This is a genomic window from Pseudomonas sp. AMR01 (genome assembly GCF_041946035.1).
Lineage (GTDB): Bacteria > Pseudomonadota > Gammaproteobacteria > Pseudomonadales > Pseudomonadaceae > Aquipseudomonas > Aquipseudomonas antarctica_B.
In genome coordinates, this window is sequence record NZ_JAUTYR010000027.1 from 1 (window position 1) to 57,494 (window position 57,494).

The following is a 57,494-nucleotide window of genomic DNA, read 5'->3' on the forward strand; positions in this document are numbered from 1 at the left end:
GTGGTGGGGCGAAGACCTTTTGGTTACTTTTGGGGCGTTTGCCAAAAGTGACCCGCTGTAAGAGCGGAACCATAAGCGGCCGTTACCACAACAACGGATATGCCCCCCCCCGCCAGAAACCAAAGCCCCCCCTAAACCGCAACAGCCCCCGCCCGCCCCGACTCCACCACAAACGACCTAAGCGTAGAAACCGTAGCCAACCGATCACGCGGATCCGTAATCACGCGAAAGCGCGTGAGCATCTTCCCCTCATCCACATCAACCGACACATACCCCCGCTGCCGGCTGTCAAAAAACTTCACATGGGGATTAACCGGCAACATCTGCGAAAAGGCGTCAAAGGGCGGCCCATCCGACGTCACCGACGACCCCACAAACTCAGTGGCCACCACCGGCGAGCCAGGATCATTCGCATCCGCATGCAAATCCGTGGTCCAGAACGAATGAATATCCCCGCCCCAGAACACCGGATTCTTCAACCGCCGACGCTGAATCGACGCCAGCATCCGCTCGCGATTTGCCATGTACCCGTCCCAACCATCCGTCCAACGCCCCGGCATCTGAGTGGTGAGGTCACGCTGGTTCAACGGCGCCACCAGCAAGTCCTGAGCGATCACATTCCATTGCGCCCGCGATTCGGCAAACCCGCGATCAAGCCAGGCCTCCTGCTTCCAACCCAGCATCGTGCGGCTCGGGTCGCGCAGGTCGGCACAGCTATTGGCGGCGATATGCCCCTGATGACTGCCATTGGCCAAAATACACGGCTGCTCGGAGCGGTATTGCCGCCCGTCCAGCACATGAAAACGCGCCAACCGCCCGTAATCCAGACGCCGATAAATGCGCATGTCCGGGCCCTTCGGCAGGCTGCTCGCGCGCAGCGGCATGTGCTCATAAAACGCCTGATACGCCGCTGCCCGCTGCCTGAGAAACTGCGCAACCGGAATTTTGGGGTCCTGGGACCACCGGTTGGCGTAGTCGTTTTGCACTTCGTGATCGTCCCAGGTCGCCACGCTGGGCGCGGCGGCGTGCAAGGCCTGCAAATCCGGATCGGTTTTGTACAGGGCATACCGGTTGCGGTAGTCACTCAAACTCTCCGCGTTGCCGCTGCCGTGAGGCCGGATGATCTTGCCCGAGTCCAGTGCGTAAGAGCTGTCGTAGATATAGTCGCCGAGGAAAAACACCAGGTCGGGCTGCTCTGCCGCAAGGTGGCGATACGCGCTGAAATAACCGCGCTCCCAATGCGAGCAGGACACAAACCCCAATCGCGCCGATGCCATGGCCTGCACCGGCGGCGTCGTGCGCGCCTGGCCCACCGGGCTCTGTGCGCCCAGGCCGTCAAACTGATACCAATACGGCCTGCCCGCCTCTAGCCCTGCGACCTCGACATGCACCGAATGGGCAAAACGCTCAGTCGCCGTGACCTCACCGTGGCGCACGATGCGCGTCATCGCCGCATCGCTGGCCACCCGCCAACGCACCGGCACCGCGCGGCTCAACCCGCCGCGCCCGTCTGCGGCATTGAACAAGGGCGCCAGGCGCGTCCAGATCACAAAGCCGTCAGGCAATGGATCGCCCGAGGCCACACCGAGGGTGAACGGATAATCAACCCCCGCACTGCGCGCAAACGGGCTGAGGATTGAAAACGCCGTGGCCACCGCCAGCCCTCTGAGGATGCGCCGCCGGCCAAGGTCCACTGCGTCGCTCACCGGCAACGCTCCCAGTCTTCACGCACAGTGGCAAAGCCGAGCAAATCTTCGTAAACACCCATCTTGAAGAACGCCTGACGCATGCAGCCTTCAAAGCGCAGGCCGATTTTCTCCATGACCCGCGCCGATTCCTTGTTGCGGCCAAAGCATTGGCTACCCACGCGCTGCAGCCCCAACTCGGTGAACCCGAAGTCCATCATCGCGCTCGCTGCTTCAGCGGCGAATCCCTGATTGCGACAGTGCGCCGCCACCCAACCGCCGAGGTGACCATAGTGATGACGGGCGTTAATCCGCAGGCTGACCATACCAATCAACTCACCGGTTTCACGCACATGCATTCCCAGGTTCAGCAGCTCACCTGTGCGGTATTTTTCCGCGATTGAAGCGATGAACGTCTGCGCCGTTTCCAGGGTATAGGGCGACGGAACATTCGCCGTGTTATCGGCAATGTTCGGCCCGTTGGCGAGGGTAGACAGCGTCTCGGCCTGGTCGCTCTCCAGTGCCCTCAACAGCAGTCGCGCGGTGGTCAATCGAGGCAATGCAGTCGGCATTCGAGGTGGCCCTGAAAATAAATTGCCAAGGATGTACGCACTTTGTGTCAATTTCACTACGTCACAAAACTGCACAATGAATCCACTGAAAGACACGCCCTAGAGCCTTCAAATCGTAAATTAAAGTTAACCAATCGGTCATTTTTGGTTGTTAGCGTGTCGCCCCTAATTCAATAACGGGGCAACGGAATGAGAACCTGGGATGAACCCAAGAAACGCAAGGCGCACATCGAACTGATCCCGATGATCGACGTGATGATGTTCCTCCTGGTGTTCTTCGTGCTGGTCAGCCTGAACGTGATTCCGGCACTCGGCATGAAGACTCAATTGCCCAGCGCCAGCAGTGCACAACAGCTCAAACCGCAGAATAAATTTATCCTGACCCTGGGCCTGGAAGGCCAGTTGCAACTGGATGGCAAAGACCTTTCGGTCGACGCCTTGGTACCCGCGCTGAAGGCGGCCGAGAAGCCGGATACCAAGTCGACGATCATCGTCAACAGTGACAAAGGCGTGGAGGTTTCGCGCCTGGTGGAAGTGATGGACACCCTGCGCCTGGGTGGCTTCACCTCCGTGTCCATCGCTACGCGTAAGTCCTGATCATGTACGCCTTGTTTCGTGCGCGGCAGCTGCTGGGGAGTGTCCCGGCCGTGATCGCCCTGGTGCTGATTGCGATGGGCATCCAGTCACAAACGCTGAAGGTCACACCGGTGTATGACGAGTCGGCGGTGGAGCTGGCGTTGGTCGAGCCGGAGCCGGAAGTGATCCCGGATCCGGTGGTGGAGCAAGAGCCGCCTCCGCCGGTGATCGAGGATGAAGAGGCCGAACCGGCCCCGCCGCCTCCGCCGCCCAAGCCCTTGCCAAAACCCGAGCCCAAGCCCAAACCGGTGCCCAAACCAAAACCCGTCGTGGCCGCCAAGCCGACGCCGACACCAACGCCAGCGCCCCCGGTCGCGGCCAAGCCGGTGCAAGCCGCCGTCGCCCCGACACCGGCGCCGCCCGCACCGCCAGCACCGCCGAAGGTCGATGGCCAAGCCCTCGAAGGCGGTTACCTCAAGGGGCTGCGCAACGAGTTGGACACCTACAAGCAATACCCCACCGGGCGCCAGGCCTCCCTCGAACGCCCCAGCGGCGAGGTGGTGGTGTGGTTGCTGGTAGACCGCCAGGGCCGCGTTCTGGATTCCGGCGTGCAAACCCAGGCCTCGAGCATGTTGCTCAACCGGGCCGCCACCACCAGCTTGCGTCGCATCAAGCAAGTCAAACCGTTCCCCGAGCAAGCCTTCGGGGGGCGCAATGAGCAGCGCTTCACCGCCACCTTCAATTACAGCGTGCAATAAGCACCCACACCAGGACGACAGTGATGAGGTTCACACGGATTCATCTGGCACTCGTTGCCGCAAGCGTGGGCCATGGGATGGCCATGGCAGATACCGGCGACAGTGACGTCGGCACGATTGGTGTGCAGGGCAAAGCCACTGCAGGTGGCGGCTACATGGTGCAGGAAGAAAGCATCAAGGGCCGCTCCACCGTGACCAAGGAAGCGCTGGATAAACAAACCGCCACCGGCAACGCGATCGACAAGCTCAAGTACACCCCGGGCCTGAACATCTCCAGCGAAGACAACACCGGGCTGTCGGGCTTTCGCTTCACAATGCGCGGGCTCAACTCCGACCAGGTGGGGATGTCGGTGGACGGCATGCCGATCAACGACTCCGGCAACTACGCGCTGTACTCCAACTTGCTGGGCGACCCGGAAAACATCGACCAGATCTTCGTGACCCAGGGCGCGTCCGAAGCCGACGGCCCGCACATCGGTTCCAGCGGCGGCAACATCGGCATCGTGACCATCCGCCCGACCAAGGAAACCGGGGCGTTCGTCAAACAGATCGTCGGCAGCAACGCCACCCGCAAGACCTTCGCACGGCTCAACACCGGCGAGGTCAATGGCCTGAGCAACTGGCTGTCGGCGTCCCACACCGAAGGTGAGATGTGGCGCGGCTCAGGCGCCGTGCGTGCGGACAAGGTCGAGTGGAACAGCTTCTTTGACGCCGGCAACGGCAACACCGCCAACCTGATCCTCAAGTACCACGAGCAGGAAAACAACAGTTACAGCCAGTTGACCAAGGGCCAGTTCCAGCAGTCGGGCCGCAAGTTCGACCCCTACCCTGCCAACCCGACCGTGGGCAGCAACGGCAAGCTCAACAGCTACTACGCGTTGGCGCAGAACCCGTTCCAGACCTTTACCGGCGTGCTCAACACCCAGTTCAAGCTGGCGGACAACCTGGCGCTGTCGGTCATCCCGTATTACTTCTGGGGCAACGGCAGCGGCGTCAATTCATCCAGCTACGCCTTGAACCGCGGCTCGAACGCCGGTGGCGTTTTTGACCTGGGCAACCTGCCCACCGCCGCGCAGTACAACGCTGACGGTTCCTCGACCACCGGCGTCTACTACCGCCCTTCCCGCACCCAGACCTGGCGCCCGGGCATCACCACCAAACTGAACTGGGACCTGGGCGATCACAGCCTGCAATTCGGCTACTGGTACGAGCGCGCGCGCCAAAGCCAGACCCAACCGTTCATAGCCCTGAAGAACAGCGGCAAGCCGACCGACACCTGGCCAGACGGCGATTCGGTGGTCGATGCCAACGGCAACACCGTGCAGGGCCGCGACCGTTTCACCATCACCCCGGCGCAAAAAGTCTGGGCTCAGGACACCTGGTACATCAATCCGGACTGGACCCTGGTGGCGGGCCTGGCCTACATGAACGTCAAGCGTGACGGCACCAACAACGGCAGCCTTACCGAACAACCGGAAAAGCGTAACCAGACCTATAACAAGCTGCTGCCCAACGTTGGCCTGAAATATCAGCTGGATGAGCGTGACCAGTTGTTCTACAGCCTGTCGCGCAACATGCGCATCCCGCAGAACTACGTGCTGTACGACAAGGGCGTGGACTCGATCAACTCCAAGCCGGAAACCAGCTGGAACCACGAGTTGGGCTGGCGCTTCACCGATGAAGACATGACCGTGGCGGCCACCTTGTTCTACATGCAGTTCAAGGATCGCCAGGTCTCGTCCAAGGACGTCAACGGTGACTTCGCCGACATCAACGCCGGCTCCGTCAACAACAGCGGCCTGGAACTGGAGTGGAGCGGCCTGCTGCCCAATCACTTCAACTACTACACCTCCTACACCTACACCAAGGCTGAGCAACAGGACGATTTGACCGTCTACAACGCCGGCAAAGCCATCGTGTTGCCCACCAGCGGCAAGCAATTTGCCAACGTGCCGAAGAACATGCTGGCGGCGAATATCGGCTACGACGACGGCCGCTTCTACGGCACCTTCGGCGGCAAATACACCAGCGAACTGTTTGGTGACCTGACCAATGACGAGGCCATTTCCGGCCGTACCATCTTCAACCTCGGCGCCGGTATTTACCTGCCGGTGGACAAGAAAGTGGTCAAGGACGCGACCCTGCGCCTGAACGTCGACAACCTGTTCGACAAGAAGTACCTGGACGGCGTGTACACCACCAAGACCAACGCGGCCACCTACAGCGGCTTCAAGGACGGCGACCCGGCCTACATCGTTGGCCTGGACCGCACCGTTACGGTTTCCCTGGAAGCGAATTTCTAACTACGAGGCTTGAGAATCATGGACATGAATCTGCTTCACGACATCACCTTCTATGTGATGTATGCCGCGATGGCCATCGCCATCTTTATCGCCATCGAGCGTGGCATCTACTTCGCCTACGTGCGCCGTCAGGCCCGCGCCTTGACCGGCGTGCTGGGCGCCAACGTACACAGCGAACGCGACTTGCCTGAAAGCCTGACCCGCCGCGACAGCCTGCCGCTGAACATGGTGTTGTCGGTACTGGCGCAGAAGGCGTCCCACGGTTCACGCAAGGACCTGGACGATGAAATCGAAACCCAGTACCTGAAGACCCGCGCACCGCTGTCGCGCAGCCTGTGGATTATCGAGACCATCACCACTGCCGCACCGCTGCTCGGGCTGTTGGGTACGATCCTCGGCATTATCGACACCTTCAAGGCGCTGGCGACCGCAGGCGTGTCCGACCCAGGGCAGATCTCCGGTGGTATCGGAACGGCCTTGTTCGCCACTGGCCTGGGTATCGCCATTGCGCTGTTTTGCGTGGTGTTCCACAACTTCTTCCAGGACAGCCTGGAGCGCATCAATGATCAGCTGAAGATCCTGCTGATCCGCGCCGCCACCGGTGCCCGCGTGCAAAGCGAAGTACCGCACCTGGTGCCAGCGCCGCTGCACAGCCGCACGGCATAACCTTCGAAGCGGGCGCGCCCCTGTGGCATGCGGACTTGTTGTGGCAAGCCCGCTTGTTGTGGCGAGCGGGCTTGCCCCGCGTTGGGCTGCGAAGCGGCCCTAAAACCTGACGACGCGGTTTATCAGTTACACCGCGTCGTTTGAATTGGGAGCGCTTCGCACTCCAACGCGGGGCAAGCCCGCTCGCCACAACAAGCCCGCTTGCCATAACAAGCCCGCTCGCCACAGGTACAGCGCCAGCCTTTCTCTTTGCGCCCGCCTTTTTTACCCGATGAGACGCCCATGCCCCTCTCGATGAAGTTGCGTATTGCAGGCCTCGCCGCCTCTCTCCTCAGTCCGCTGGCCCAGGCGGACTTTTCAATTCCAGGCTTTGAACTGGTGCACACCGTGCCGGTGGACACTGCGTTGAGCAGCGCCGATTTGCGCCAGCCCGGCCCGGTGTGGATTGAGCTGTTTGATGGCGCCAAAACCCGTATTGATATCGGCCAGTTCTATGCCGCCGACCATCCCGGCTCGGTGATGGACACGGTCATCGAACACCTGGAAGCCGCCGGCAAACGCGGTGTGAAGATTCGCTTTTTGCTGGAAGAAAAAGGCATCAAGTTGTCGGAAGCCTCCACGCTGGAACGCTTGCGCGCGATTCCCAACCTGACCTTTCGCGTACTGCCTTACGGGCAATTGAGCGGCGGGATCATTCACGCCAAATACATGGTAGTGGATGGCGAGCAGGCATTTATCGGCAGCCAGAATTTCGACTGGCGCTCGCTGGAGCACATTCACGAAACCGGGCTGCGCATCAGCGATGCAACCGTGGTCAGCCAGGTGCAAGCGATCTTCGATCAGGACTGGGGAGCCCAGGCCGCCTTGACCGAACACACACCGGTGCCGCTGCCGACCGCCGGCCAGGCGCCTGCGCGCACCGGCAATTACCTGGTCGCCAGCCCGCAACGCTACAACCCGCCGGGCGTGGGCGACTCGCAGCTGGAACTGCCGCGCCTGTTGGGCGAAGCAAAAAAAGAAGTGCGCGTGCAGTTGCTCGATTATGCGCCGCTGTCCTACGGACCGGACCGAACCCGGCCCTACTACGCGGTGATCGACAACGCCGTACGCGCCGCCGCTGCGCGCGGGGTATCGGTCAAGCTGATGGTGTCAAACTGGAACACCGACAAGCTGGAACTGCCCTACCTCAAAAGCCTGGCGGTATTGCCGAACGTGGAGGTCAAAATCGTCACCCTGCCCGAAGCCAGGCAAGGGTTTATCCCGTATGCGCGGGTGATCCACAGCAAGACCATGGAGATCGATGGCCAGGTGGCGTGGGTCGGCACCAGCAACTGGCTCGGCGGTTACCTGGACAACTCGCGCAACCTCGAGGTGGTGATGCGCAGCGAAGCGATGGCTAAGCGCGTAGGGCAATTGCATGAGCAGCTGTGGGATGGGCCGTATGCCAAGCCGCTGGATGTGGCGGCGGAGTATCCGGAGCCGCATCCCGGTAAGCCATAACCCCACAAATCCCCTGTGGGAGCCTTTGTGGCGAGGGAGCTTGCTCCCGCTGGGGTGCGCAGCGCCCCCAAAAACCTGCGACCGCTACGCAGTCGAGCGGGAGCAAGCTCCCTCGCCACAACAAGCCCACACACATTTTCAAATTCGGCATTCCTGGCATTTGAGTGCGACATTTCCCACGCCAACGTCTCCCAATCCAGAGCATGGTGATGGTAGTGTGTGGAAATGTTTCTGACCTATCGATCAGAAACCTCTTACTTACTCCCTGCAAAGGAATGCCTTCACCCATGCACTTTCCACTGAAAAAAATCGTGGCGGCCACCCTGTTCGCCGCCAGCTTGTCAGCCCTCGCAACACCCGCTTTTGCCAACCTCACAGAGCAACAAAACGCGACCATTCTGAAAAGTTTCAGCGAAACATCGGTCACTGATTTCCGTGGTTTCCTCGGCACGCTCGCCAAAGACGACCTGGCAAAAACCGCCGACGCAGGCCCGGCCATCAGCGCCTTTCTCGACAACAAACCCCTGAGCGCCGACCAGGATAACGAAATCAATCGCCTCCTCGGTCTCTACACCCGCATCAAATATGGCAAGGCCGCCCTCGAAACCCTGCGCGAGCTGGTAGAGATTCCGACGTTTAACGTCGACGGCCTGCCGCAGTACAAGAACCCGGAATTCCTCAAGATCGCCGGCAAGATCCAGGACCTGGCAAAGTCCTTTAACCTGAATTTCCGCAACGTCGACAACCGTGTCTACGAAATCAGCCTGGAAGGCCCCGGCGACGAAGTGGTGGGCATCCATGCCCACGCCGACGTGGTACCGGTGACGCCGGAGAATTGGGTGCTCAAGGACGGCACCCGGCTCGACCCGTTCAAGGTCACGCTGATCGGCGACCGCATGTACGGCCGTGGCACCGAGGATGACAAGAACGGCATCGTCGTGGCCCTGTACGCCATGAAGGTGATCAAGGAAGAAAAGCTGCCGCTGGCGCGCACGTTCAAACTGCTGGTGGACACCACCGAAGAAACTTCCGGTGACGCGATCCCCTATTACTTCGAACACAACCCGACGCCGCAATACAACCTGGCGCTCGACGGCGGCTACCCGGTGGTGATCGCCGAGAAAGGCTACGGCACCGTGATGGCTAGCTTTCCCGTGCGCAAGGGCGAGGGCAAAGGCGCGGAAATCATTTCGATGACCGGCGGCATGGCCACCAACCAGATCCCTTCGGTCTCTGTTGCGACCTTGATCAGCGACACACCCGTCGAGCTGGCCGCCAGCCTGCAAAAGGCCGGTGCAGACTATGCCAAGGCCAACGGTGGCGACTTTGAAGTGACTGCCACGGTGGTCGGCAAGGACGTCAAATTGACGGTGACCGGCGTGTCTGCGCATTCGTCCGAGCCGCAAGCGGGCGTCAACCCGGTGGCGCGCATGCTCGAGCTGATCCACAGCGTCGACGGCAAGATCGCCCTCAAGCACAACCACATCACCGACGCTGCGCGTTATGCGTCCGACAATTGGGGCCTGGATTATCTGGGCGGCAAATTGGGTGTGGGCTTCGCCGATGAGTTCATGGGGCCGCTGACCACCTCGCTGACCTTCGTTGGCCTGGATGACAAAGCCTTCAAATTGGCCGTGAACCTGCGCGTACCGAAAGGCAAATCGCCCGAGACACTCAACGCGCAAATCGCCGACAAGCTCAGCGCCTGGGACAAGACGTCCAAGATCAACGTGAGTTTCACCTACTCGGTGGCCGCGCCGATGTACCGCAACCCTGAAGGTGAATGGGTGAAAGCGCTGCTGGCCGTCGCCACTGAAAACCTCGGCATGGAGCACAGGTTCGGTACTTCCGCCGGCGCGACCTCTGTGCATGAACTGCCCAATGGCGTTCAATTCGGCCTGGCACGCCCGGAAGTGAAGTACACCGGGCATACCGACGGTGAGTTCAAGACCGTCGACCAGTTCCTGCTGGACTTGCAGATCGTCACTGAAATGATGGGCCGCGTCGGGCAGCTACCCAAGCTTTGACGCCACGTGAGCCCGCCGCAATGGCGGGCTCATCGCATCAGGGTATCGTCGAAAAATCCGCACAAACAAAAACGCCGATCATCTCTGATCGGCGTTTTCGTTGAATATGGAGCGGGAAACGAGACTCGAACTCGCGACCCCGACCTTGGCAAGGTCGTGCTCTACCAACTGAGCTATTCCCGCAAATGGCGTCCCCTAGGGGACTCGAACCCCTGTTACCGCCGTGAAAGGGCGGTGTCCTAGGCCACTAGACGAAGGGGACACGCTACTGAAACACATGGTGTGTATTTCAGTGCCCAGAGGTTAAATCCGAAGATTTTGCCCTGGTTTCACTCAGTGCCGCCCTAGAGCAACACTGCTTAAAAATTGGAGCGGGAAACGAGACTCGAACTCGCGACCCCGACCTTGGCAAGGTCGTGCTCTACCAACTGAGCTATTCCCGCTTATTGGCGTCCCCTAGGGGACTCGAACCCCTGTTACCGCCGTGAAAGGGCGGTGTCCTAGGCCACTAGACGAAGGGGACACACGTACAACATTCACTCCTTACCGCGTTTCGCTGTGTGCTTTACGCTGTAAGTGGCGCGCATTCTATGGATGGATTGAAAGGTCGTCAACCCCCATGGATAAATTTATTTAAATCAATGACTTCGACCCTCTTTCCAGGCCTTTGCCACGGGTTGGCCCGTGCGGGCAATGGCGCCTATATTCTGGCGCTCGACAAGGCGCTATAGTTCACCCAGGCAAATGATGGCAATGTGCATCCATGCACAGCGCCCTTACCGGCAAGATTACCTATATAGAAGAAACTACCTGGGCAACTGGTCGAACAATCCTATCCGCCGGATGGCCCAGTCACTACACTCCACAGCAAACCCTATAAAGAGGTCACACCGGTGACACCACTCATGATCACCCTGCTGGTAATAGCCGGGATCGTAATACTGATCGCCATTGGCTACATGAACCACATGGTGGAAAACAACAAGCTGGAAAAAAAGCGCACCGAGATCGAGCTCAATGATCGGCTGCGTCGTTGCGGTGAAATCACCGAAACCTTTCCCGGCCAGTTGATGACCCCGGCGCTCAAACTGTTACTGACCCGCCTTGAACTTAACGTTAACGAGCGCCTGTTGCACCTCAACAAATCCAGTGCGGCGCTCAAGGCGCGCATCGCCGAGCTCAATGCGCTGGTGGCCCAGGGTGAATCGATCCCGGTGACCAACCCGCCCGCCCCGATCCAGACCGAAGCCAAGGCCAAGGACGTGCGTTTCCTGCTCGAAGCCCTGCATGGCCAAGTGACCCGTGCTGCACAGGACGGCTTCCTGCCGACCAACGAAGCCAAGCACTGGATCAAGGAAATTCGTCACATTCTGGTACTGCTGCACATCGAGTTCTTCAACAACCTCGGCCAGCACGCCCTGCAACAAGGCCAGCCGGGCCAGGCGCGCCTGGCGTTCGAGCGTGGCGTGCAGTACCTGCGCAAACAGGCGGAGCCGGTGCTCTACAGTGCGCAACTGCAATTGCTGGAAAACCAATTGGCCCGCGCCAACTCGACCGTGCTGACCAACAGCAAACCCGCCGAAGACGAAGTCAACGAATTGACTGAAGGCCTCAAAGAGGTCGACGCCGACGCCGAGTGGAAAAAGAAAGCGATCTACGACTGATCACCCTTCCTTCCATGTGGCGAGTCCGTGATGAGCGGGCTCGCCCCGCTCGCTGCAATGCCATCAATTTGCACCTATCCACCCGCCGCAGAAAAGCGTAAAAACGTGCCCCTCACTCCGTGAAGTTAGAGGCCTGCTATGCCTGTTTCCGTGATTGATGGACAACCTTTGCATTACCTGGACCAGGGCACCGGCCCGGTCGTTGTTCTGGGTTCGAGTTACTTGTGGGACCGTGACATGTGGGCCCCGCAAATCGAGGCCCTGTCGAACCAGTATCGCGTGATCGTTCCTGAACTATGGGGTCATGGCGAATCGGGCGCGATGCCTGCGTCTACCCGCTCCCTGGATGACCTCGCGCGACAGGCCCTGGCCTTGCTCGACCAGCTCGACATTGCCAGCTGCAACCTCGTGGGCCTGTCGGTCGGCGGTATGTGGGGCGCTCGCCTGGCGTTGTTGGCCCCCGAGCGCGTCAACAGCCTCGTGCTGATGGACACCCACCTCGGCGCAGAGCCCGAAGCGACGCGTCAGTATTACTTCTCGCTGTTCAAGATGATCGAAGACGCCGGCGCCATCCCCGAGCCGTTGCTGGATGTGATTGCGCCGATCTTCTTCCGCGCCGGAATCGACCGCGAATCGGCGTTGTATCAGGATTACCGCAAGGCGTTGCAGGGTTATTCGCGGGACCGCCTGCTGGACAGCATCGTGCCCCTGGGCCGCATCATTTTCAGCCGCGCCGATATCCTCGACCAACTGCCACGCCTGGACGCCGACACCACACTGGTGATGTGCGGCGAGCAAGACAAGCCCCGCCCACCCGCCGAATCCCGGGAAATGGCCGAGCTGATTGGCTGCAGCCTGATCCTGATTCCAGACGCGGGGCATATCTCCAGCCGCGAGAATCCGGACTTCGTCAATGAAGCGCTGCTGACCTTCCTCGCCAACAACGCCTGACGCTCTGCCCTTTGATCGCCGCCCTCAGCGGCGATCAGAGGCGGAAGTGTCCCACCATGCCTTTGAGCTCTGCCCCCAACTGCGCCAGCTGAATGCTCGACGCCGCATTGCCCTGCATGCTCAACGCCGATTGGTCAGCGCTCGCCCGAATGCTGGTGACGCTACGGTTGATCTCTTCGGCCACCGAGCTTTGTTCTTCGGCGGCCGCAGCGATCTGCTGGTTCATTTGCTGGATCAACGACACGGCGGCGGCAATGCTGCCCAAGGCGCTTTCGGTTTCCAGCGCATCGCTGACGGCCAGTTTCACCAGTTCGCCGCTTTGCTGAATCTGCTCGACCGAGGATTGCGCAGCACTGCGCAAGGTGCTGACCAGCCGCTCGATTTCTTCCGTCGATTGCTGGGTCCGCTTGGCCAGCGCGCGCACTTCATCGGCCACCACCGCAAAGCCGCGGCCTTGCTCCCCCGCGCGGGCGGCTTCGATGGCGGCGTTGAGGGCCAGCAAGTTGGTTTGTTCGGCCACGCTTTTGATCACACTCAACACGGTGCCGATATTCTGGATTTCGGCACTCAGACTTTCGATGCTGGCGCTGGCACTGGTGCTCGAACTGGCGAGCAATTCGATGCGCTGCAGGCTTTGGCGCACCACCTGCTGGCCGCTGTCGACCTTGTCGTCCGCCGTCTGCGCGGCGTGCGCGGCCTCTTCTGCGTTGCGCGCTACGTCGTGCACGGTGGCGGTCATCTGGTTCATCGCCGTGGCGACTTGCTCGGTTTCTTCTTTCTGGCTGCTGACTTCGACGTTGGTCTGCTCCGTCACGCTGGACAGCGACTGCGCGGAGCTGGCCAATTGCTCAATACCCGCCTGTAGCCCGCTGACCATATGGCTCAGGCCACTGCTCATCTGCTGCATGGCGTGCATCAACTGGCCGATCTCATCACGACGCGTAACCTCCATGCGCCCGCTCAGGTCGCCGGAAGCAATCTGCTGCGCCACCGCAATGACGCTGCGCAGGGGCGTGACGATCAAGCGGGTGATGACCCACGCCGCGATCAGGCCCACCAGCAAGGCCAGGGCTGAAGAGCCCATGATAAACAGGGCACTTTTTTTCAGTTGCGCCTGCATCGATTCATCTTCGGCGGCATACGCCTGGTTGACTCGGCTGACCACCTCGTCGGCGCGGTCATGCAGTTGTTTGTAGACCACCTTTTCCTGGGCCAGCAGCCCGGTGTATTCGCCAAGCTTTTCGCTGAACGCGGCGATATGCCCGGACACTTCGTTAAGCACGGTCTGGTAACCCGGATCCTTGACCGATGTTTTCAGTTGTTCGACCTGCGCCAGGGCCTGGTCGGCCTGTTCAATCTTGCCCTGCTCGGCGTCGCCGGCATCCGCTTTGCGGCTTTGATCCAGGCGCACACGCGCTTCATTCATGGCCTGCAACATCAGGCGTGACACTTGGCTGACCTGACCTGCCTGTTCGATAAATTCAGCGCCGTCCTTGCCCTGGCTTTCCTTGAGGCCATAGGCGCCATCGTCGGCCAGGCCGGCCTGCAACACGTCGAGGTTATTGGCCACGCTGGACACCGACCAACTGGCCATTTCCAGGGCCAGGTCTTTGGTCTGGGTCAATTCGACAAACTCGTCGAACGCTTTGCGATACGCCGCCAGCGCCTGCTCCACGTCGGTCATCAGCGGCCCATTGGCGGCGGACTGCGCTTTGAGGCGCTGTGCCAGGGCCGCCAGGGCATCCACGCTTGCGTGCAGGGCATCGACGGCTTTGGGGTCGGCGTGCAGGGCATAGTCCTGCTCGATCAAGCGCACGTTGAGCAGGCCACTGTTGAGCGAGGACATCGTCTTGAGGCCTTCGAAACGCTGGCCAACGGTTTGCAGGGACCATACGCCAATGGCCGCCACCAACGCCGTCAGCAGCAGCACGAGAATGAAGCCAAAGCCCAGTTTTTTCGCCATACCAAGGTTGGCGAAACGTCGTTGCACGGCCGAAATCATTGCGCTTGAGTCCTCATGCAATGGCGAATGCCATCGAGCCCGGTTTCCATGAGGCGAGATTCGCAAGCACGGGCCACGGGCACAAGGGATTGGCGCCACGATAATGGCAAAAAGCTACATGCCCGTCGTTTTCAGAATGGTCTAGGTCGATCTGGCGGGCCCCATGGCGCGAAACAGCGCCAGCGCCCGTTGATCGTCCGCATACGCCACATTAATGCGCAACCAGTCACTGGGCTCGCCCTTCGGGCTGAACAGCGCACCCGGCGACACCAATACGCAAAGGCGGCGGGCGCACGCCTGCAAACGTGAACGGTCGCCCACGCCTGGCCGGGCCCACACAAACATGCCGCCTGCCGGCACGGCGAACACCTCCCACTCCTCATCCTCCAGCACTTGCAGGGTCGCGGCCATTTGCACGCTCAAGCGCTTGCGCAGGCGTTGCACCCACTTGCGGTAAGTGCCATTGGCCAGCAGCGTCGCCACCACGGCCTCGGCGAACCGCGACGTCCCGATGCCCGTCAGCGTCTTGAGGCTGGCCATTTGCGCGATGAGGGTGGCACTGGCGCTGAGATAGCCCACGCGCAAGGCGCTGCTGAGGGTCTTGGAGAAACTCGAAATATAGATAACCCGCCCCTCATGGGGCAGCGCCGACAGCCGCGTGCAACTGGCGTGTTGCAGGTCGCCGTAGACGTCTTCTTCAACGATCAGGAAGTCTTCGCTGCGCGCCAGTTGCACCAGCCGCTCGGCCACTGCGGGACACAGGCTGGTGCCAGTGGGGTTGTGGTACAGGCTGTTGATGAACAGGCACTTGGGACGGTGGTTTTTGAGCAGGGCTTCCAGCGCGGCCAGGTCGGGGCCGCCAGGGTTACGCGGGACTTCCAGCAGCATCACGCCATGGCGCTCCAACTGGCGATAAAGGTTGGCATACCCTGGAGTCTCGACCACTACCGTATCGCCGGGCTTGAGCAAGGTACGTATCAACAAGTCTTGTGCATGGCTGGCGCCGTGGGTGGTGAGGATGCGATCCAGGCTGGTCACGACCTTCATCTGGGTCAGGCGCTTGAGCAGTTGCTCGCGCAACGCCGGCAACCCCAACGGCGTGCTGTAGCTGAACAGGGCCGCGGTGTCGGTGCGGCTGATTTCGCGGATGGCGTAACAGATGTCATCGCTTTCACGCCAGGCATCCGGCAACCAGCCGCAGCCCAGTTTCAACTCGCCCAGCGGGCTGTCGAGGTAGGCGCCCCACCCCAGCTCTGCGCCTTCATACCAGTGGCTTTCCCGGCTAACCGGTGGCTGGGCCACCACGAACCCCGAGCCCTGTTTGGCCTCCAACACCCCCTGGGCCACCATGCGCTCGAACGCCTCAACCACGCTGGACTGGCTGAGCAGGTTGTCGAGGGCCAACTGCCGGATAGACGGCAAGCGCGTGCCGGGCCCTGCCCCGCTGTTGCGAATCCAGTGCGCCACCGCGCTGACGATTTGCTGCACCACCGGTACAAGGGCTTGTCGATCGATCCCTAAATCCATGAGCCACTCACTTCAACTGTCTGTTATTCAACCCCAAACAGTTAAGCACAGAAGCCGGGCACAGCCGCCCCTCAACATTTATTAAAGTATTGATTTTATTGACTTATTTACCTGCTGATACACATTCTGACGAGGCCTTGTGCCAGCCATGGAAACGCCCCACAGCCGCCCTATCCTTTTCGAATAGGGAGTGACGCAGAGTCCTAGATAGCGGTCGCGCCACCATCCACCGCCAGCGCCTGGCCGGTAGTAAAGGCGGCGCCGTCGCTGCACAGGTACAGCACGGCACTGGCGATTTCCTCAACTTTGCCGATGCGCCCGACCGGGTGCATCGCCGCGGCAAACTCTGCCTTGCGCGGGTCGGCTTCATAAGCACGGCGGAACATGTCGGTGTCGATCACGGCCGGGCAAACCGCGTTGACACGGATTTTCTTCTTCGCGTATTCAATGGCCGCCGATTTGGTCAGGCCGATAACGGCGTGCTTGGACGCCGCATAAATGCTCATCTTCGGCGCCGCGCCCAACCCCGCGACCGACGCAGTGTTGACGATCGCCCCGCCGCCCTGGGCCAGCAGCAGCGGCAACTGGTACTTCATGCACAGCCACACGCCTTTGACGTTAACGCCCATGATCGCGTCGAATTCGTCCAGGCTACCGTCGGCCAATTTGCCCTTCTCGATCTCGATCCCGGCATTGTTGAAGGCATAGTCCAGGCGACCATAGGCGGCGATGGTCTGTGCCATCAATTGCTGCACATCCGCTTCCAGCGTGACGTTGCAGCGCACGAACAGCGCCTCGCCACCGGCTTGCTGGATCAGCGCGACCGTGCCCTCACCGCCCGCCACGTCCAGGTCAGCGACCACTACTTTCAAGCCTTCGGCGGCAAACGCCAGCGCGGTGGCGCGGCCAATACCGGCGGCGGCACCGGTCACCAGGGCGACCTGGCCGGAAAATGTCATGCTCATGGGGGAAGTCCTTCGGAAGAAATGGCCGTGGGTCGAGTCTAGCCAACCCCGGGAGCGGCGCGTCAGCACTATCAAAAGGCCGGTTGGCATCTCATGATTTGCAGTGATAAAGCGCCCCACCTCATTATCAGCCATGGCTATCGGCAGGCATTCGCACTCTCTGCATACCTTGCTCCCGGTTCATTGTGGGTTTATCACTCTGGGTTCATTTCTAACGAGTCTCTGCCATGACCTCCCAGACCAACCGCCAATTCCTGCTCGCCAAACGTCCGGTCGGCGCGGCCACGCGGGAGACGTTCACCTATCAGGAAGTGCCGGTGGGCACGCCTGGCGAAGGGCAAGTGCTGGTGCGTAACGAATACCTGTCTCTCGACCCAGCCATGCGCGGCTGGATGAATGAGGGCAAGTCCTACATTCCTCCGGTCGGCATTGGCGAAGTGATGCGCGCTCTGGGTGTTGGCAAGGTGATCGCGTCGAACACGCCGAAATTTGCAGTGGGGGACTACGTCAACGGCGCCTTGGGCGTGCAGGACTATTTCCTCGGCGAGCCACGCGGCTTCTACAAGGTCGACCCGACACTGGCGCCACTGCCGCGTTACCTGTCAGCCCTCGGCATGACCGGCATGACTGCCTACTTCGCCCTGCTCGACACTGGCGCGCCCAAAGCCGGTGAAACCGTCGTGATCTCCGGCGCTGCCGGTGCGGTGGGCAGCATTGCCGGGCAAATTGCCAGGATCAAAGGCTGCCGCGTGGTGGGCATCGCCGGTGGCGCCGACAAATGCAAATTCCTGGTGGACGAGTTGGGTTTCGATGCGGCCATCGACTACAAAAATGAAGACGTGCCTGCCGCGCTCAAGCGCGAGTGCCCGAAAGGCGTGGACGTGTATTTCGATAACGTGGGCGGCGATATTCTCGACGCCGTGCTCAGCCGCCTGGCGCTGAAAGCGCGCGTGGTGATCTGCGGTGCGATCAGCCAGTACAACAACAAGGAAGCGGTGAAAGGCCCGGCCAACTATTTATCGTTGCTGGTCAATCGCGCGCGTATGGAAGGCTTTGTGGTGATGGACCATGCGGCAAACTTTGCGGCAGCCGGGCAGGAAATGGCTGGCTGGATGGCCCAGGGCACGCTCAAGAGCAAGGAAGATATTGTCGACGGGCTGGAGACATTCCCGGAGACGCTGATGAAGCTGTTCAACGGCGAGAACTTTGGGAAGTTGGTGCTGAAGGTCAGCTGATACCGCTGCACCTGCTATCAATAGGGGAGCTGGCAAGCCAGCTCCCCTATTTTTTCCCCTGCACACTCGGGGATCAGGCGATCTCGGCAACCACGGCTGCCAACGCCTGCGCCGGGTCTGCCGCTTGGCTGATCGGGCGACCGATCACCAAATAGTCGGAACCTGCGTCCAGCGCCTGGCGCGGGGTCAGGATACGGCGTTGATCATCCACCGCACTGCCCGCCGGGCGAATCCCCGGAGTGACCAACTGCAGCGACGGGTGCGCAGCCTTCAGGGCCTGAGCTTCCAGCGCCGAGCAAACCAACCCATCCAGGCCGGCCTTCTGCGCCAACGCAGCCAGGCGCAACACCTGCTCCTGAGGCTCGATATCCAGGCCAATGCCGGCCAGGTCTTCGCGTTCCATGCTGGTCAGCACGGTCACGCCGATCAGCAGCGGTTTCGGGCCGCTTCGCTGTTCCAGCACTTCGCGGCACGCGTTCATCATGCGCAGGCCGCCGGAGCAGTGCACATTGACCATCCACACGCCCATCTCGGCCGCTGCCTTGACCGCCATCGCGGTGGTGTTGGGGATGTCGTGGAATTTCAGGTCCAGGAACACTTCGAAACCCTTGTCACGCAGGGTGCCGACGATTTCCGCAGCGCAGCTGGTGAACAGCTCCTTGCCGACTTTGACTCGGCAAAGCTTCGGATCCAACCTGTCAGCCAGCTTCAGTGCGGCGTCACGGGTGGGGTAATCCAGGGCGACGATGATAGGCGTCTGGCAAACGGACATTGGAATGGGCTCTCAGGCAAGTCGAAATCGGCGCGGATTGTAGCGCAAGCGGCGCCGTTGCGGGATCCGATGATCGGTAAATACTCACAGGCCGCCCTGCGGCGGACATTTCAGGCAATTGTATCGGCGCCGATACATTCACGACATGCCAGCAACACGCCCCGCCGCTAGCCTCGCGCACATGACCGACCGTCCAGCACTTCCAGCCATGGGGCTGGGCGCCTATGCTGACAGCAACAATCAGGCAGATTATCGCACTATGCATACTTCTTCAGTCTCTGTGAACGACGAGCAAAAAGGCGCAGTGATCGCCGATGAGAAGCGCTGGAACACGCGCGCGCTGATCGTTGACGACGATGTGCCGATCCGCGAGCTGCTGATCGATTACCTGGCGCGCTTCAATATCCTCGCCGTTGGCGTGACCGACGGCGCTGCCATGCGCGTGGCCATGCAAGCGGAAACCTTCGATGTGGTGGTGCTCGACCTGATGCTGCCGGGCGAAGACGGCCTCACGCTGTGCCGCTGGCTGCGCGGCGAATCGGACATCCCGATCCTGATGCTCACTGCGCGTTGCGAACCGACCGACCGCATCATCGGCCTTGAGCTGGGCGCCGATGACTATATGTCCAAGCCGTTCGAGCCGCGCGAACTGGTGGCCCGCATCCAGACCATCCTGCGCCGGGTGCGAGATGACCGCACCGAGCAGCGCGCCAACATCCGTTTCGACAACTGGCGTCTCAACAGCGTGCTGCGCCAATTGGTCGCCGATGATGGCCTGGTCGTGCCGCTGTCCAACGCCGAATTTCGTCTGCTGTGGGTATTCATCGAACGCCCGCGCCGCGTGCTGAGCCGCGAACAACTGCTCGACGCTGCCCGTGGCCGCTCCATCGAGGCGTTTGATCGCAGTATCGACTTGCTGGTGTCGCGCCTGCGCCAGAAGTTGGGGGATGACCCCAAGGCACCGCAGTTGATCAAAACCGTACGTGGCGAAGGCTACCTGTTCGACGCGCGGGATATTGGCTGATGCGCAACGCCTTCAATACGCTGTTCGGAAGGCTGTTCGGCGTATTGCTGGTGGCCATTGTGCTGGCTCATGCGCTGGCTTTTTTCTGGTTCCACCATTACGGGCCCCCGCCCCCGCCGCCCCACGAAACCTTCATCGAGCAACCTGACGGCACACTGACGCCGATGCACAAGGAGCACCGGCGCCCCTGGTTCGGCGGCCCGGTGGTGCCCCTGACGTTTCAGTTTATTTCGCTGATCATTGCTGCCTGGTATGGCGCCAAGCTGCTGAGCCGTCCGATCCAGCGCCTCAGCGCAGCGGCTGAACGCTTGAGCCTCGACCTCGACAGCCCACCGCTCGACGAGTCCGGGCCTCGGGAAGCACGGCAAGCGGCGTCGACGTTCAACCTGATGCAAAAGCGTATCCGCGAACAGGTCAGCCAGCGTGCACGCATGCTGGGCGCGGTCTCCCATGACCTGCGCACCCCGCTGTCGCGCCTCAAACTGCGCCTGGAACAGATCGAAGACACCAAGCTGCAAGGCCAGATGCGTCAAGACCTGGACGACATGATCGGCATGCTCGACGCAACCCTGAGCTACCTGCACGAACAGCGCACCAGCGAGACCCGGCATTGGCTCGACGTGCAGGCGCTGGTCGAATCCCTCAGCGAAAACGCCCAGGACCAGGGCTCCGACGTGCAGTTTTCCGGCACGTGCGTGCCCTTGCAGGTGCAGCCGATGGCACTGCGTTCCTGCCTTAACAACCTGATCGACAATGCCCTGCGCTATGCCGGCACCGCGCGCATAGAGCTGGCAGACAGCCGTGGCGCGCTGGTCATTCGCGTGATCGACCATGGGCCGGGTATTGCGGCGGATAAACGCGAGGCGGTGTTTGAGCCGTTCTTTCGCCTCGAAGGCTCCCGCAACCGCAACTCCGGCGGCGTCGGCCTGGGCATGACAATCTCCAAGGAAGCCGTCGAGCGCCTCGGCGGCCACCTCAGCCTGGAAGAAACCCCAGGCGGCGGCTTGACCGCCGTGATGTGGCTGCCGAGGGCTTAAAGCGGTTTGTCTTCGCGGCGGACTTGCGCCTGGGTGGCGCTCCAGTCCGTCAGCAAGCTGTAGGCCACGGCCAGCAACGTCGGGCCGATAAACAGGCCGATAAAGCCGAACGCAATCAAGCCGCCGAACACACCCAACAACACGATCACCAGCGGCAGGTTGCCGCCTCGGCTGATCAGGTAGGGTTTGAGCACGTTGTCCACGCCGCTGATGATGAACGTGCCCCACACGCCGAGGAACACCGCGTAGGTGTAATCGCCCTTCCAGGCCAGCCAGGCCGTGGCCGGAATCCACACCAGCGGCGGGCCCATGGGGATCAGGCTGAGCAGGAAGGTAACGATGCCCAGCACCAGCGCGCCCGGCACACCAGCGATCAAAAAGCCGATCAGCGCCAGCACGGCCTGGGCGGCGGCGGTGCCGATCACGCCGTTGACCACACGCTGCACGGTACCGGCGACCAGTTCGATGTAGTAACCGGCGCGCTCGCCGATCAGGCGTTCCAGCAGGCGATGCACAAAAGTCGCCAGGCGTGGCCCGTCACGGTAGAAGAAAAACACAAAGACCAGGCTCAGGGTCAGTTCGAGGATACCGCCGCCGATTTGCGCACTGCGCGCCAGCAGCCAATTACCCACCTGCCCCAGATACGGCTTGATGCTGACCATCAGCGCTGCGCCCTGTTGGTCGATGCTGTCCCACGTCGCCACCAGCCGCTCGCCAACAAAGGGGATAGAGCCCAGCCAGGTCGGCGCGGCCGGCAAGCCGTCGACCTGAATATCCTTGATCAGGCCCACCGCATCGCGCACATGGTCCGCCAGGTTGAAGCCCAGCCACACCAGCGGCACTGCCACCAGCAACATCCAGCCCAAGGTCAGAATGCCAGCGGCCAGGGATTCGCGACCACCCAGCGCCCGGGTGAGCAAGCGCATCAGCGGCCAGCTGGCGAATGCCAGCACCGCGCCCCAGAACAGCGCCGACCAGAACGGCGCCATCACCCAGAAGCTCGCACCAAACAGCACCAGCAGCAGGATTTGCACCAGCAGGCGATCGTTATTGAGCATCGGGTATCTCGAGAAAAAGGCTGTAGGAAGAGATCTTAGGCGAACGGCACGGGTCCGTTCGCCTTGTGGTGCCTAGCGTATCAGATGCAAGTGCAGGCCTTTAGCTGCATCGGTGCCGGTTTCCAGGCGTGCGGCCCGTACGCCACTGTCGATCAGGCCCTGGCGCCAGGCTTCGGCAGTCGGCCCGGTCAGGCTGACGCGCAACGTGGTGTCGAGGTTCAGCCCACGGGAAATCAGGGTCAACCAGGTAGCGTCTGGTTCAGCACCGAGTGCCGGGAAGTCAAGCTCTCCAGTGCTTTTCAATTCACGCAGCAGGGTCGCCGAGGTCGGCAGCAGGTCGCCCAATGGTGAGCTGGCATCCAGTTGCTCTACGTGCAGATAGGCGCGGCGGTTGCCTCGGGTGATGCCGTACAGCGCCACCAGGGAATTGTCCTGAGGTGCGGCCAGACGCAACAGCAGGTATTCCTGCTGGCCGTCGGCGCCAACCAGCTTGGCGTTGCCGAACACCTCGTTGGCCCAAAGGCTGCTTTCACCGCAATCGCGGGCCTGGCACCAGAACAACAGCTGCGCGCCCTTGGCCTGCAACGCCTCGCGCGTTGAGGTAAAGGCGGCGCTGGACGTGTGTTCGGCGGGCAGTTCGTAGGTAATTGCGGTGGCTTGGCCGCGCGCGGTGGCTTGGCCTTCATAGCGCAACTGGCCGCTGATCTTGCGGATCGCGCCCATGGGGTAGATGCGTTCTTTATCTTCAGCGGGGCGGTAATCGACGATCTGTGCGTCGACCTGGCGCGACACGGCGGGTAAATCCTGGCTTCCCGGCAGGTCGGCGGCGAACACCAAAGGGCTGAAACAGCAGAGCCCGAGGGCACGTATACATCCTTTGCGCAGGCTCATCGGATGAGTGAGCCCTGGCCATTGGAGGTCGCAGCAGTTTCAAGATGGTTCATGGTTGACTCCCTTTCAATCCGCCCAGCCTCGGCAGTTGACCCCGCCAAGTCAAGGCGTGGAGAAGAACCGATTGAAACAGTCTGCAACAAGAGCGGCGCCGGGCTCATCATTCAGGTGCAAATGATGGCCACCAGGCAGCGTGGTCACCGTGAAGGGTAACTGAGAAAGCAATTCGGGATGTTTCGCCAGCATGCCGTCAGCCGCGACCACCAACTGCGTAGGGCAACCCACGCGCCGCACGAACGCCATGGCCTGCTCGTCAGTGAGGCGCATCGGCGACGCCAGGGTCAGGCGGCTGTCCGTACGCCACGTGTAACCGCCCGGCACTGGCATCAAACCACGCTGGGCCAGCAGTTCGGCGGCTTCGCGGCTGACGGCCACCACGCCTTTCATGCGCGCCTCCACCGCGCGATCAAGGGTGCTATAGACCGGTTTGCTTTTCTCCCGCAGGTTCAATTGCGCCTGCAACGCCATGCCCAAACGCTCGGCGGCGTTCTCGCCGGCAGCGGTCGGCGGGATCACGCCGTCGATTAATCCCAGGTGCGTAATGCGTTCCGGCAAGGCGCCGGCCAGCACCAGAGAAACGATGGCGCCGAGAGAGTGGCCAAGTAATGCAAAACGTTTCCAGCCCAGCTGTTCAGCCACCTGCAGCACGTCAGAGACGTAATCCCACAAAGCATAACCCGCCCCTGCAGGACGGTGCGCCGAATGCCCATGCCCGGCCATGTCCAGCGCGACAATGCGCAAACCCGACAGTTTGGGCGCCAGCCGCGCAAAGCTGTTGGCGTTGTCCAGCCAGCCATGCAGGGCAATCACCGGCAAACCGTCTTCAGGGCCAAACAGATGCGCGGCCAATTCAATGTGCGGCAAGCTCAAGCGGACTTCTTCGACTGGCGTATTCATACGCAGCTGCGCTCACGGGTTTGCCAGCGGGAAAACAGGTTTTTGATCAAGGTCGCGGTGTCCTGAGGGCGTTCCAGGGGGAACATGTGGCCGCCCGGCATGGTGAGCATTTCGCCCATGGGCAGGCGGTCGACGCCGCTGACATGGTGACGCATCACCACGCGGCTCTGGCGACCGCGCACCACCGCCAGCGGCACTTTCAACTGGCGCACCTGACCAGGGCTGGTGTGGGGCACGCCCCGGTAAATGCTGATTTCGGTGGCCGGGTCAAAACGCAGGCGCAGACGGTCGCCCACTAGATGCAGGCCGTGTTGCAGGTACGCGTCAAAACAATCGGGGTCGAACCCGCGAAACAGGGTTTTGCCGGCAAAGTAACTGCGCGCGGCGGCCAAGTCGGTGAATTCTTCACGCCGGCCCAGAGTGCGCCCGGCCGGGGTGAGCCGGTCGATAAAGCCAAAGCGTTTGGCGGCGCGGATCACCCAGCGGTCGGCGCGGGTCAGCACCGGCGAATCCAGCATCACCACGCCACGGTAGAGCTGCGGGCAACGCATGGCCGCGTGTAGATGCAGCACGCCGCCCAAAGAATGGCCCACGCCCCACACCGGCTCCGGTTGTTGTTCCAGGTGGTGGATCAACTCGTCCACCAGGTTCTGCCAGTTATCGTCCACCGGAAACCTGGGGTCGTGACCGTGCTGCGGCAAGTGAGCCACTGTGTATTCCGGGGCCAGGGCGGCAAACAGCTTGCCGTAGGTGGCCGAAGGGAAGCCATTGGCGTGGGCAAAAAACACAGGCTGCGACATACCGGATCCACCATCAAAAACAGAAGTGGATTGTCTCCAGCTCCAGGCAGCACAGCAATGACTGTAACTGCCAGGAATGATGACACTCACGCCACGCCTATCGGGCCGGCGGGTTCTCGCCCAGAGGCACCACGGCCATGGTCAGGCGCGACACGCAGCTGGCCTTGCCGTCATCAGTGGTCAGGCGAATGTCCCAGACCTGAGTCGTGCGGCCGATATGAATCGCCCGCGCCACCGCCGTCACCCGCCCACTGCGCACACCTCGCAGGTGGTTGGCGTTGACCTCCAGCCCCACGCAGTAAAACTTCTTGGCGTCGATGCACAGGTAGGCCGCCATGGAGCCGACGCTTTCGGCCAACACCACCGACGCGCCGCCGTGCAGCAGGCCGTAAGGCTGATGGGTACGCTGGTCGACCACCATGCTGGCGGTCAGGGATTCGTCGTCGAAGCTCTCGAAGCGGATATCCAGTAATTCACCGATGGTGTTTTTCTGGATCGCATTGAGCTGCTCGATATTCGGTTGGGTGCGCCACAGGCTCATTCACGTGTCCTTTATTGGTTTTATTACGGCCCTAATCCTGCCACAGAATAGCCTCACTGCGCTGAATCTTCAGGGCCGGCGTCAAAAAGCCGCGCGTGGCGGCAAACCCAGGGCGCCGAACGTTTGCATCACGCCCTTGGGCAAGGCGACCGTTCCTACGGGTTTTTCACACTCACCAGGCTCATCAGCCCGGCCAGCGGGAAATCTCCTTCCAGCTCCGCCAGGCTGGCGGTGTACATCGGCTGCGGCTGGCGCAAGTGACCATGCTGCAAAAAGCTGATCAGGCTGCCCACCAGAGGCTGGTGGCTGACCAACAGCACGTTGTCATCGGTGCGCAGCTCTTCCAGCACTTGCAACGGGCTGCTGTCGGGCGTCAACCACGGCACTGTGCAGATTTCTGGGTCGAACCCCAACACCTCGCGGACCAACTGCGCGGTTTGCTGCGCCCGCACATAGGGGCTGGCGATGATCGCGCTGATGGGCTGGCCGATCAGGTTCGCGGCGCTGCGCAGCGCTTCGCCACGCCCGTGTTCAGTGAGGTTGCGCTGGGCGTCGGAGGGCGCGTGGGCTTCAGCTTCACCGTGACGCAAAATCCACAGTTTCACAGTTTTGGCTCCTCATCACGCACCGGGTGCGGCGCCGGCGGCACGCTGTGGGCGGCTTCGCCTTCAGGTGCGCGCGGGGTTGGCCAATCGGCGAAAGGCCAGGGTTTTTGATCGCTGTGGAAGCTGCCGAAACGGCCGATCTGCGCGAGGAACTGGCTGAGGCTGTCACCAAAATTCATAAAGCCCAGGTTTGGTGCGCCGTAGATCAAGCGGTAAATCAACTGCACCAGCACCAGTGCGCCGAGCAGGAACTGCGACACTTGCCACACCAGGGCAAACATCAGCATCCACAGAATGCGCAGCAGAATGGACTCGTATTTGGGGGCTGCTTTCGGATCGTTCATGGCGCGTTCCTCAGTTGAAACCACTGGTGGAAATAAAATCGACATCGGTTTTCGGCTCGGCACGCATCAGCAGCTCGATCACCTGATTCAACGTGCGCCCTTCAAACAGGATCGCGTGCAAGCCGGCGACCAGCGGCATGTAAACGCCAACTTCCTGAGCCTTGGCCTTCAAGACTTTGAGCGTGTTGACGCCTTCGGCCACTTCGCCCAGGCGCGTCACCGCGTCTTCCAGGCTCAGGCCCTGGCCCAAGGCAAAACCGACCTGGTAGTTACGGCTTTTCGGCGACGAGCAGGTAACGATCAAGTCGCCCACGCCCGCCAGCCCCAGGAAAGTCATCGGGTTGGCGCCTTGATTCACCGCAAAGCGGGTCATTTCGGCCAGCGCGCGGGTGATCAGCATGCTCTTGGTGTTTTCACCCATGCCCAACGCCACCGCCATACCGGCAATGATCGCGTAGACGTTTTTCAACGCGCCGCCCAACTCGACACCAAAACGATCGTTGCTGGCATACACGCGGAACGTACGCCCATGCAGCACCGCCTGGACGCGCTCGCAGAGCGCTTCGTCTTCGCTGGCGACCACGGTGGCGGTGAGCGCATGTTCGGCGACTTCCCGCGCCAGGTTCGGCCCGGACAGCACACCAATGCGCGCCTGAGGGGCGATCTCTTCAAGGATTTCGCTCATCAACTTGAAGGTCTGCGGCTCAATGCCTTTGGTCAGGCTGACCAGCATTTTGCCCGCCAAACGCTCGGCGTGGGGCGCCAGCACCGAGCGCAGGGCGCTGGAGGGCAGCGCGACAAAGCACAGGTCGCACGCGTCAAGGGTGGCCAGCAGGTCGGTAACCGGCTCGACCGCCAGGTGAATTTTGATGCCTTTAAGGTAACGCGGGTTTTCCCGATGGACGCGAATGGCCTCGGCCTGTTCGGGGTCACGCATCCACTGGCGAACCGCGTGGCCGTTCTCAGCCAGCAGGTTAGCCACGGCGGTACCGAAACTTCCGCCTCCCAGGACCGCAATAGGGCGCTGTTCAGTCATATGCAATCCGTTAATCCATACCAGTGGCGATGGCCGCATTATACGGAGCGACCCGCTTGCGGCCAGCCCCCCTGTCAATTCACACGTTTGTCGGAAAATGCCGCGATTGTGTGACGCAATTGCAGGTGCGACGACTGGCAAATGGCCGCGCCTCAGTTAACATGGCCGGCTATTCGTAATGATCAAGGCCGTGCCGTGTACCTGGGCCCTCCTCCCCGCTCATCTTTGTGGCTGATGCTGCTGTGCAGTGCACCGGCGTTGTCCGACGACCTGTTCCTGGACAACCAGCCCCTGCCGCAAGTGCTGACCGCCACGCGCCTCAAGCAATCGGCCGCCGCCGTGCCGGGCAGCATGACCGTCATCGACAGCGAGCTGATCAAGGCCAGCGGCGCGCGGGACATCGCCGAGCTGCTGCGGCTGGTGCCGGGGATGATGGTCGGCTACACCACCGGCAACCAGGCGGCCGTGAACTACCACGGCACCAGCGCCAGCGATGCGCGGCGCATGCAGGTGCTGATCGACGGGCGCTCGGTGTACCGCGCGGGCCTGGCGACCGTGGACTGGAGCGACATTCCAGTGGCCATGGAAGATATCGAGCGGATTGAAGTGTTCCGTGGCCCCAATACCGTCAGTTATGGCGCCAATGCGCTGATGGCGGTGGTCAATATCCTCACGCGCTCGCCGGCCAACAGCCAGGGCTCGCGGGTCAAGGTCATTCGTGGCGCGCGCGGGATAGACGACTTCTATGCCAGCCAGGGCGTGGGTTGGGACACCGGCGATTTGCGCTTGTCGCTGTCCGGGCAACAGGACAGCGGGTTCGACAGCGACGCCGCCGGTGCCGACCGCCGTGACAGCCGCCGCCTCAGCCGGTTCAGCCTGGCGGTGAGCCAGACCCTGAACGCGCAGCAGAGCCTCGACTGGCAATTCGACGCCAAGGAAGGCAGCAATCAGCGTCCTTATACCTACATGCCTGTGTTCGCCGGCATTACTGAGGGCGGTACCAATTCCGACGTCTCCGCCAAGGACTACGCCGGCTCCCTGCGCTGGAACTATGAGTTCAGTCCGGAACACAGCCTGTACGTCCAGGGTTCGGCTCAGCAATGGGACCGCCAGCAGGTGTGGAAGGCCTGCGATGCCAAGGTGTCGTTCAGCCCGGAACTGACCCAGCTGTGGCAGATCAACCCCAACTACGCCGAATTGCTCGCCCGGCACATGGACACCTTCAGCCAGAGCGCCGCCCCGCCCGGCAGCGCCACCGAACAGGCGCTGGGCAATCAGGTGCTCGACCAATGGCGCCAGGGCGCCAGCCAAAGCGTGTGCGGTGACATCGACCAGAGCACCCGCGAAAGCCGCTACGACCTCGAGATTCAAGACACCCTCAGCCTGTCCGACAGCCTGCGCCTGGTCAGCGGCATGAATTATCGCTACGACCGTGCGGACTCCGACACCTACTTCAACGGCACCCTCGACGACACCACTTGGCGCCTGTTCGGCCACCTGGAATGGCGCGCCAGCGAGCACTGGCTGCTGCAAGGCGGCGCGATGTACGAAGACACCCACCTGAGCGGCAACTCGCTGACGCCGCGCGTGGCGGTCAACTATTTGATCAACCCGCGCCATGGCCTGCGCGCGGTGTATTCCGAAGCGATTCGCTCGCCGGACATGTTCGAAAACAACGTCAACTGGAGCTATCGCGTCACCAACCTCAGCTCGCCGACCTACGGGCAAAATTCCGGGCAATATTTTGTGGTGACACGCGGCCCCGGTAACCTCGATAAAGAGTTGATGCGCTCACGGGAGCTGGGCTACAACGGCTTCTTTGCCGACCTTGGGCTGAACGTCGACGTGAAACTGTTCTACGACGAAATCACCGACATGATCAGCTCGCCGCTGCGCAATAACCAATACATTGCCAGCAATGCCAACAGCTCGCGGTTTACCGGGGCCGAGTCGCAGTTCGACTGGCGCATGAGCAACGCCGACCGCCTGCGGCTGACCTATGCTTACGTCGACGCCACCGCCAGCAACCCCAAGGACAAGGCGCAAACTGCACGCAACAGCGGCTCGGCCGGCTGGCTGCGCGAATGGGGCCACGGCTGGTCCAGCGCGCTGTTCTACTATGGCGACGACGCACTCAACGAGTATCGCTTCGAACGGGTCGACCTGCGGGTGGCCAAGCGCATTGCCCTGGGCAAAGCCAACGTGGAGCTGGCCGGCATGTTGCAACAACGCCTCGATGACCAGCCCACCACCTGGGCCGACAACAATTACGACAGTCGCCACGTCCTCTACTTCAGCGCGGAGCTGGAATTCTGACATGGGCGATCAGTCACGGATGACCCTCTTTTATATCGCTCGCCTCTGGCGACGCGGCCTGCTGCTGGTGTGCCTGCTGTTGACGGCACCGGCATGGAGCGCCGATATCCTGTTGACCGCCGCCGAAGACGGTGCAGGTGTGCAAGCCTTTGCGCTCGCACTGGCCAAGCAGCGCCCCCAGGACCACGTCACCTTTACCCCACTCAAAGACCTGCCCGCGCCGAGCCAATTGCCCGCCAGCACCCGCTTGATCCTGCTGGACCTGCCCGGCCTCGACTGGCGCCTGCAGGATGCCCAGGGCCCGCCGACCCTGGTGCTGCGTATTAGCCGCCTGCAAGCCCGCCAGCGCCTGGGCAATGCGCACCCGGCGAAAATCAGCTTGTTGTGGAGCGACCCGCCGCTGGAGCGCCAACTGAACCTGATTGCCAGCATCCTGCCCCAGGCCCGACGCATCGGCGTGCTTTACGGCATCGACAGTGAATTCCTGATCCAGGAGCTGCGCCAGTATGCGCAGCCGTTGGGCCTTGAGATCGTGCCGCAACTTTGGGACAACATTAATGACAGTCGCCCGTTGCAGAACCTGTTCAAGAACAGTGACGTGCTGCTCGGCCTTGACGACCCGCTGCTGTACAACCCCAAAACCGTGAAGAACCTGTTGCTCAGCAGCTATGCCCAACAACTGCCGCTGGTGGGCCCCAATGCAGGGTTCGTCAAGGCCGGCAGCCTGGCCAGCACCTACAGCGATCAAGCGGACTGGCTCAATGTACTTGACCGTTTGCTCGACCATTCGCCGGCCACCTGGCCACGCACCTTGTACCCGGAACACTTCAAAGTCGTGGGCAACCCGCAAGTCGCGCGCTCACTGGGGATCGAACAGGTTGACGAAGTCGCCGTCGCCGCCCGATTGGCCGAAGGAGAAAAACGTCCATGACCTTGCGTCGTCGTTGGGACATCAACACCCGCACCCAGCTCATCACCCTGGGCCCGGCGCTGTTGCTGACGTTGCTGTTGATCAGCTTCTTTACCTTCGTGCGCATCCAGGACCTGCGCCAGGAACTCGACCACACCGGCCAGTTGATCGCCAACCAGCTGGCACCCGCCACCGAATACGGGGTTATTTCCGGTAATAACGACGTGCTCGACAGCCTGGTGCGCGCAACCCTGGCCACGCCTCACGTGCGCTTTTTGGAGATTCAGGACAGTTCTGAAAACATCCTGGTGTACGTCGAGCAGCCGTCGGAGAAACATGATCGCTCGCTGTCGGTGAAAGTGTTCCAGGCACCGATCCGCTTGCAGCATATCCAGCTGGGCAATGACTTTTTCCAGGACAACCTCAACGAGCCCAAAGCCCCGCGCGCGGATTACCTGGGCCGGGTGATAGTCGGCATGTCCAACGATGCCTTCAGCCAGCGCCAGCAAGAGATACTGTTCAAGGCCGGCATCCTGGCGCTGTTCGCCTTGCTGTTTACCTTCCTGCTGGCGCGGCGCCTGGCGGCCAGCCTGTCGAAGCCGATCAGCGCGATGGGCAACGCGGTGAAGGCCATCCAGCAGGGCGACTACAAGACGCCGCTGCCGATTGTGGATGACTCGGAGTTGGGCGACCTGGCGCGACACATCAACAACCTTGCCGAAGGCCTTAACCAGGCCAGTCGCGAACAGCACCAAGCCATGGCCCAACTGATCCAGACCCGCGAAGAAGCCGAACGGGCGAACAATGCCAAGTCGGACTTCCTGGCCATGATGAGCCACGAGTTGCGCACGCCCATGAACGGCGTGCTGGGCATGTTGCAGTTGCTTGAAACCACCGAGATGACCGACGAGCAAACCGAGTACGCGGCGCTGGCTTCGGAGTCCACTGAGCACCTGCTCAAGGTGATCAACGACATCCTCGATTTTTCGCGCATCGAACGCGCGGCGTTGGAGCTGGAAAATATTTCGTTCAACCTGGCCGACTTGATCAGCAGTTGCGCCCAGGCCTTCCAGCACAGCGCCCAGCAGCGCGGGCTGGCGCTGGAACTGCCGATTCCGGCCGGCATGGATTCGCTGCGGGTACGAGGCGACCCGACGCGTATCCGGCAGATTCTGGTGAACCTGATTGGCAACGCGCTCAAATTCACCGAGCAAGGCACGGTCATCGTCGAGCCCCACTGGCAAACCCTGGACCATGAACTGGTGTGGTTTACCTGCACCGTGCGCGACAGTGGCATCGGTATTTCTGCCGAGCGCCTCGAGCTAATGTTCGATGCGTTCCAGCAGGCTGACAGTTCCATTTCAAGACGTTACGGCGGCACCGGTTTGGGCCTGCCCATCGCCCGCACGCTGGCCGAACGCATGGGCGGCACCTTGCGCGCGCAGAGCGAAGAAGGCCGCGGTTCGGTGTTTACCCTGGAAATCCCCTTGGCCATCGACCAGCAAAGCCTGCCGACGATTGCCCAGGACACCGATGGCAAAACCGGCGCTGGCAATGGCCGCCATGTGTTGCTGGTGGAGGACAACCCGGTCAACCGCGCGGTGGTCGAAGCCATGTTGCGCAGCCTGGGCTTTGAAGTGAGCCTGGCCACGGATGGCGCCGAGGCGATCCGCAGTGCCGAGAGCCTGATTTTCACCGCGATCCTGATGGACTGCCGCCTGCCGTTAATCGATGGTTACGAGGCCACGCGCCAGATCCGGCAACTGCCCGGCTGCGCCGACTTGCCGATTATCGCGCTGACTGCCAACGCACTGCAGGGCGACCGCGAAGCCTGTCTTGCAGCCGGAATGAACGATTACCTGGCCAAGCCGTTCAAACGCACGGACTTGCAGCAAATACTGCAGCGCTGGGTGCAATAGCGCCACGCCATCCACCAACTCCGACTGGCGTGAAAGACGAAAGTGCGGCAGTCTTAGGCACCCGAACGGGCCGATAAACAGGCCCGGTTTAAAATTTCAGTGAACAAGTGTACATTGAGTGCCTTGACGCTGTGACTTTCACTACAACGCAATAGTCTATGTGTAGGCTGCTGACCTGAGGCATGAACGCTTCAGTCGGATCGGGAAGATTTACCCTACCCCGCCGCATGGGATTATTGAGGAGCTCGCATGACCAAACAAAACGCCTTTACTCGGGAAGACCTGCTGCGCTGCAGTCGCGGTGAGCTGTTCGGCCCAGGTAACGCGCAACTGCCCGCGCCGAACATGCTGATGGTGGATCGCATCACCCATATCAGCGAAGAAGGTGGCAAGTACGGCAAAGGTGAATTGGTCGCCGAGCTGGATATCACCCCTGACCTGTGGTTCTTCGCCTGCCATTTCGAAGGTGATCCGGTGATGCCGGGCTGCCTGGGCCTTGACGCCATGTGGCAACTGGTCGGCTTCTACTTGGGCTGGCAAGGCCTGCCGGGCCGTGGCCGTGCGCTGGGTTCGGGCGAAGTGAAGTTCTTCGGCCAGGTCCTTCCGACCGCCAAGAAAGTCACCTATAACATTCAAATCAAGCGCGTCCTCAAGGGCAAGCTGAACCTGGCCATCGCCGACGGTTCGGTCACCGTCGACGGTCGCGAGATCTATACTGCCGAAGGCCTTCGGGTCGGCGTATTCACTTCCACTGACAACTTTTAAGGGTTATCCGCATGCGCCGCGTCGTTATCACTGGTCTGGGCATCGTTTCTTGCCTGGGCAATGACAAAGAGACCGTCACCGCTAACCTGCGTGCAAGTCGCCCTGGCATCCGCTTCAACCCGGAATATGCCGAAATGGGTCTGCGTAGCCAGGTTTCCGGCTCCATCGACCTGCCCCTCGAAGAACTGATTGATCGCAAGATCTACCGCTTCGTCGGCCACGCTGCCGCCTACGCCTACCTGGCCATGAAAGACGCCATCGCCGACTCCGGCCTGGCCGAAGACCAGGTATCGAACGTGCGCACCGGCCTGATCGCCGGCTCCGGCGGCGCATCGACCCTGAACCAGATGGAAGCGCTGGACATCCTGCGCGAAAAAGGCGTGAAGCGCGTTGGCCCGTACCGTGTGACCCGGACCATGGGCAGCACCGTTTCGGCCTGCCTGGCCACGCCGTTTGCAATCAAGGGCGTGAACTACTCGATCTCCTCCGCTTGCGCCACCAGTGCTCACTGCATCGGTACTGCGGTTGAGCAGATCCAGCTGGGCAAGCAGGACATCGTTTTCGCCGGTGGCGGTGAAGAAGAACATTGGAGCCAGTCGTTCCTGTTCGACGCCATGGGCGCGCTGTCCACCCAGTACAACGAAACCCCGGAAAAGGCTTCCCGTGCCTACGACGCCAAGCGTGACGGTTTCGTCATCGCCGGCGGTGGCGGCATGGTCGTGGTCGAAGAGCTGGAACACGCTCTGGCCCGTGGCGCAAAAATCTACGCCGAAATCGTTGGCTACGGCGCGACATCCGACGGCTACGACATGGTTGCGCCAAGCGGTGAAGGCGCCATCCGTTGCATGCAGATGGCAATGTCCACCGTTGATACCCCGATCGATTACCTGAACACCCACGGCACCTCGACTCCGGTCGGCGACGCCAAGGAAATGGAAGGCGTGCGTGCGGTATTCGGCGACAAGGCGCCGGCCATCAGCTCTACCAAGAGCCTGTCGGGTCACTCCCTGGGCGCCGCTGGCGTGCATGAAGCGATCTACTGCTTGCTGATGATGGAAGGCAACTTCATGGCGGGTTCGGCCAACATCGACGAGATTGATCCGGTTGTGGCTGATATGCCGATCCTGACCAAGACAGTTGAGAACGTTAAGATCGATACGGTGATGAGCAACAGCTTCGGCTTTGGTGGCACTAACGCCACGCTGGTGCTGAAGCGCTGGCAGGGTCAGTAAGACCTGTAGGTTGATCGCGTGAAAAAGCCCCGACTGGTTCGGGGCTTTTTTGTGGGAGCTGGCTTTTGTGGGAGCTGGCTTGCCTGCGATGGCATCAACTCGGTTTGCCTGATGTACCGAGGTGTCTGCATCGCAGCGGTGCGACGATTCGACAAGCCAGCTCCCACAGAGAAGCTCACCTGCGTGTGAAGGTATTGAAGTCTTACTCGGTCAAAACTGTGGGAGCGGGCTTGCTCGCGAATGCGGTGGGTCAGTGATGAATTGGGTGGCTGACACACCGCATTCGCGAGCAAGCCCGCTCCCACAGTGGACCTCCATTTTGTCTGAAGGATCGCAATCTGCTTTAGACAAAACAGCGCCTTTGATTCAACCACTCAGGTCGGCTAAAGGCCGCCGAGCTTTTGCTTTTGATTTGAGGCGCCCCGGTCGATGTCGATCCGCCAAATTCATTGCACCCGCTCATCGCGAGCGGCTTTCGGCAGAATCGCCAGGAAGTTATCCCGCGCCACCTTGCGGGCGACGTCCTCAGGCAACGCATCGAGAAACGGCTCAAAGCGGTGCATTTCCTTACCCAACTTGTTGAAACGCCCTACCACGTCCGATCCCAGCATGAAACGCTCCGGGAAGCGTTCCACCAGCTTCAGCCACTGCGCGCGGGGTTTGCCTGCATCATCGAGCAAGTACGGCGTGAGCATGCTCCAGGAGAGGTCGATGTACAGATTGGGGTAAGCCTCCAGCATGCGAGTCAGAGTGGGTAGCAAAAAGTCCATCTGCACCTGATGGCGGTGGATCTCCTTGCTGGTGCCAGCATGAGCCCAGATAAAGCGGGTGTGCGGATGGTTGCGCAGTGGCTCTTCCACTTCGGCCAGATACAGCGGGTTGCGCTCGCGTTTGGACGTGATGTTGGAGTGCAGCATCACCGGCAGGTCGTTTTCCGCCGCCAGGTGATAGATCAGCGTCATGGCTTCGTTGTTGGCGCGCGGGGTGTCGCCAGCCGTCAAGGCGGTCAGGTCATCGTGGCGGGTGAACACCTCGCCGATGCCCTGCCACAGACCGGGGTTGAGGTCGAGCATGCGCTGGACATGGGCGGCGGAGTTCTTGTCGTTGGGGTTGAACCCGGACAAAAACGGGTGAAAGTGCTGGCGCTGCTCGGGCTTGAGTTTATTGAGCGCTGCCGCAACGATCACATCGGTGGCGCTGTACCAGTAGGCATCGGCGTCGTCACCGGCGTAATAGCGCGGGCGCTTGGGTTCGTCTTCGTGCCACTTTTTCGCCACGGGAATACCGGAAATCATCACATGGTCGATGCGCGCGTCGGCCATGGCCTTCAGCAGTTTGTCCATGCCCGCGGTTTCCTGGAAAAAGTCGACGTAATGCAGGTGCGCATCGCTGTAGACATAGTCACGGGCCTGCACAGCAAGGCTGCTGGCGGCGAATAACACGGCAAAACTCAGGCGGCTCCAGGGCACGGTACAACCTCAACGGGGGCTAATACCGATAGACCCTGTGAGGCCTGCCCGGGTTCAGCGGGCAAATTACGCGGAACACGAGAGTGCCAGCATGCTCTATAACTGCATGACCTTCTTCCTGCCGACGTGTGAGGTTTGCCATGCCTGTTACCGTGAATACCCTGAACCACGACAACTTTCGCCACAGCGTGAATATCAATAACCACGAACTGTTCACCGACCTGCCCAAGAGCCTGGGCGGAGATGACTCGGCGCCCTCCCCCCATGACTATTTCGATGCAGCCCTGGCCTCGTGCAAGGCGCTGACCGTCAAGCTCTACGCCCAGAAGAAAGACATTCCCCTCACCGGCGTGACGGTCGAAGTGACCCACGACAGCACCGAGGAGCAAAAGGGCAAGTACACACTCAACGTCAAGCTGACCCTCAAGGGCGTGCTCACCGATGAGCAGCGCGACGAACTGCACCGCGTGGCCGACCGCTGCCCGGTACACAAGCTGATGACCACTGCCGAGGTCACAATCGAAACCACACTGTCTGAAGGCGCCTTCAGCCAATAGCGCCAACCTCCCGTCGAGCGGGTTATGCTCAGCCCTCTCTAACCCGCTCCGACAGGGATGCCCCATGACCATCGTGATCCGCCCTCGCCCTGAAGAGGTCGAAGGCCAGCCGATCCTGCGCCCGCTGCCCTCGCGCGAATGCCGCAGCGTCGGGCCCTTTGTGTTCTTCGACCACATGTTGCTCACCCGCTATGCGCCGGGCACAGGCATGAATATCCGCCAGCACCCGCATATCGGGCTGTCGACGCTGACGTACCTGTTCGAAGGCGCGTTGCAGCACAAGGACAGCCTGGGCTCGGATCAAGTGGTCGAGGCCGGCGATGTGAGCTGGATGACTGCAGGCAGCGCGATTGCCCACGTGGAACGCACACCCGAGCCGCTCAAGGCCAGTGGTTTCAGCCTGCACGGGCTGCAAGTGTGGCTGGCCTCACCCATGGACCATGAAACTGGACCTGGGCACTACAGCCATCATCCGGCGGCGAGCCTGCCGGTCAGCGACAGCCTGGGCGTGCAGATTCGCCTGATCGCCGGCAGTGGTTTTTGCCTCAAATCCCCGGTGCCAGTGCGGTCGCCCACGCTGTATGCCGAGGTGCGCATGCAGACGGCCACCACGCTGCTGATCCCGGATGAGCATGAGGAACGGGCGGTGTATGTGCTGGAAGGCGAGGCACAGCTGGATGGCGAGGCATTGGAGGTGCACAGCCTGGTGGTGTTGCCCGCTGGGCAGGAAATGACACTGTTTGCCGAGAGGGACTGCCATTTGGTGGTGTTTGGCGGCGCGCAACTGGACGGGCTACGACGGATCAACTGGAATTTTGTGGCGAGTGATCCGGCGGTGATTGAACAGGCCAGGCAACGGTGGGCGGCCGGGGATTGGCCGACGGTACCGGGGGAGTCTGAAAGGATTGAGTTGCCGGTGAGATAGCCTTCGCGAGCAAGCCCGCTCCCACATTTTGACCGCATTCCAACAGGTAAAATACGGTCAAAATGTGGGAGCGGGCTTGCTCGCGAAGAGGCCGTGACAGGCGCTGAAGAATCAGGCCTTGAACACTTCATCCAGCAAATCATGCATCGACTTGAACGCCCGCTTCGCGGTCTTCTCGTCATACATCATCTTGCCCGGCACATTGGCGTGCGGGTCGGTGAAGGAATGCACCGCGCCGCCGTAGCTCAGCAACTGCCAATCCACACCGGCCGCATTCATTTCATCTTCAAATGCTGGCAGTTGCTCTTTCGGCACTAACGGATCAGATGCGCCGTGCAGTACCAGCACTGAACCCTTCACGTGCTTGGCGCCCGCCGGGTTTTGCGTGTCGATAGTGCCGTGGAACGATACGGCAGCCTTCAACGGTGCACCGGTACGTGCGAGTTCCAGAGAGCAGAAACCACCAAAGCAGAAGCCAAAGGTCGCCAGCTTCGAGGTATCCACTGCGGCTTCGGTCTGGCCTTGCAGTTGCTCAAAAGCTGCCTGCATACGTTTGAGCAGCAACGGGTTGTCGTTCTTCAACGGCATCATTGCAGCACCGGCTTCATCGCCATTCGACGGACGCACGGTTTGCCCGTACAGGTCAGCGATCAACACCACGTAGCCTTTGCTGGCCACACTTTTGGCAATGTCTTCAGCACCCGCACTCACACCCATCCAGTTAGGCGCCATCAGCAGACCCGGCAGCGGGCCCTTGTGGCTGGCATCGAACGCGAGGCGGCTTTCATAAGACTGGCCATCAATCTGATAGACCACGGAACGCACAGTGACTTGGCTCATCATTTACTCCAGTTGAGGTGCACTAGAACGAAAAAACCCGCCGAAGCGGGTTTTTCTACAACGGTGTTAAACCGACAGTTCAACCAACAGCTTGTTCAGTCGGCGCACGTAAGCGGCCGGGTCTTTGAGGCTGTCGCCAGCGGCCAGGGCCGCCTGGTCGAAGAGGATGTGCGACAGGTCGCCAAAACGCTCTTCGCTTTGCTCGCCGTCGAGTTTCTCGATCAGCGGGTGAGCCGGGTTGAATTCGAAGATCGGCTTGGAATCAGGAACCTTCTGGCCGCTGGCTTCGAGGATCTGACGCATCTGCATGCCCAGGTCCGCTTCGCCGATGGCCAGAATCGCCGGGGAATCAGTCAGACGGTGGGAAACCCGCACTTCGCTGACCACATCGCCCAGGGAAGCCTTGATACGCTCAACCAGACCTTCTTTGGCCTTGGCGACTTCTTCAGCTTCTTTCTTCTCTTCTTCGGAGTCCAGGTTACCCAGGTCCAGGTCACCACGGGCAACGTCGACGAAGGATTTGCCGTCGAATTCGTTGAGGTAGCTCATCAGCCACTCGTCGATACGGTCGGTCAACAGCAGCACTTCGATGCCTTTCTTGCGGAAGACTTCCAGGTGCGGGCTGTTCTTGACCTGAGCGTAGGTTTCGCCGGTGAGGTAGTAAATCTTGTCCTGACCTTCCTTGGCGCGCGCCAGGTACTCGGCCAGGGACACCACCTGCTCACCGCCCTCTTCGTGCGTCGAAGCAAAGCGCAGCAAGCCGGCGATTTTTTCCTTGTTGGCGAAATCTTCTGCCGGGCCTTCTTTCATGACCTGGCCGAAGTTTTTCCAGAAGCCCTTGTATTGCTCAGGCTCGTTCTTCGCCAGTTTTTCCAGCATGTCGAGGACGCGCTTGGTCAGCGCCGACTTCATGGAGTCGATAATCGGGTCTTTCTGCAGGATTTCCCGCGACACGTTCAGCGACAAATCATTGGAATCGACCACGCCCTTGATAAAGCGCAGGTACAGCGGCAGGAAGGACTCCGCCTGGTCCATCACGAACACACGCTGCACGTAGAGCTTCAGGCCCTTCGGCGCTTCACGCTGGTACAGGTCGAACGGAGCACGGGCTGGCACGTAGAGCAGCGAGCTGTATTCCAGCTTGCCTTCAACCTTGTTGTGGCTCCAGCTCAGCGGGTTCTCGTAGTCGTGACCGATGTGCTTGTAGAACTCCTGGTATTCCTCGTCCTTGATCTCGGTACGCGGACGGGTCCACAGCGCGCTGGCGCGGTTGACGGTTTCCCATTCCAGAGCTGGCTGCTCTTCGCCTTCAGCAGCGGCCTGTTCTTTCGGCAACTCGATCGGCAGAGCGATGTGGTCGGAGTACTTCTTGATGACGTTGCGCAGGCGGTAGCCGTCAGCAAATTCATCTTCAGCGTCTTTGAGGTGCAGCACGATGCGGGTGCCACGGTCAGCCTTTTCGACGGTGGCGATTTCGAATTCGCCCTCACCTTTGGACGACCAGTGCACGCCTTCGCTCGCGGCGAGGCCGGCGCGGCGACTGAACACTTCAACTTTGTCAGCCACGATGAAGGCCGAGTAGAAGCCCACGCCGAATTGGCCGATCAGGTGTGAATCTTTTTTCTGGTCGCCCGACAGGTTCTTCATGAAGTCTGCGGTGCCGGATTTGGCGATGGTACCCAAATGGATGATCGCGTCTTCGCGACTCATGCCGATGCCGTTGTCTTCGAGGGTGACGGTCTTGGCGTCTTTGTCGAAGCTCACACGGATTTTGAGTTCCGCGCCACCTTCCAGCAACTCAGGCTTGGACAGGGCTTCGAAACGTAATTTGTCGACAGCGTCAGAGGCGTTCGAGATCAATTCGCGAAGGAAAATTTCCTTGTTGGAATACAGCGAATGGATCATGAGGTGCAGCAGTTGCTTTACCTCGGTCTGGAAGCCCAGGGTTTCCTTTTGAGTTTCCACGCTCATGGTCATCAAACTCCAATTGGATGGCAGTGGCCGCGCCCTTGGGGGTTGGCGGCGGGTTGTCATCAAAGTTGGGGGCTAAGACAGGGATTTCAAGGGCGGGCCGACTCCTCAATCTTGAAATGTGCGCGAGCGGTGGCAATCGGTTCGGCGGGTGTGCTCTGCCAGGCAGTGATCGCCACGTTCGCCACACGCCGGCCCTGACGCCACACCTGGCAGGTGGCGTAAGTATCACGAAACTGGCCTGCGCGCAGGTAGTCGAGGGAGAAGTCGATGATTTTCGGAACGCCGGGCGAGCCGGTAAACACCAGCAGGTGCAACGCGGCTGACAGCTCCATGAAGCCTGCAATCACTCCGCCGTGCAGCGCCGGTAATATCGGGTTACCAATGTTGTCCTTGTTTGCCGGCATCTTGAACAGCAGCTCATCGCCCAACCGGGTGCATTCAACGCCAATCAACCTGGCGTAGGGAATCAGGTTGAGCAGCGCCTCGTAGTTACCGCGCTCATGGGCCTGTTCGAGGCGGGTCTTGAAGCGATGCGTCATGCCTGCTCTCCCTTGAGGGTGTTGCCCAGGCCCTGCGTCCCTTTGAGGCGCTTGCCCATGCGCATGAACGTGCCCACCACATGGGCAATCGGCTGCTGCGGGTCGTCCTGGTAGGCAAAGCCGCGCGTGAAGATCACGTCAGTGGTGACCCGGTAGCACTGAGCAAAGCCGTACACCGTTTTATGCGGTTCGGCGGGATGCATGTAGTCAATGCGCAGGTCGAGGGTCGGGCACACCTCGAACTCCGGCAAAACGCACAGGGTGGCTATGCCGCAGGCGGTGTCCATCAGGGATGTCATCGCGCCGCCGTGGATCACGCCGGTTTGGGGATCACCCACGATGTGCGGCGCGTAGGGCAGTGCCAGCGTCATTCCCTCCTCGCTCGCCACATGCACGCTAATGCCCAACACTTGGCAATGGCGCAACGCCGATACAAAGCGCGCGGCACGCTCTAACAGAGGGTTTTCGGTCATTTATTTCCGGCTCTTATAGTGTGATTGCGGCGGATGTGGGCAACCGAAGAAAGTTCCTTGGTAAAAAGCTTTATATATCTGTGAGATAAAAGGAACTAATGGTGGCGCCCTAAGCTCGAAAGGCCAGTAGATATATCCATAAGGAGAAACACCCCATGCGTAAGACTTTAGCTATTTCCATGATGTTGGCCGCTGCCCTCGGTCTCGCTGCCTGCGACAAGAAGTCCGAAGACAAAGCCCAAGACGCCGCTGCACATTCTGAGCAAGCTCAGAAAGACATGGCAAAGGCACAGGATAAAGTGAACGACGCTGCAAAAGAAAACGCCGATGCTGCCAAAGCTCAGGCTGAATCGAATGCAGCCGCCGCGAAAGAAGCAGCACCTGCCGCTCCAGCAGAACCTGCCAAGAACTAATCGTCTGGCTGTTGCTGCAAAAAGAAAAGCCCGCTTAATTGCGGGCTTTTTTTTGTCTGCTGTTTTGTCAGGAATGAAGTTGAATTAAGTCCGGTACATCAGGGTTGAGGCGTAGCTTCCTTGGCCGCGTCCTGCATCGGCCCGTCGGTCGGCGTGTAGACCATCACCTGCAATACATCGGAGTGAAATTCTCGGCGATACAGCACCAGCACAACCCCGGTGCTCAGCAACATGAACAGCCATGGGCTGACAAACCAGGCGAGCATGGTCATGCCGAAGTAATACGCCCGCAGGCCAAAATTGAACTGGTTGGCGGCCATCGAAATAACCCGCGCCGCCCGCAGCGCAAACGCCTTGCGCTCCTGCTCCGACACATGCCGTTCACCCACCATCGGGGCCGAACCCACCAGCACCGCCGCAAAGTTGTACTGGCGCATGCACCAACTGAACGTGAAGAACGCGTAGACAAACACCAGCGCCAGGCACAGCAGCTTGATTTCCGACATGCCCTGGGACGCCTGCTGCACCATCGGAATGTCCGCCAACAACGACACCGCCCGCTCGGACGAACCGAGCACGGTGAGAATACCGGCGAGGATGATGAGGGTGCTGGAGGCGAAGAACGAGGCGTTGCGCTCCAGGTTACCGACCACACTGGCGTCAGCGATGCGGTTATCGCGCATCAGCATGCGGCGCATCCAGTCTTCGCGGTACAGGTGCAACACGCTGGCCAGGCATGCAGTGTCGCGGGCTTTCCAAGTGGCGTAACGGGTGTAACCGCCCCAACAGAGGACGAACCATAAAGCGGCAAGCAAATGGATTTGGTGGTTTTCGACGAACGACATACGGGTCCTTATGCGAACACGGTACTACTGTGGGAGCTGGCTTGCCTGCGATGGCGGTTTCTCAGTTGATGCCAAATTGTCTGACCCAACGCTATCGCAGGCAAGCCAGCTCCCAAATTGACCGGGCTCCAGTTTGAAATTTTGTTGACCGGTTCGACGTTAGCGCAGATGACACGACACTGCCCATGACGCATAAAAAATGCCCCGTATCGATTGATACGGGGCATTTCGGTACAGCGCAAAACAAGCTTACGCGATCGCTTCGCTGCGCTTGCCGAGCATCCGGTCAATCACCACTGCAACCACCAGCGTCATCACCGACGGCACCAGCCACGCCAGGCCCTGCTCGCTCAGTGGCAAGTGCGCCAATTGCGACGGCATCCAATCGGCCAGGCCAGCGCCCTTCAGCGCGTCGATGCAACCAAAGATGAACGACACCAACATCACAGGCCCGACGATACGGCCCTGCTCGTGCCAGAAGTCTTTGCAGAAGCTCAGGGCCACCAGCACGATGCACGGCGGGTAGATCGCGGTCAGCACCGGGATCGAGAACGCAATCAGCTTGGTCAGGCCCAAGTTGGACACAAACAACGAGAACAGCGCCAGGATCACTACCAGGGTCTTGTACGACAGCGGCAGCACGCGGCTGAAGTACTCGGCGCAGGCGCAGGTCAGGCCTACAGCAGTGACCAGGCACGCGAGGGAAATCAGCACCGCCAGGAAACCGCTGCCCAGGGAGCCGAAGGTGTGTTGCACGTAAGCGTGCAGCACTGCGGCGCCGTTAGCGGCGCCGGCGGCCACTTCATGGCTGCCCGCACCCAGGCGGAACAGGCTGATGTACACCAGCGCCAGGCCCACGCCGGCAATCAGCCCGGCAATGATCGCGTAGCGTGTGATCAGCTTCGGCGATTCCACACCGCGCGAGCGAATGGCGTTGACAATCACAATGCCGAATACCAGCGCGCCCAGGGTATCCATGGTCAGGTAACCATTGATAAAGCCCTGGGAGAACGGCGCCGCGACGTATTCCGGGGTGGCCACACCCACATCACCGGCCGGCAAGGCAAAGGCGGCGATGCCCAGCACGGCCAGGGCGATGATCTTCAGTGGCGCAAGGAAGCGCCCTACTGTGTCCAGCAAACGGCCAGGGTACAGAGAGATGAAGAATACCAGCAGGAAGTACACCGAGCTGTAGAGGAACAGCGCCAGTGGGCTCTCGCCGGTCAACGGCGCCAGGCCCACTTCAAACGATACGGTCGCAGTACGCGGGGTAGCGAACAGCGGGCCAACCGCCAGGTACGCCGCCGCCGCGAGCAGGCCGCCAGCGATCTTGCCGATCGGGCTGCTCAGCGCATCCATGCCGCCGCCGACCTTGGCCAGGGCAATCACGGTGACCACTGGCAAACCGACAGCGGTGATCAGGAAACCCAGCGCAGCCATCCATACGTGAGGCCCGGACTGCAAACCAACAATAGGCGGGAAGATGATGTTGCCGGCGCCCACAAACAGGGCAAAAGTCATAAAGCCTAACGCCAGGATGTCCTGGCTTTTCAACACTTTCATTTGAGGAAATACCACACTACTGAATCGGAATTTAGAGAGGGCTTCCCTGTGGATGAGGGAAATACTGCCGGCCCGGATGGGGGCCGACGAGTCTGGCGCGCGGCTTCCTTTTGGGATGCGCACGCATAAAGAGGCGGCTAGGGTACAGAATTAGGCTGACAAACGCACCTTTGCGGGGCGCACTGTCCGATAAGCGACATTCTAATGTCGCGTTTTCATACTTAAATTTGGTAATACAGAACAATGTGGGAGCGGGCTTGCTCGCGAATGCGGTGGGTCAGCGCAGGGTGTTTCAACTGACACACCGCATTCGCGAGCAAGCCCGCTCCCACATTTTGATCTTCGCCAATCTGTAGAACGCACAAAGGCCACCCGAAGGTGGCCTTTGTGTGGTGAAGCGTCAGCTAAGCGCGAGGCTTATTTGACAGCCCAACCCGTCAGCTCGGACAAAGCCTTGCCGATGTCTGCCAGCGAACGCACGGTTTTAACGCCTGCGTCTTCCAGGGCAGCAAACTTCTCGTCTGCAGTACCCTTGCCGCCAGAGATGATTGCGCCAGCATGGCCCATGCGCTTGCCAGCAGGGGCAGTCACACCAGCGATGTAGGAAACAACTGGCTTGGTCACGTGTGCCTTGATGTAGGCAGCCGCTTCTTCTTCAGCCGAACCGCCGATCTCACCGATCATCACGATCGCTTCGGTCTTCGGGTCTTCCTGGAACAGTTTCAGGATGTCGATGAAGTTCGAACCCGGGATCGGGTCACCGCCGATGCCGACGCAAGTCGACTGACCGAAACCGGCGTCAGTGGTTTGCTTAACAGCTTCGTAGGTCAGGGTGCCGGAACGCGAAACGATACCGACTTTACCTGGCAAGTGAATGTGACCTGGCATGATGCCGATCTTGCATTCGCCTGGAGTGATCACGCCTGGGCAGTTAGGGCCGATCAGGACTACGCCCAGCTCGTCGCACTTAACTTTAGCGTCCAGCATGTCCAGGGTAGGAATGCCTTCGGTGATGCAAACGATCAGCTTGATGCCGCCGAAAGCTGCTTCCAGGATCGAATCCTTGCAGAAAGGAGCCGGAACGTAGATAACGCTGGCGGTTGCGCCAGTTTTTTCTACGGCTTCTTTCACGGTGTTGAACACTGGCAGACCCAGGTGCTCGGTGCCGCCTTTACCAGGAGTAACGCCACCAACCATCTTGGTGCCGTATTCGATGGCTTGCTGGGTGTGGAAACTACCTTGGGAACCGGTAATACCCTGGCAGATAACCTTGGTGTCTTTATTGATCAGGACGCTCATTATTTGCCCTCCGCAGCTTTAACAACTTGTTGAGCAGCGTCGGTCAGGCTGGTAGCCGCGATGATGTTCAAACCGCTTTCTGCCAGTACTTTAGCGCCCAGTTCAGCGTTGTTGCCTTCAAGGCGAACAACAACCGGGATTTTAACGCCCACTTCTTTCACTGCACCGATGATGCCTTCGGCAATCATGTCGCAACGAACGATGCCGCCGAAGATGTTGACCAGTACTGCAGCGACGTTGGAGTCGGACAGGATGATCTTGAACGCTTCGGTAACGCGTTCTTTGGTAGCACCGCCGCCCACGTCGAGGAAGTTGGCTGGCTTGCCGCCATGCAAGTTGACGATGTCCATGGTACCCATGGCCAGGCCAGCACCGTTGACCATGCAACCGATGTTACCTTCCAGGGCTACATAGTTCAGTTCGAACTTGGCAGCGTGCGCTTCGCGCGGATCGTCTTGCGACGGATCGTGGAAAGTTTTCAGCTTAGGCTGACGGTACATGGCGTTGGCGTCGATGTTGATCTTCGCATCGAGGCAGTGCAGATCGCCGTCAGCCTTGATCACCAGCGGGTTCACTTCCAGCAGAGCCAGATCGTGATCCTTGAACAGTTTGGCCAGACCTACGAAGATCTTGGCGAACTGGGCAACTTGCTTGCCTTCCAGGCCCAGCTGGAAAGCCAGCTCGCGACCCTGGAATGGCTGAGCGCCAACCAGTGGATCGATAGTGGCTTTCAGAATTTTTTCTGGGGTTTCGTGAGCGATTTTCTCGATGTCCACGCCACCTTCGGTGGAAGCCATGAACACGATGCGACGGCTCGAACGGTCAACGACAGCGCCCAGGTACAGCTCTTTAGCGATATCAGTGCACGATTCAACCAGGATCTTGGTGACTGGTTGGCCATTGGCATCAGTCTGGTAAGTCACCAGACGCTTGCCCAGCCACTGCTGTGCAAAGGCCTTGGCGTCTTCTTTGCTGCGAACCAGCTTAACGCCGCCCGCTTTACCGCGACCACCAGCGTGGACCTGGGCTTTGACAACCCACTCGGTACCACCGATTTTGTCGCAAGCTTCTGCTGCTGCTTCCGGGGTGTCTACTGCGTAACCCTTGGAAACTGGCAGGCCGTATTCAGCGAACAGCTGCTTACCCTGATACTCGTGAAGATTCATGCTTTTTACCGTCTTCGTTAGGTACTGCGCATTCGGCGCTGCGCTCATTATGAGTGCCGCGCCACCTGTGACTGCTGCTTGTACAGCCTGCTGGGCTCAAGGCCCGTAAAGCTGCACAAGACTGCGTCCAGCGGACATTCCGCGGTGAGTCTTGCGCGCAAGGCTCACGACGGGCAACCGCCGTGGTTTCTTATTATCTCGCTTAGCGCTTCTTGCGGTTGGCGATGTGGATGGCGCCGCCATTCACAGCCAACGCTGCTTCGTGCAACGCTTCGGACAGGGTCGGATGGGAGAAGACCATCATGCCCAAGTCTTCGGCACTGGTGCCGAATTCCATACCGATCGCGCCTTGCTGAACCAGTTCTGCAGCGCTCGGGCCAATCACGTGGACGCCCAATACGCGGTCAGTCTTGGCATCAGCGATGACTTTAACAAAACCACCGGTGTCGTTGGCTGCCATGGCACGGCCAGATGCAGCAAACGGGAAGGTGCCGACGTTAACTTCAACGCCTTCAGCTTTCAACTGCTGTTCGTTCTTGCCGACCCATGCAATTTCCGGGTGGGTATAAATAACCGACGGGACCAGGTCGTAGTTCATCTGGGTCTTGTGACCCTTGATGCGCTCGACAACCATGACGCCTTCTTCGGAAGCCTTGTGCGCCAGCATCATGCCGCGAACCACGTCACCAATCGCGTAAACGCCTGGCACGGTGGTAGCGCAGTGATCGTCAACGTGGATGAAACCACGCTCGTCGATGTTCACGCCGCTGTCGGAAGCCAGCAGGTCGGTGGTCACCGGACGGCGACCCACGGCTACGATCAGCTTGTCGAACGTGATGGTCTGCTCGCCTTCCTTATCGGTGTAGGTCACAACGACTTCATCGCCATTGACCTTGGAACCGGTAACACGGGCGCCCAGCTTGATGTCCAGACCTTGTTTGGTCAGGGTTTTCAGCGCTTCCTTGGAGACTGCGGTGTCGGCAGCCAGCAGGAACGTGTCCAGGGCTTCCAGCACAGTCACTTCAGAACCCAGACGGGACCATACCGAACCCAGTTCCAGGCCGATCACGCCAGCGCCGATCACGCCCAGACGTTTGGGAACAGCCTGGAATTCCAGGGCGCCGGTAGAATCGACGATCACGTTCTGGTCAACAGGAGCAGGCGGAATGTCGATTGGACGCGAACCTGGTGCCAGGATCACGTTTTCGGCTTCGATGATTTCAGTCGAACCGTCCGGCTTGGTGATTTCAACTTTCTTGCCGGCCAGCAACTTGCCGTGGCCTTGCAGGGAAATCACGCCGTTGGCCTTGAACAAGGTCGCAACGCCGGAAGTCAGGCCTTTAACGATGTTGGCTTTACGGCCGACCATTGCAGGTACGTCAATGGTCACGCCAGCATGGTTGATGCCGTGGATGGCGAAACCGTCCTGGGCTTCGTGGAATTTCCAGGAGCTGTCCAGCAGCGCCTTGGAAGGAATGCAACCAACGTTCAGGCAAGTACCGCCCAGTGCCAGTTTGCCTTCCTTGTCGGTGTATTTTTCGATGCAAGCAGTCGAGAGGCCCAGTTGTGCGGCCTTGATGGCAGCAACATAGCCGCCAGGACCTGCACCAATCACTACGACGTCAAATTTCTGTGTCATGAAAATAGATCCTCTATTTGCGACAAGCTTCTAGCTCCAGGCTGCAAGCCAAGCTGCTTTCTCTTACAGCTTGTAGCTCGCAACCTGGAGCTGCTTCAATCAGATATCCAGCAGCAGACGAGCCGGGTCTTCCAGCAGGTTCTTGATGGTCACCAGGAAAGTCACGGCTTCTTTACCATCGATCAGGCGGTGATCATACGACAGCGCCAGGTACATCATCGGGCGGATCACGACTTGGCCGTTGATTGCCATAGGACGCTGCAGAATGTTGTGCATGCCCAGGATCGCAGCTTGCGGCGGGTTAACGATCGGCGTCGACATCATCGAACCGAAGGTACCACCGTTAGTGATGGTGAACGTACCGCCGGTCATTTCGTCGATGGTCAGCTTGCCGTCACGGGCTTTCTTGCCGAAGCCAGCAATGCCGCCTTCGATTTCAGCCAGGCTCATCAGCTCGGCGTTACGCAGCACCGGTACCACCAGGCCACGGTCGCTGGACACGGCAACGCCGACGTCTGCATAGCCGTGGTAAACGATGTCGGTGCCGTCGATCGAAGCGTTGACTGCCGGGTAGCGTTTCAGCGCCTCGGTAGCCGCTTTCACGAAGAACGACATGAAGCCCAGGCGTACGCCGTTGTGGGACTTCTCGAACAGGTCCTTGTACTTCGAACGCAGGGCCATGACTTCGGTCATGTCGACTTCGTTGAACGTGGTCAGCATGGCCATGTTCGACTGTGCTTCAACCAGACGCTTGGCCACGGTGGCACGTACGCGAGTCATCGGTACGCGCTTCTCGGTGCGGTCGCCAGCGGCGAACACAGGCGCAGCGGCAGCCGGGGCAGCAGCCTTGGCAGGTGCGGCAGCTGGAGCGTTTTTCTTGGCTTCAACCGCAGCAACCACGTCTTCCTTGGTCACACGGCCATCTTTGCCGGTGCCCTTGATGGACGCCAGGTTGATGCCGTTTTCTTCAGCCAGCTGACGGGCAGCCGGTGCAGCGATTGGGTCTTCAGCGCCAGCAGCCGGAGCGGCGGCAGGTGCAGCAGCGGCAGCCGGGGCAGCAGCGGCAGGTGCAGCGCCAGCAGCGCCGCCCTCTTCGATCGAACCCAGTACCTGGTTCGACAGGACGGTGGCGCCCTCTTCAGCAACGATCGCGCCCAGCACGCCGTCAGCTTCGGCCAACACTTCCAGAACGACTTTGTCGGTCTCGATGTCGACGATCAGGTCGTCACGCTTGACGGCCTCGCCTGGTTTCTTGTGCCAGGTGGCAACGGTGCCATCGGCAACCGATTCCGGGAATGACGGGGCTTTGATTTCGATAGCCATTATCTGTGGGTCCTTAAAATTCGGTTTCAGTCAGCGCGAAGGCGTTAAACAGTGAAAGCATCTTTCAGCAGTTTTTCCTGCTGTTCGGCGTGCATCGACGCATAACCACACGCAGGTGCAGCAGAAGCATCACGACCGGCGTACTCCAGGCCCAAGCCCGATTTGTGGTTGCCGATACTGCGACGCAAATGATGCTGGCTGCTGTACCAAGCGCCCTGGTTCATCGGTTCTTCCTGACACCACACGGCATTCGTGAGGTTGGTGTAAGGCGCGATGGCCTCCATCAGGTCGTCTTCCGGGAACGGGTAAAGCTGCTCGATACGCACGATGGCGATGTCTTCGCGGCCTTCGGCACGGCGTTTTTCCAGCAAGTCGTAGTAAACCTTGCCGCTGCACAGGATCAGGCGAGTGACCTTGGCGGCGTCCAGCGTGTCGATTTCTGGAATAACGGTCTGGAACGAACCGTCGGCCAGATCTTCCAGGGTCGAGATGGCCAGTTTGTGACGCAGCAACGACTTCGGCGTCAGCACTACCAGCGGCTTGCGCAGCGGGCGGATCACCTGGCGACGCAGCAAGTGGTAGATCTGGGCCGGGGTAGTCGGCACGCACACCTGAATGTTGTGCTCGGCGCACAGCTGCAGGTAACGCTCCAGACGGGCCGAAGAGTGCTCCGGACCCTGACCTTCATAACCGTGTGGCAGCAACATGGTCAGACCGCACAGACGGCCCCACTTGTGCTCGCCGCTGGTGATGAACTGGTCGATAACCACTTGGGCACCGTTGGCGAAGTCGCCGAATTGGGCTTCCCAAATCACCAGCGCCTGAGGCGTGGTGGTCGAGTAGCCGTATTCGAACGCCAGTACGGCTTCTTCGGACAGGAACGAATCGTACAGATCGAAACGTGGCTGGCCTTCGTACAGGTTCTGCAACGGGATGTAGGTGCCCGCGTCTTTCTGGTTGTGCAGTACTGCGTGACGGTGCGAGAACGTACCGCGGCCGATGTCCTGGCCGGTCATGCGGATTGGGTGACCTTCGAACGCCAGGGTCGCGTACGCCATGGTTTCAGCGTAACCCCAGTTGATCGGCAGGCCGCCGGCTTGCATCTTCTGACGGTCTTCGTAGATCTTCGCAACCTGGCGCTGTACGACGAAGCCATCCGGAATTTCCAGCAGCTTGGCAGACAGTTCCTGCAGGGTTTTCAGGTCGAACGTGGTGTCGTGACGCGCAGTCCAGGCGTGGCCCAGGTACGGACGCCAGTCAACGAACAGTTCTTTGTTCGGCTCTTTAACCAGGCTTTTCACTACGTGCAGGCCGTTATCCAGCGCGTTGCGGTATTCATCGATCTTCGACTGAACACGCGCATCGTCCACCACACCGGCCTTGATCAGGCTGTCGGCGTACAGCTCACGGGTGGTGCGCTGCTTGGTGATTTGCTGGTACATCAACGGTTGGGTGCCGCTAGGCTCATCCGCTTCGTTGTGACCGCGACGACGGTAGCAAACCAGGTCGATAACCACGTCGCGCTTGAACTGCATGCGGTAATCGATGGCGAGCTGGGTGACGAACAACACGGCTTCCGGATCATCACCATTCACATGGAGGATCGGCGCCTGGATCATCTTGGCAACGTCGGTGGCGTACTCGGTAGAGCGCGCGTCCAACGGGTTGCTGATGGTGAAGCCCACCTGGTTGTTGATGACGATGTGAACTGTACCGCCGGTCTTGAAGCCGCGAGTCTGCGACATCTGGAACGTTTCCAGGACCACGCCCTGACCGGCGAATGCCGCGTCACCGTGGATGGAAATTGGCAGGACTTTCTCACCGGTTGAATCGTTGCGACGATCCTGACGAGCACGCACCGAACCCTCGACCACTGGAGAAACGATTTCCAGGTGGGATGGGTTGAAGGCCATGGCCAGGTGAACTTCACCGCCGGTGGTCATCACGTTGGACGAGAAGCCCTGGTGGTATTTAACGTCACCGGAACCGAGCTCGACCTTCTTCTTGCCTTCGAACTCGTCGAACAGCTCGCGCGGGTTCTTGCCGAAGGTGTTGACCAACACGTTCAGGCGACCACGGTGAGCCATGCCGATCACGATTTCCTTGGTGCCATAGGAACCGGAACGCTGGATCAGCTCGTCGAGCATTGGAATCAGGCTTTCGCCGCCTTCCAGGCCGAAACGCTTGGTGCCCGGGTATTTGGTACCCAGGTATTTTTCGAGACCTTCAGCTGCAGTCACGCGCTCAAGCAGGTGGCTGCGCACATCGGCGGACAGCACCGGACGGCCACGCACGCCTTCCAGGCGATGCTGGAACCAGTGGCGCTGCTCGGAATCGGTGATGTGCGTAAATTCAGCGCCGATGGTGCGGCAATATGTCTGCTGCAACGCTTCGTGAATTTCGCGTAGGCTCGCTTCCTCTTTGCCGATGAACAGGTCGCCGGCACGGAAGGTCGTATCAAGATCGGCATTGGTCAAGCCGTAATGATTGATCGACAGGTCTGCAGGTGCAGGACGCTTCCAGAGCCCCAGCGGGTCAAGCTGGGCCGCCTGGTGGCCACGCATACGGTAGGCCTGGATCAGTCGCAATACTTCAACTTGCTTCTTCTCATGCTCACTGCTCACGCTGCCGGCGGAAACCGGTTGGGCGCGGCGCTGGTTCTTTGCCAGCAGCACAAATTGATCGCGAATCGTTGCGTGCGATACATCGGTGGCAGCGTTGCCGTCTGAAGACAACGTCTGAAATTTGGTGCGCCATTCTTCTGGCACAGCGTTAGGGTCGTGCAGGTAGAGCTCATAAAGCTCTTCCACATAGGCAGCGTTACCACCTGAAAGATAGCCGCTGTTCCACATGCGCTGCATCACGCTTTCTTGCATGCTTGGTCACCCTCGATTTGGGGACACCACCGGCGAAAACACCGAGTTTGCTTGCAAAAGGCCAAGTGCAGCGACCAAAACAAGCCACTTAGGATCACGCTGATAGTTCGGGTACCAACCCGAATGCCCCTGCTTGTCTCATTTCTTCAAAATAAGAGCTGCGGCTTTGTAAGTCGCTGCTCAAGTTAAAACTACGGCGCCGGTTGAAGCCTGCGCCGCAGCATTTACGGGCACAACGGTCCTGCTTTGTTACAACGTCTGTTACACGCCGCTTTGCAGCAGCATGTTACGGATGTGACCAATGGCCTTAGTCGGGTTCAGGCCTTTGGGACACACGTTGACGCAGTTCATGATCCCGCGGCAGCGGAATACGCTGAACGGGTCATCCAGTGAAGCCAGACGCTCGGTCCGCTTGGTGTCACGGCTGTCTGCCAGGAAGCGATACGCTTGCAGCAGAGCGGCTGGACCCAGGAACTTGTCCGGGTTCCACCAGAAGGACGGGCACGAAGTCGAGCAGCAAGCGCACAGGATGCACTCGTACAGACCGTCGAGTTTTTCACGCTCTTCAGGGGACTGCAGACGTTCGATGGCCGGAGCCGGCGTGTCGTTCTGCAGGAATGGCTTAACTTTCTCGTATTGCTTGTAGAAGATGCTCATATCGACAACAAGGTCACGGATAACCGGCAAACCTGGCAGAGGACGAACGATCAGCTTGTTACCTTTGACCACGGCGGACAGCGGCGTGATGCACGCCAGGCCGTTTTTGCCGTTGATGTTCATGCCGTCGGAACCGCACACACCTTCACGGCAAGAGCGACGATAGGAGAACCCCTCGTCCTGCTCTTTGATCAGGGCCAGCACGTCCAGCACCATCAGGTCTTTACCACCGGTATCGACCTGGAATTCCTGCATGAACGGCGCAGCGTCCTGATCAGGGTTGTAGCGATAAACACTGACTTTCAACATGGCAGCCACCCTTAGTAAGTCCGAATCTTCGGTTCAAACGTCGGCACCGTCTTCGGCGAGAAGTTGACGGCACGTTTGGTTACGCGCTTGTCACCCGGGAAGAACAGGGTGTGGCACAACCAGTTTTCGTCGTCGCGGTCTTCAAAGTCTTCACGAGCGTGAGCACCACGGGATTCTTTACGAACCTCGGCGGCGATCGCCGTCGCTTCAGCGACTTCCAGCAGGTTTTGCAGCTCAAGGGCTTCGATACGAGCGGTGTTGAACGCCTGGCTCTTATCGTTGATCTTGACGTTGGAGATGCGCACGCGCAGGTCGGCCAGCTGGGCAATACCTTTCTGCATGTATTCGCCGGTGCGGAACACACCGAAGTAGTTCTGCATGCAGTTTTGCAGCTCACGACGCAAGGTAGCCACGTCTTCGCCATCAGTGCGCTCGTTCAGAGCGTTCAGACGGGCCAGGGCGGCTTCGATGTTGGCGTCGGTCGCGTCATCGTATTCGATACCGTCGGTCAGCGCTTTCTCGAGGTGCAGGCCGGCAGCGCGGCCGAATACCACCAGGTCGAGCAGCGAGTTGCCGCCCAGACGGTTGGCACCGTGTACCGATACGCACGCCACTTCGCCTACCGCGAACAGGCCATGGATGATCTCGTCCACGCCTTCAGCGTTCTGGGTGATCGCCTGGCCATGAATGTTGGTCGGCACTCCGCCCATCATGTAGTGGCAAGTTGGAACAACCGGAACCGGAGCAACCACTGGGTCAACGTGTGCAAAAGTCTTGGACAGCTCGCAGATACCTGGCAGGCGGCTGTGCAGCACTTCTTCACCGAGGTGATCGAGCTTGAGCAGTACGTGGTCGCCGTTCGGGCCACAGCCGTTACCGGCGATGATTTCCTTAACCATCGAACGCGCAACAACGTCACGACCGGCCAGGTCTTTCGCGTTCGGAGCATAACGCTCCATGAAACGCTCGCCGTGCTTGTTGATCAGGTATCCACCTTCACCACGGCAACCTTCGGTAACCAGTACGCCGGCGCCGGCGATACCGGTCGGGTGGAACTGCCACATTTCAATGTCTTGTACCGGCACGCCAGCACGCAGAGCCATGCCGACGCCGTCACCGGTGTTGATCAGGGCGTTGGTGGTCGACGCGTAGATACGGCCTGCACCTCCGGTAGCCAGAACAGTAGCCTTGGCGCGGATGTAGGTGGTTTCACCGGTTTCGATGCAGATAGCGATTACGCCGACGAAGGCGCCGTCGGCATTCTTCACCAGATCAACCGCGTAGTACTCGTTCAGGAACGTGGTACCGGCTTTCAGGTTGCCCTGATAAAGGGTGTGCAGCAACGCGTGACCGGTACGGTCGGACGCGGCGCAGGTACGGGCAGCCTGCCCGCCTTTACCGTAATCCTTGGACTGACCGCCGAATGGGCGCTGATAGATACGGCCCTGTTCGGTACGCGAGAACGGCATGCCCATGTGGTCCAGCTCGTAGACCGCAGCCGGGCCTTCCTGACACATGTATTCGATAGCGTCCTGGTCACCGATGTAGTCGGAACCCTTGACGGTATCGTACATGTGCCAGCGCCAGTCATCGTTCGGATCGGCAGAGGCGATGGCGCAGGTGATGCCACCCTGAGCCGATACGGTGTGGGAACGCGTCGGGAACACTTTGGTGATCACGGCAGTCTTGTGACCGCCCTGAGCCAGCTGCAGCGCTGCGCGCATGCCAGCACCGCCGCCACCAATGATGATGGCGTCGAAGGAAATAGTTGGAATGTTAGCCATGGATCAGATACCCCAAAGAATCTGCACACCCCAGACGAAGTAAGCGAACATCGCAATGCCGCAGACTGCCTGGAAGAGGAAACGGACTGCGGTCGCAGACTTGCCCAGCGCCATCGGCGTCAGGTAGTCGGTGGCGATGGTCCACATGCCAACCCAGGCGTGTGCGCCCAGGGCTACAAGGGCCAGCAGACTGAAGATTCGCATCGCATTGTGGGCGAACAGGCCGTGCCATTGCTCGAAGCTGATGCCCGGGTGCGCGACGAGGTATCCGATGAGGAAGATGAAATAAGCCGCGAGAACAACCGCAGACACGCGCTGTGCCATCCAGTCATAGAGGCCCGAACGCGATAGGTTCGTAACGCTGGTTACCATATCCAAACTCCTGCGAGAACGATCAGCACCACGGAAATGGCGATGATGATTTTCGAGCCCAGGCGGCCGCCTTCCAGCGTCTCACCGATGCCCGCATCCATAATCAAGTGGCGCACGCCGGCTACCAGGTGATACAGCAGAGCAGAAAGGAGGCCCCATGCTACGAACTTGGCCAGCGGGCTGGTCAAGCATGCCTTCACCTCGGCGAAACCTTCCTCAGAACCCAGGGATTTGCCCAATGCATAGAGCATGATGCCAAGGCCCAGGAACAGGATGATGCCGGAAACACGGTGCAGGAACGACGTAACGCCGGTGATGGGGAGTTTGATGGTCCTTAGGTCTAGGTTTACAGGTCGTTGGCTATTCACGGCTTTTTTCACACTTAAGAGCCCCTAACAATCAGGGCAAAGTTGTCGGGGAGTGCACTGGTCAGGTAAGCACCACCCAGGGAGTGCGACCCCCAATGAAAGCAAGCCCAAAAGCCCTTGGCGGTCGGTGGCCGAGTATAGACAGTTAGGTTACTAATGACAACGCGCGCTCCTCACCCTAATAGCTGATTGCGCTGGAGGGATAAAAGGCGTAAACGGCAGTCAATTTCGACGAAAAAGTACGGTTAAAGCCTTCTGGAGCAAGACTTTAGGCAAATTGACATCTGAATTTATCTCACTATAGTGGTGCGGGCCCTGCGTGGGGGGTCTGTCTGATGATTTGAAGCATAAATAGGAGGCCACATGGCTGACAAAAAAGCGCAGTTGATCATCGAGGGCGCAGCCCCCGTCGAGCTGCCCATTTTAACCGGCACCGTTGGTCCCGATGTTATTGACGTACGGGGCCTGACGGCCACGGGCCGTTTCACATTCGACCCAGGCTTCATGTCGACCGCTTCCTGCGAGTCGAAGATCACCTATATCGATGGCGATAATGGCATTCTGCTTCACCGGGGCTACCCGATCGAGCAACTGGCTGAAAAGTCGGACTACCTTGAAACCTGCTATCTGCTGCTGAATGGCGAATTGCCAACCGCTGAGCAGAAAGCCACCTTTGTCGGTAATGTGAAGAACCACACCATGGTTCACGAGCAGTTGAAGACCTTCTTCAACGGCTTCCGTCGCGACGCCCACCCGATGGCCGTGATGTGCGGCGTGGTTGGCGCCCTGTCGGCCTTCTATCACGACTCCCTCGACATCAATAACCCGCAGCATCGCGAAATTTCCGCGATCCGCCTGGTTGCCAAGATGCCGACCCTGGCCGCAATGGTTTACAAGTACTCCATGGGTCAACCCATGATGTACCCGCGCAACGACCTGTCGTACGCGGAAAACTTCCTGCACATGATGTTCAACACGCCGTGCGAGATCAAACCGATCAGCCCGGTGCTGGCCGCCGCGATGGACAAGATCTTTATCCTCCACGCCGACCACGAACAGAACGCCTCGACGTCCACCGTGCGCCTGGCGGGCTCTTCGGGTGCCAACCCGTTCGCCTGTATCGCCGCCGGTATCGCCGCACTGTGGGGCCCTGCCCACGGCGGTGCAAACGAAGCCGTGTTGACCATGCTCGATGAAATCGGCGATGTCTCGAACATCGACACGTTCATCGCCAAGGCCAAGGACAAGAACGATCCGTTCAAGTTGATGGGCTTCGGTCACCGGGTCTACAAGAACCGTGACCCGCGCGCCACTGTCATGAAGAAGACCTGCGACGAAGTGTTGAAGGAACTGGGCATCAAGAACGATCCGCAACTCGAACTGGCCATGCGCCTGGAAGAGATCGCCCTGACCGACCCCTACTTCATCGAACGCTCGCTGTACCCGAACGTCGACTTCTACTCGG

Annotated in this window: 50 protein-coding genes, 4 tRNA genes and 1 pseudogene (1 of these 55 running past the window's edge); 20 read left to right on the forward strand and 35 right to left on the reverse strand. The window is 60.1% G+C overall.

Annotation, left to right across the window (positions count from 1 at the left end; translation table 11 throughout):
* Positions 1-131: 131 nt before the first annotated feature.
* Together Q7C20_RS20160 and Q7C20_RS20165 are read right to left on the reverse strand one after the other, a co-directional pair.
* Positions 132-1,706 carry an alkaline phosphatase D family protein gene (locus Q7C20_RS20160; protein ID WP_375069741.1) on the reverse strand — a complete coding sequence of 525 codons (1,575 nt, stop codon included), beginning with the start codon at positions 1,704-1,706 and terminating at the stop codon, positions 132-134.
* A complete protein-coding gene (locus Q7C20_RS20165; RefSeq protein ID WP_348062237.1) occupies positions 1,703-2,257 on the reverse strand; it encodes a GNAT family protein in 555 nt (184 codons plus the stop codon). Before Q7C20_RS20165 ends, Q7C20_RS20160 begins: the two co-directional genes overlap by 4 nt.
* A 189-nt stretch (positions 2,258-2,446) precedes the next feature.
* Between Q7C20_RS20165 and Q7C20_RS20170 the strand changes: the two genes are divergently transcribed.
* From Q7C20_RS20170 to Q7C20_RS20195, 6 genes are all read left to right on the forward strand, one after another.
* Positions 2,447-2,854, forward strand: a complete 408-nt coding sequence (locus Q7C20_RS20170) for a biopolymer transporter ExbD (protein WP_348062238.1) — start codon at positions 2,447-2,449, stop codon at positions 2,852-2,854.
* 2 nt (positions 2,855-2,856) lie between these two features.
* Positions 2,857-3,591 carry an energy transducer TonB gene (locus Q7C20_RS20175; RefSeq protein WP_375069743.1) on the forward strand — a complete coding sequence of 245 codons (735 nt, stop codon included), beginning with the start codon at positions 2,857-2,859 and terminating at the stop codon, positions 3,589-3,591.
* Positions 3,592-3,614: 23 nt separating this feature from the next.
* On the forward strand, positions 3,615-5,894 hold the full coding sequence (locus Q7C20_RS20180) for a TonB-dependent receptor (RefSeq protein ID WP_375069745.1): 2,280 nt from the start codon (positions 3,615-3,617) through the stop codon (positions 5,892-5,894).
* A gap of 18 nt (positions 5,895-5,912) precedes the next feature.
* Complete coding sequence (locus Q7C20_RS20185; protein ID WP_348062267.1) at positions 5,913-6,560, forward strand: MotA/TolQ/ExbB proton channel family protein; 648 nt, start codon at positions 5,913-5,915, stop codon at positions 6,558-6,560.
* A gap of 282 nt (positions 6,561-6,842) precedes the next feature.
* Complete coding sequence (locus Q7C20_RS20190; RefSeq protein WP_375069746.1) at positions 6,843-8,060, forward strand: phospholipase D-like domain-containing protein; 1,218 nt, start codon at positions 6,843-6,845, stop codon at positions 8,058-8,060.
* 287 nt (positions 8,061-8,347) lie between these two features.
* Positions 8,348-10,087 (forward strand): dipeptidase, encoded by a 1,740-nt coding sequence (locus Q7C20_RS20195; protein ID WP_375069748.1) that lies wholly within the window; start codon positions 8,348-8,350, stop codon positions 10,085-10,087.
* 107 nt (positions 10,088-10,194) lie between these two features.
* Here Q7C20_RS20195 and Q7C20_RS20200 read toward each other — a convergent pair.
* From Q7C20_RS20200 to Q7C20_RS20215, 4 genes are all read right to left on the reverse strand, one after another.
* Positions 10,195-10,270: transfer RNA gene (locus tag Q7C20_RS20200), tRNA-Gly, on the reverse strand.
* 3 nt (positions 10,271-10,273) lie between these two features.
* Positions 10,274-10,349 (reverse strand) — tRNA-Glu (locus Q7C20_RS20205).
* 105 nt (positions 10,350-10,454) lie between these two features.
* A tRNA-Gly gene (locus Q7C20_RS20210) sits at positions 10,455-10,530 on the reverse strand.
* Positions 10,531-10,534: 4 nt separating this feature from the next.
* A tRNA-Glu gene (locus tag Q7C20_RS20215) sits at positions 10,535-10,610 on the reverse strand.
* 370 nt (positions 10,611-10,980) lie between these two features.
* Between Q7C20_RS20215 and Q7C20_RS20220 the strand changes: the two genes are divergently transcribed.
* Positions 10,981-11,751, forward strand: a complete 771-nt coding sequence (locus Q7C20_RS20220) for a hypothetical protein (RefSeq protein ID WP_375069750.1) — start codon at positions 10,981-10,983, stop codon at positions 11,749-11,751.
* A gap of 138 nt (positions 11,752-11,889) precedes the next feature.
* A complete protein-coding gene (locus Q7C20_RS20225; RefSeq protein ID WP_375069752.1) occupies positions 11,890-12,702 on the forward strand; it encodes an alpha/beta fold hydrolase in 813 nt (270 codons plus the stop codon).
* A 34-nt stretch (positions 12,703-12,736) separates the two neighbouring features.
* On the opposite strand, the gene Q7C20_RS20230 is transcribed toward Q7C20_RS20225, so the two are convergent.
* From Q7C20_RS20230 to Q7C20_RS20245, 4 genes and pseudogenes are all read right to left on the reverse strand, one after another.
* Positions 12,737-13,654 (reverse strand): methyl-accepting chemotaxis protein, encoded by a 918-nt coding sequence (locus Q7C20_RS20230; protein WP_375069817.1) that lies wholly within the window; start codon positions 13,652-13,654, stop codon positions 12,737-12,739.
* Positions 13,646-14,704: pseudogene (locus tag Q7C20_RS20235) on the reverse strand (methyl-accepting chemotaxis protein); the annotation flags it as partial. The gene Q7C20_RS20230 and the pseudogene Q7C20_RS20235, both read right to left, overlap by 9 nt.
* Positions 14,705-14,845: 141 nt before the next feature.
* Positions 14,846-16,231 (reverse strand): PLP-dependent aminotransferase family protein, encoded by a 1,386-nt coding sequence (locus Q7C20_RS20240; RefSeq protein ID WP_375069754.1) that lies wholly within the window; start codon positions 16,229-16,231, stop codon positions 14,846-14,848.
* A gap of 203 nt (positions 16,232-16,434) precedes the next feature.
* Positions 16,435-17,196, reverse strand: coding sequence for an SDR family oxidoreductase (locus Q7C20_RS20245; RefSeq protein WP_116630422.1), 762 nt, complete (start codon positions 17,194-17,196; stop codon positions 16,435-16,437).
* Positions 17,197-17,423: 227 nt separating this feature from the next.
* Here Q7C20_RS20245 and Q7C20_RS20250 point away from each other — a divergent pair, with 227 nt between their 5' ends.
* Positions 17,424-18,431: an NADP-dependent oxidoreductase gene (locus tag Q7C20_RS20250; RefSeq protein ID WP_348057398.1), complete on the forward strand. Its 1,008-nt coding sequence runs from the start codon at positions 17,424-17,426 to the stop codon at positions 18,429-18,431.
* A 73-nt stretch (positions 18,432-18,504) separates the two neighbouring features.
* Here Q7C20_RS20250 and pyrF read toward each other — a convergent pair whose 3' ends face one another.
* On the reverse strand, positions 18,505-19,203 hold the full coding sequence (gene pyrF, locus Q7C20_RS20255) for an orotidine-5'-phosphate decarboxylase (protein WP_348057396.1): 699 nt from the start codon (positions 19,201-19,203) through the stop codon (positions 18,505-18,507).
* 259 nt (positions 19,204-19,462) lie between these two features.
* On the opposite strand from pyrF, the gene Q7C20_RS20260 reads away from it, so the two are divergent.
* Entirely contained in the window at positions 19,463-20,227 is a 765-nt protein-coding gene (locus Q7C20_RS20260) for a response regulator (RefSeq protein ID WP_375069756.1), read from the forward strand.
* Entirely contained in the window at positions 20,227-21,264 is a 1,038-nt protein-coding gene (locus Q7C20_RS20265) for a sensor histidine kinase (protein WP_375069758.1), read from the forward strand. The genes Q7C20_RS20260 and Q7C20_RS20265 overlap by 1 nt, the downstream gene beginning before the upstream one ends.
* Here the strand turns inward: Q7C20_RS20265 and Q7C20_RS20270 are convergent.
* The 8 genes from Q7C20_RS20270 to Q7C20_RS20305 form a co-directional block, all read right to left on the reverse strand.
* Positions 21,261-22,322: an AI-2E family transporter gene (locus Q7C20_RS20270; RefSeq protein ID WP_375069760.1), complete on the reverse strand. Its 1,062-nt coding sequence runs from the start codon at positions 22,320-22,322 to the stop codon at positions 21,261-21,263. The genes Q7C20_RS20265 and Q7C20_RS20270 overlap by 4 nt on opposite strands.
* A 72-nt stretch (positions 22,323-22,394) precedes the next feature.
* Positions 22,395-23,213 (reverse strand): DUF4892 domain-containing protein, encoded by an 819-nt coding sequence (locus tag Q7C20_RS20275; protein ID WP_375069761.1) that lies wholly within the window; start codon positions 23,211-23,213, stop codon positions 22,395-22,397.
* Positions 23,214-23,315: 102 nt separating this feature from the next.
* Positions 23,316-24,170 carry an alpha/beta fold hydrolase gene (locus Q7C20_RS20280; RefSeq protein WP_375069763.1) on the reverse strand — a complete coding sequence of 285 codons (855 nt, stop codon included), beginning with the start codon at positions 24,168-24,170 and terminating at the stop codon, positions 23,316-23,318.
* Complete coding sequence (locus Q7C20_RS20285; RefSeq protein WP_375069765.1) at positions 24,167-24,970, reverse strand: alpha/beta fold hydrolase; 804 nt, start codon at positions 24,968-24,970, stop codon at positions 24,167-24,169. Before Q7C20_RS20285 ends, Q7C20_RS20280 begins: the two co-directional genes overlap by 4 nt.
* Positions 24,971-25,067: 97 nt before the next feature.
* Positions 25,068-25,511, reverse strand: coding sequence for a hotdog fold thioesterase (locus Q7C20_RS20290; protein WP_375069766.1), 444 nt, complete (start codon positions 25,509-25,511; stop codon positions 25,068-25,070).
* 155 nt (positions 25,512-25,666) lie between these two features.
* Positions 25,667-26,116: a phosphohistidine phosphatase SixA gene (gene sixA, locus Q7C20_RS20295; protein ID WP_375069768.1), complete on the reverse strand. Its 450-nt coding sequence runs from the start codon at positions 26,114-26,116 to the stop codon at positions 25,667-25,669.
* Positions 26,113-26,460 (reverse strand): DUF4389 domain-containing protein, encoded by a 348-nt coding sequence (locus Q7C20_RS20300; protein ID WP_375069770.1) that lies wholly within the window; start codon positions 26,458-26,460, stop codon positions 26,113-26,115. Before Q7C20_RS20300 ends, sixA begins: the two co-directional genes overlap by 4 nt.
* A 10-nt stretch (positions 26,461-26,470) precedes the next feature.
* A complete protein-coding gene (locus tag Q7C20_RS20305; RefSeq protein ID WP_375069772.1) occupies positions 26,471-27,496 on the reverse strand; it encodes an NAD(P)H-dependent glycerol-3-phosphate dehydrogenase in 1,026 nt (341 codons plus the stop codon).
* A gap of 195 nt (positions 27,497-27,691) precedes the next feature.
* On the opposite strand from Q7C20_RS20305, the gene Q7C20_RS20310 reads away from it, so the two are divergent.
* From Q7C20_RS20310 to fabB, 5 genes are all read left to right on the forward strand, one after another.
* Positions 27,692-29,812: a TonB-dependent receptor plug domain-containing protein gene (locus tag Q7C20_RS20310; RefSeq protein ID WP_375069818.1), complete on the forward strand. Its 2,121-nt coding sequence runs from the start codon at positions 27,692-27,694 to the stop codon at positions 29,810-29,812.
* 1 nt (position 29,813) lies between these two features.
* A complete protein-coding gene (locus tag Q7C20_RS20315; protein ID WP_375069774.1) occupies positions 29,814-30,743 on the forward strand; it encodes an ABC transporter substrate-binding protein in 930 nt (309 codons plus the stop codon).
* On the forward strand, positions 30,740-32,641 hold the full coding sequence (locus tag Q7C20_RS20320) for an ATP-binding protein (protein WP_375069776.1): 1,902 nt from the start codon (positions 30,740-30,742) through the stop codon (positions 32,639-32,641). The genes Q7C20_RS20315 and Q7C20_RS20320 overlap by 4 nt, the downstream gene beginning before the upstream one ends.
* A 249-nt stretch (positions 32,642-32,890) precedes the next feature.
* Entirely contained in the window at positions 32,891-33,406 is a 516-nt protein-coding gene (gene fabA, locus Q7C20_RS20325) for a 3-hydroxyacyl-[acyl-carrier-protein] dehydratase FabA (protein WP_003210552.1), read from the forward strand.
* Positions 33,407-33,417: 11 nt separating this feature from the next.
* Positions 33,418-34,638, forward strand: coding sequence for a beta-ketoacyl-ACP synthase I (fabB, locus tag Q7C20_RS20330; RefSeq protein WP_375069778.1), 1,221 nt, complete (start codon positions 33,418-33,420; stop codon positions 34,636-34,638).
* Positions 34,639-35,084: 446 nt separating this feature from the next.
* Here fabB and Q7C20_RS20335 read toward each other — a convergent pair whose 3' ends face one another.
* Complete coding sequence (locus tag Q7C20_RS20335) at positions 35,085-36,107, reverse strand: amidohydrolase family protein (protein ID WP_375069779.1); 1,023 nt, start codon at positions 36,105-36,107, stop codon at positions 35,085-35,087.
* Positions 36,108-36,247: 140 nt separating this feature from the next.
* Between Q7C20_RS20335 and Q7C20_RS20340 the strand changes: the two genes are divergently transcribed.
* Both Q7C20_RS20340 and Q7C20_RS20345 read left to right on the forward strand, forming a co-directional pair.
* Positions 36,248-36,664: an OsmC family protein gene (locus tag Q7C20_RS20340; RefSeq protein ID WP_375069781.1), complete on the forward strand. Its 417-nt coding sequence runs from the start codon at positions 36,248-36,250 to the stop codon at positions 36,662-36,664.
* A 64-nt stretch (positions 36,665-36,728) separates the two neighbouring features.
* On the forward strand, positions 36,729-37,589 hold the full coding sequence (locus Q7C20_RS20345; protein ID WP_375069782.1) for a pirin family protein: 861 nt from the start codon (positions 36,729-36,731) through the stop codon (positions 37,587-37,589).
* 111 nt (positions 37,590-37,700) lie between these two features.
* Here the strand turns inward: Q7C20_RS20345 and Q7C20_RS20350 are convergent, their stop codons facing one another.
* The 4 genes from Q7C20_RS20350 to Q7C20_RS20365 all read right to left on the reverse strand — a co-directional run bounded on the left by Q7C20_RS20350 (position 37,701) and on the right by Q7C20_RS20365 (position 41,415).
* A complete protein-coding gene (locus Q7C20_RS20350; protein WP_348057361.1) occupies positions 37,701-38,429 on the reverse strand; it encodes a dienelactone hydrolase family protein in 729 nt (242 codons plus the stop codon).
* 66 nt (positions 38,430-38,495) lie between these two features.
* A complete protein-coding gene (htpG, locus tag Q7C20_RS20355) occupies positions 38,496-40,400 on the reverse strand; it encodes a molecular chaperone HtpG (protein WP_375069784.1) in 1,905 nt (634 codons plus the stop codon).
* Between the two features lie 89 nt (positions 40,401-40,489).
* Positions 40,490-40,942, reverse strand: coding sequence for a PaaI family thioesterase (locus Q7C20_RS20360; protein ID WP_375069786.1), 453 nt, complete (start codon positions 40,940-40,942; stop codon positions 40,490-40,492).
* Entirely contained in the window at positions 40,939-41,415 is a 477-nt protein-coding gene (locus Q7C20_RS20365; RefSeq protein WP_375069787.1) for a PaaI family thioesterase, read from the reverse strand. The genes Q7C20_RS20360 and Q7C20_RS20365 overlap by 4 nt, the downstream gene beginning before the upstream one ends.
* A 155-nt stretch (positions 41,416-41,570) precedes the next feature.
* Between Q7C20_RS20365 and Q7C20_RS20370 the strand changes: the two genes are divergently transcribed.
* Positions 41,571-41,828 carry a hypothetical protein gene (locus Q7C20_RS20370; protein WP_078741612.1) on the forward strand — a complete coding sequence of 86 codons (258 nt, stop codon included), beginning with the start codon at positions 41,571-41,573 and terminating at the stop codon, positions 41,826-41,828.
* Positions 41,829-41,926: 98 nt separating this feature from the next.
* Here Q7C20_RS20370 and Q7C20_RS20375 read toward each other — a convergent pair whose 3' ends face one another.
* The 11 genes from Q7C20_RS20375 to sdhC form a co-directional block, all read right to left on the reverse strand.
* On the reverse strand, positions 41,927-42,673 hold the full coding sequence (locus Q7C20_RS20375; RefSeq protein WP_375069788.1) for a DUF599 domain-containing protein: 747 nt from the start codon (positions 42,671-42,673) through the stop codon (positions 41,927-41,929).
* 249 nt (positions 42,674-42,922) lie between these two features.
* The gene (gene brnQ / locus Q7C20_RS20380; RefSeq protein ID WP_348057352.1) at positions 42,923-44,236 is read right to left on the reverse strand and encodes a branched-chain amino acid transport system II carrier protein; all 1,314 of its coding nucleotides are present in this window, start codon (positions 44,234-44,236) and stop codon (positions 42,923-42,925) included.
* A gap of 417 nt (positions 44,237-44,653) precedes the next feature.
* Positions 44,654-45,535 (reverse strand): succinate--CoA ligase subunit alpha, encoded by an 882-nt coding sequence (gene sucD, locus Q7C20_RS20385; RefSeq protein ID WP_375069790.1) that lies wholly within the window; start codon positions 45,533-45,535, stop codon positions 44,654-44,656.
* On the reverse strand, positions 45,535-46,701 hold the full coding sequence (gene sucC / locus Q7C20_RS20390; RefSeq protein WP_133099064.1) for an ADP-forming succinate--CoA ligase subunit beta: 1,167 nt from the start codon (positions 46,699-46,701) through the stop codon (positions 45,535-45,537). The genes sucD and sucC overlap by 1 nt, the downstream gene beginning before the upstream one ends.
* A 202-nt stretch (positions 46,702-46,903) precedes the next feature.
* A complete protein-coding gene (lpdA, locus tag Q7C20_RS20395) occupies positions 46,904-48,340 on the reverse strand; it encodes a dihydrolipoyl dehydrogenase (protein ID WP_375069792.1) in 1,437 nt (478 codons plus the stop codon).
* A 99-nt stretch (positions 48,341-48,439) separates the two neighbouring features.
* On the reverse strand, positions 48,440-49,663 hold the full coding sequence (gene odhB, locus Q7C20_RS20400) for a 2-oxoglutarate dehydrogenase complex dihydrolipoyllysine-residue succinyltransferase (protein WP_375069794.1): 1,224 nt from the start codon (positions 49,661-49,663) through the stop codon (positions 48,440-48,442).
* A 44-nt stretch (positions 49,664-49,707) separates the two neighbouring features.
* Positions 49,708-52,539, reverse strand: a complete 2,832-nt coding sequence (locus tag Q7C20_RS20405) for a 2-oxoglutarate dehydrogenase E1 component (protein ID WP_375069795.1) — start codon at positions 52,537-52,539, stop codon at positions 49,708-49,710.
* 261 nt (positions 52,540-52,800) lie between these two features.
* Positions 52,801-53,505, reverse strand: a complete 705-nt coding sequence (locus Q7C20_RS20410; RefSeq protein WP_375069796.1) for a succinate dehydrogenase iron-sulfur subunit — start codon at positions 53,503-53,505, stop codon at positions 52,801-52,803.
* Positions 53,506-53,516: 11 nt separating this feature from the next.
* Positions 53,517-55,289, reverse strand: coding sequence for a succinate dehydrogenase flavoprotein subunit (sdhA, locus tag Q7C20_RS20415; RefSeq protein WP_375069798.1), 1,773 nt, complete (start codon positions 55,287-55,289; stop codon positions 53,517-53,519).
* Between the two features lie 3 nt (positions 55,290-55,292).
* A complete protein-coding gene (sdhD, locus tag Q7C20_RS20420; RefSeq protein WP_348062637.1) occupies positions 55,293-55,661 on the reverse strand; it encodes a succinate dehydrogenase, hydrophobic membrane anchor protein in 369 nt (122 codons plus the stop codon).
* Positions 55,655-56,041 (reverse strand): succinate dehydrogenase, cytochrome b556 subunit, encoded by a 387-nt coding sequence (gene sdhC / locus Q7C20_RS20425; RefSeq protein ID WP_375069800.1) that lies wholly within the window; start codon positions 56,039-56,041, stop codon positions 55,655-55,657. The genes sdhD and sdhC overlap by 7 nt, the downstream gene beginning before the upstream one ends.
* 351 nt (positions 56,042-56,392) lie before the next feature.
* Here sdhC and gltA point away from each other — a divergent pair, with 351 nt between their 5' ends.
* Positions 56,393-57,494: the 5' portion of a citrate synthase gene (gltA, locus tag Q7C20_RS20430; protein WP_375069802.1), read on the forward strand. It continues 188 nt past the right edge of the window; only the first 1,102 of its 1,290 coding nucleotides appear in the window; it begins with the start codon at positions 56,393-56,395; its stop codon lies beyond the right edge, outside the window.

Coding starts and splice junctions, on each gene's coding strand:
- htpG (WP_375069784.1), bottom strand. CDS start 40,400: ATGAGCGTGGAAACTCAAAAGGAAACCCTGGGCTTCCAGACCGAGGTA.
- Q7C20_RS20290 (WP_375069766.1), bottom strand. CDS start 25,511: ATGAGCCTGTGGCGCACCCAACCGAATATCGAGCAGCTCAATGCGATC.
- Q7C20_RS20320 (WP_375069776.1), top strand. CDS start 30,740: ATGACCTTGCGTCGTCGTTGGGACATCAACACCCGCACCCAGCTCATC.
- Q7C20_RS20185 (WP_348062267.1), top strand. CDS start 5,913: ATGGACATGAATCTGCTTCACGACATCACCTTCTATGTGATGTATGCC.
- Q7C20_RS20350 (WP_348057361.1), bottom strand. CDS start 38,429: ATGAGCCAAGTCACTGTGCGTTCCGTGGTCTATCAGATTGATGGCCAG.
- Q7C20_RS20285 (WP_375069765.1), bottom strand. CDS start 24,970: ATGTCGCAGCCTGTGTTTTTTGCCCACGCCAATGGCTTCCCTTCGGCC.
- Q7C20_RS20225 (WP_375069752.1), top strand. CDS start 11,890: ATGCCTGTTTCCGTGATTGATGGACAACCTTTGCATTACCTGGACCAG.
- Q7C20_RS20175 (WP_375069743.1), top strand. CDS start 2,857: ATGTACGCCTTGTTTCGTGCGCGGCAGCTGCTGGGGAGTGTCCCGGCC.
- Q7C20_RS20405 (WP_375069795.1), bottom strand. CDS start 52,539: ATGCAAGAAAGCGTGATGCAGCGCATGTGGAACAGCGGCTATCTTTCA.
- Q7C20_RS20230 (WP_375069817.1), bottom strand. CDS start 13,654: ATGGAGGTTACGCGTCGTGATGAGATCGGCCAGTTGATGCACGCCATG.
- fabB (WP_375069778.1), top strand. CDS start 33,418: ATGCGCCGCGTCGTTATCACTGGTCTGGGCATCGTTTCTTGCCTGGGC.
- Q7C20_RS20365 (WP_375069787.1), bottom strand. CDS start 41,415: ATGACCGAAAACCCTCTGTTAGAGCGTGCCGCGCGCTTTGTATCGGCG.
- Q7C20_RS20280 (WP_375069763.1), bottom strand. CDS start 24,170: ATGAATACGCCAGTCGAAGAAGTCCGCTTGAGCTTGCCGCACATTGAA.
- Q7C20_RS20270 (WP_375069760.1), bottom strand. CDS start 22,322: ATGCTCAATAACGATCGCCTGCTGGTGCAAATCCTGCTGCTGGTGCTG.
- pyrF (WP_348057396.1), bottom strand. CDS start 19,203: ATGTCCGTTTGCCAGACGCCTATCATCGTCGCCCTGGATTACCCCACC.
- Q7C20_RS20410 (WP_375069796.1), bottom strand. CDS start 53,505: ATGTTGAAAGTCAGTGTTTATCGCTACAACCCTGATCAGGACGCTGCG.
- Q7C20_RS20260 (WP_375069756.1), top strand. CDS start 19,463: ATGCATACTTCTTCAGTCTCTGTGAACGACGAGCAAAAAGGCGCAGTG.
- sdhD (WP_348062637.1), bottom strand. CDS start 55,661: ATGGTAACCAGCGTTACGAACCTATCGCGTTCGGGCCTCTATGACTGG.
- Q7C20_RS20370 (WP_078741612.1), top strand. CDS start 41,571: ATGCGTAAGACTTTAGCTATTTCCATGATGTTGGCCGCTGCCCTCGGT.
- Q7C20_RS20245 (WP_116630422.1), bottom strand. CDS start 17,196: ATGAGCATGACATTTTCCGGCCAGGTCGCCCTGGTGACCGGTGCCGCC.
- Q7C20_RS20305 (WP_375069772.1), bottom strand. CDS start 27,496: ATGACTGAACAGCGCCCTATTGCGGTCCTGGGAGGCGGAAGTTTCGGT.
- Q7C20_RS20240 (WP_375069754.1), bottom strand. CDS start 16,231: ATGGATTTAGGGATCGATCGACAAGCCCTTGTACCGGTGGTGCAGCAA.
- Q7C20_RS20315 (WP_375069774.1), top strand. CDS start 29,814: ATGGGCGATCAGTCACGGATGACCCTCTTTTATATCGCTCGCCTCTGG.
- Q7C20_RS20340 (WP_375069781.1), top strand. CDS start 36,248: ATGCCTGTTACCGTGAATACCCTGAACCACGACAACTTTCGCCACAGC.
- Q7C20_RS20275 (WP_375069761.1), bottom strand. CDS start 23,213: ATGAGCCTGCGCAAAGGATGTATACGTGCCCTCGGGCTCTGCTGTTTC.
- Q7C20_RS20165 (WP_348062237.1), bottom strand. CDS start 2,257: ATGCCGACTGCATTGCCTCGATTGACCACCGCGCGACTGCTGTTGAGG.
- Q7C20_RS20190 (WP_375069746.1), top strand. CDS start 6,843: ATGCCCCTCTCGATGAAGTTGCGTATTGCAGGCCTCGCCGCCTCTCTC.
- Q7C20_RS20345 (WP_375069782.1), top strand. CDS start 36,729: ATGACCATCGTGATCCGCCCTCGCCCTGAAGAGGTCGAAGGCCAGCCG.
- fabA (WP_003210552.1), top strand. CDS start 32,891: ATGACCAAACAAAACGCCTTTACTCGGGAAGACCTGCTGCGCTGCAGT.
- Q7C20_RS20265 (WP_375069758.1), top strand. CDS start 20,227: ATGCGCAACGCCTTCAATACGCTGTTCGGAAGGCTGTTCGGCGTATTG.
- lpdA (WP_375069792.1), bottom strand. CDS start 48,340: ATGACACAGAAATTTGACGTCGTAGTGATTGGTGCAGGTCCTGGCGGC.
- Q7C20_RS20180 (WP_375069745.1), top strand. CDS start 3,615: ATGAGGTTCACACGGATTCATCTGGCACTCGTTGCCGCAAGCGTGGGC.
- Q7C20_RS20170 (WP_348062238.1), top strand. CDS start 2,447: ATGAGAACCTGGGATGAACCCAAGAAACGCAAGGCGCACATCGAACTG.
- sucC (WP_133099064.1), bottom strand. CDS start 46,701: ATGAATCTTCACGAGTATCAGGGTAAGCAGCTGTTCGCTGAATACGGC.
- Q7C20_RS20195 (WP_375069748.1), top strand. CDS start 8,348: ATGCACTTTCCACTGAAAAAAATCGTGGCGGCCACCCTGTTCGCCGCC.
- brnQ (WP_348057352.1), bottom strand. CDS start 44,236: ATGAAAGTGTTGAAAAGCCAGGACATCCTGGCGTTAGGCTTTATGACT.
- Q7C20_RS20360 (WP_375069786.1), bottom strand. CDS start 40,942: ATGACGCATCGCTTCAAGACCCGCCTCGAACAGGCCCATGAGCGCGGT.
- Q7C20_RS20250 (WP_348057398.1), top strand. CDS start 17,424: ATGACCTCCCAGACCAACCGCCAATTCCTGCTCGCCAAACGTCCGGTC.
- Q7C20_RS20300 (WP_375069770.1), bottom strand. CDS start 26,460: ATGAACGATCCGAAAGCAGCCCCCAAATACGAGTCCATTCTGCTGCGC.
- sdhA (WP_375069798.1), bottom strand. CDS start 55,289: ATGGCTAACATTCCAACTATTTCCTTCGACGCCATCATCATTGGTGGC.
- Q7C20_RS20375 (WP_375069788.1), bottom strand. CDS start 42,673: ATGTCGTTCGTCGAAAACCACCAAATCCATTTGCTTGCCGCTTTATGG.
- sucD (WP_375069790.1), bottom strand. CDS start 45,535: ATGAGCGTCCTGATCAATAAAGACACCAAGGTTATCTGCCAGGGTATT.
- odhB (WP_375069794.1), bottom strand. CDS start 49,663: ATGGCTATCGAAATCAAAGCCCCGTCATTCCCGGAATCGGTTGCCGAT.